Source organism: Streptomyces sp. NPDC086077, assembly GCF_040686175.1.
Taxonomy (GTDB): Bacteria; Actinomycetota; Actinomycetes; order Streptomycetales; family Streptomycetaceae; genus Streptomyces.
The window spans coordinates 1-46,350 of the sequence record NZ_JBFBJT010000053.1 but is presented as its reverse complement, the minus strand read 5'-3'; the positions used below and the strand labels follow the sequence as shown (position 1 = coordinate 46,350).

Genomic DNA, 46,350 nt, shown 5'->3' with positions numbered 1-46,350 from the left:
TCCTTTGTACTCACCCGAGAATCTCTCTCGCGGCTTTCCTCCGGGCGCTTCCCTTCGGTCTTGCGTTTCCGACTCTATCAGATCTTTTCTCGACCTGATCCCCAGTCAGCGGGGTTTGTCTTCCCGGCCCTTCGGCCGTTCCGACGAGTGAGACTTTAGCGGATTCCGTGCTCCCGAGCTAATCGGGGGCTGCGTTCTATCGAACGCGGATTCCTCATTCCGTAAATATGCATACCGACAGCACGACAGCAGAGCGACAGATCGACTGCTCGTCGGGAGTGGTTACTACTCACGGAATGCTGTCCGGGGACCGACCGAAGTCGGCGCTCACGTCGGACAACTCGGAGAACACTACGTACCGGCCCGGGAGGTGTCAACTCGAGTCCTCGACCGCACCCGGAGGCGTAGTCTGAGGATGTGACTACGCGTACGTGCACCCAGCTCTGGTGGGCCGCCTGACGGCGGCCGTGCGCACGTATGCACTCAACGGCCGCCGCTTCGGCGGCCGTTCTTGTTTCTCCCTCAGGGGGTCGGCCGACCGGGTGCGGCGGTCTCGACCAGGAGGTGGAGAGATGACGCGGGTCTTCAGCGGGGTCAAGCCGACGGGGCATCTGACGCTGGGCAACTACCTCGGGGCCATGCGGCGGTGGGCAGAGGTGGATCAGCACCGGACGGACGCCCTGTTCTGCATCGTCGATCTGCATGCGCTGACCGTGGAGCACGATCCGGCGCGGGTGCGCAGGCTGAGTCGGCAGGCGGCGACGCTGTTGCTGGCGGCGGGACTGGATCCGGAGCGGTGCACCGTCTTCGTACAGAGTCATGTCGATGAGCACGCGCGGCTGTCGTACCTGCTGGAGTGCGTGGCGGCCGACGGGGAGATGCGGCGGATGATCCAGTACAAGGAGAAGGCGGCACGGGAGCAGGCGCGGGGCGGGAGTGTGCGGCTGTCGCTGCTGACGTATCCCGTGCTGATGGCGGCGGACATCCTGGCGTACGGGACCGACGAGGTGCCGGTGGGGGATGACCAGACGCAGCATGTGGAGCTGACGCGGGATCTGGCGGTGCGGTTCAACCAGCGGTACGGACACACGTTCGTGGTGCCCCGGGCCACGCATCCGGAGGTGGCCGCGCGGGTGATGAATCTGCAGGAGCCGGCGTCGAAGATGGGCAAGAGCGACGACACCGGGCCGGGCATCGTCTATCTGCTCGACGAGCCGGACGTGGTGCGTAAGAAGATCATGCGGGCGGTGACCGACAGCGGGCAGGACGTCGTGTACGACCGGGAGGGGCGGCCGGGGCTCGCGAATCTGCTGGAGATCCTGGCCGCGTCCACGGATGGGAACCCATCCGACCTGAGCGGTGTATATGAGTCGTACGGCACCTTGAAGAAGGACACCGCAGAGGCCGTGGTCGAGCTCCTCAGGCCCGTACAGCAGAGGCACAAGGAGCTGTGTGCCGATCCCGGCTATGTGGAGGGGGTGCTTCGGGATGGTGCGGAGAGGGCGCGGGCGATGGCCCGGCCGACCGTGGATGTCGCTTATCGCGCGATCGGGTTGCTGCCGGCTTCCCCTGATACAGGTGGCGCCGGTTCCGGCGGTGTCCAGGCGGCGGCGGTGCTGAACTCGGTCCGGTAGGCGCGCGGGCTGGTGGCGGGGCGCGATGCGAAGTGCCGGCGCATCGTGGCCTCGCTGCCGAAGTCCGCGCAGCAGGCGGCCTCGGGCAGGGGTACCCCTGGCGAGTGGCTCAGTTGTTGCCGGCGGCGAGTTCGCGGCTGCGGTCGCGGGCGGCTTCTAGGGCGGCGATGAGGGCGGCGCGTACGCCGTGGTTCTCGAGTTCGCGGATGGCGTTGATGGTGGTACCGGCGGGGGACGTGACGTTCTCGCGGAGCCTGACCGGGTGTTCGCCACTGTCGCGGAGCATGGTGGCCGCGCCGATCGCGGACTGGACGATGAGGTCGTGAGCCTTGTCGCGGGGCAGGCCGAGCAGGATGCCGGCGTCCGTCATGGCTTCGACCAGGTAGAAGAAGTACGCCGGGCCGGAGCCGGAGAGGGCGGTGCAGGCGTCCTGCTGGGTCTCGGGGACGCGGAGCGTCTTGCCGACGGCGCCGAAGATCTCCTCGGCGTGCGCGAGGTGGGCTTCGCTCGCGTGGCTGCCGGCGGAGATGACCGACATGGCCTCGTCGACGAGGGCGGGGGTGTTCGTCATGACGCGAACGACCGGGGTGCCGGTGGCGAGGCGCGCTTCGAGGGAAGCGGTCGTGATGCCCGCCATGCCGCTGATGACCAGGCGGTCGGCGGGGACGTGGGGGGCGAGTTCGTCGAGGAGGGTCCCCATGTCCTGGGGTTTGACCGTGAGGATCAGGGTGTCGGCGGTCTTCGCCGCTTCCGCGTTGGTGACCGGGGTGACTCCGTGGCGGGTGCGGAGTTCCTCGGCCCGCTCCGGGCGGCGGGCGGTGACCAGGAGATCGGCGGGGGTCCAGCCGCCGCGGATCATCCCGCTGAGCAGGGCTTCGCCGATCTTGCCGGTGCCGAGGACTGCGACTTTCTGGGTCATGGTGCGGGGCCCTCCGGAGGTTGCGTCGTCCGGATTCATCCTCGCACCAGGTAAAGGGGACGGGCTCGTTTGTCCGGTGGGCGGGACGTGGCTCGCTCGCCCGGTGGGTCAGGTGGTCCGGCGTCGCAGCGTCGCCGCGCCGAGGGTGAGGACCAGGAGGGCGCAGCCGGCGACGATCAGGGCGTCGCGGACGAAGTCGGCGGTCATGTCGGTGTGCTTGAGGACTTCGTTCATGCCGTCGACCGCATAGGACATGGGGAGGACGTTGGAGATGGCCTCCAGGACGGGGTGCATCTTGTCGCGCGGGGTGAACAGGCCGCAGAGCAGTAGCTGGGGGAAGATCACTGCCGGCATGAACTGGACCGCCTGGAATTCGGAGGCCGCGAAGGCCGAGACGAACAGGCCGAGGGCTGTGCCGAGGAGCGCGTCGAGCAGGGCCACCAGCAGGAGCAGCCAAGGGGAGCCGGTGACGTCGAGGCCGAGGAACCACACGGCGAGACCGGTGGCGAGGGCGGACTGGATGATCGCGAGGGTGCCGAAGGCGAGGGCGTAGCCGGCGATGACGTCGCCCTTGCCGAGGGGCATCGCGAGGAGGCGTTCGAGGGTGCCCGAAGTGCGTTCGCGCAGGGTGGCTATGGACGTCACGAGGAACATCGTGATCAGCGGGAAGATGCCCAGCAGGGACGCGCCGATGTTGTCGAAGGTGCGCGGGCTGCCGTCGAAGACGTAGCGCAGCAGGATCAACATCAGGCACGGGATGAGGATCATCAGCGCGATGGTGCGCGGGTCGTGGCGGAGCTGGCGCAGGACCCGGGCGGCTGTCGCGGCGGTGCGCGAGGCGTTCAGGGCGCCGGTGGGCACGCCGGGGGTGGTCGCCGTGGTCGTGGTCATCGGGTCGTCTCCTTGTTGCGGGCCGCGGTGCTCGCCTGGTCCACGAGGTGCAGGAACGCGGCTTCGACCGTCTCGGCGCCGGTACGGGCACGCAGGGCGTCCGGGGTGTCGTCGGCGAGGATCTCGCCCGCACGCATGAGGAGGAGGCGGTGGCAGCGCTCGGCCTCGTCCATGACGTGGGAGGAGACGAGGAGGGTGGCGCCGCGGTCGGCGGCGATGGCGTGGAAGAGGTTCCACAGGTCGCGGCGGAGGACGGGGTCGAGACCGACGGTGGGTTCGTCGAGTACCAGGACCTCGGGGGTGCCGAGGAGGGCGACGGCGAGGGAGACACGGCTGCGCTGGCCGCCGGACAGGTTGCCGGCAAGGGCGCCTGCGTGGCTGGTGAGGTCGACGTCGGTGAGGACGCGGTCGATGTTCTGGCGGCGGTCGGCGGTGCTGCGGCCGGGGTCGAGTATCGCGGCGAAGTAGTCGAGGTTCTGGCGGACGGTCAGGTCGTCGTAGACGGAGGGGGCCTGGGTGACGTAGCCGATGCGGGTGCGCAGGGTGCGGTGGCCGGCGGGGTGGCCGAGGACGTCGAGGGTGCCGGTGACCTTGGCCTGGGTGCCGACGATGGCACGCATGAGGGTCGACTTGCCGCAGCCGGAGGGACCGAGGAGGCCGGTGATCTGGCCGCGCGGGACGGTGAATTTCAGACCGCGCAGGACCTTGCGGGGGCCGCGGACGACGGTGAGGTCTTCGGCGCGGATGGCGGGGGTGCGGGTGCTTCCGGGTGCGGGTTGCGCGCCGGTGTCGGGTGGCTCGGCGACGTAATTCATCATGCGGTGAATAATGCTCCTGGGGGTAGGCGGCGTCAAGTGGGCGTGCTCGGGGCGCGGGCGTGTGTTGGGGGCGGGGTGGGGAGTGGGGTGGCGCGGCGCGGGGTCCGGGTGCAGGGATTGCGCGATCCGGGTCGCGGGGGGAGCGCGGGCAGGGTCAACTGCCTTTTCTGGCAGGGGATGTGAGTGCCGGGTGATGTGCGGTGCGCAGGCGCGGGCGTCCAGGGGGCGAACGGGTGGGTGGGGTCGCGGCCGTGAGTGAGCTCGGGGTGTTCGTGGGGGGAGCGGGCGGGCGGCCGTGAGGTGGGTCAGGAGGTGGTGGCCACCAGGAGCTCCACGTCGTAGACCTCTTCGACGAATCCGTCGGGGAAGACCTGGAGGAGGTGGCGGCGCTCCTCGGCCAGGAAGGCCTCGCTGCGTTCGGCGCCGCCCACCAGGAAGATCGAGTGGCTGCCGAGGTTGGCGAGATGAGTGTCCAGCGGGACGCGGCGGCTCCAGCGGACGACTCTGCGAGAGTAGTGAGGGGTCGGGACGGGGCGCGCGGAGGGGTCCGTGCCGGAGGCCGGGGTGCCGGAGTGGTCCGTGCCGGAGGTCGGGGTGCCGGAGGCCGGGGTGCCCGGCTGGACCGCGATCGGGTCGCCGTAGTGCAGCTTGATCCGCTCCGCCTGGGCGGCGACCCAGGGGACGCCGGGGGCGTCGCGGTTCCACCACAGCGCCAGCGCGCCGTCCGGCCGTAGTACGCGGAAGGCCTCCGGTAGTGCGAGGCCGGGGTCGGTCCAGTGCCAGGCCTGGGCGTAGGTGACGAAGTCCGCGCAGGCGTCGGCCAGAGGAAGGGCGTTGCCGTCGCCGCGGACGATCGGGATGCCGGGGCGGGTGCGGCGGAAGTGGGCGGACATGCCGTCCCCCGGCTCGACGGCCACCACGTCGGCGCCGCGGACGTGCAGCAGGGCGGTCGCTATGCCCGTGCCGGCACCGACGTCCACCACGCGCGAGCCGAGGAGCCGGCGCCCTGCCAGCTCTTCGATCGCGTCGAAGAGGGCGGGCGGGTAGGAGGGGCGGTTCGCGGCGTACTGGGCCGCGACGGCGTTGAAGGAGTGGGCGCGCGCGGGGTGGGAGGAGGGTGGGGGCGGCGTCGTCGAGGTGGCCATGGGGCCATGGTCTCGTGGGGTCGGTGGGAGTGACAGGGGTTGTGGGGAAGGTAGGGGCCGGGAGCGGCGGGACGCTGTGGGCGGGGCTGGGCTGGGCCGCGCGGGGGGCTGGGGAGGTGGGGGTGTGGATGGCGGGGCGATGGGGTGGGTGGCGGGGCGGTGGGGGTGTGGGTGGCTGAGCTGGGGCTGTGTGGGCTTGTCCCGGGGCGGCCATGGGGCCGGGGCGCTCGGGTGTCGGCGTGGGAGCCGTCGGCTGCCCCGTTTAATCTGCGGAGCCGTCGGCTGCCCCGTTTAACCCGCGCCGAGTTCGCGGGAGGGCCTCGTCCGTCAGCCGTCGGCCGTGCCCTCAGTCGCGGCGGCGCTTCTTCGCCGGGTTGCCGGTGCGGCGGGACGTGCGCTTCGAGTGGTGCTGGAGGGCTGCCTCGTATTCCTCGCGGTGGAGCTTCTCGCCGGGTGCCTCTTTGAGGGAGCGGAAGAAGTAGGCGAGGAGGGAGCCGACGAAGCCGATGGTGAGCAGGCCACGGAGGGAGGACTGGCGGTCGGGGTCGTGGCGCTTGGTGAACCCTTCCCAGGTGTGCCGGAAGGCGAGGGAGCTGCAGACCGCGAACATGACGACGACCAGGAGCGGGACGAAGCTGCCCGTCTCGGCGAGCTGGATGCCCTCGTAGGCGAGGCGGAGCAACAGGCAGGCGGCGACGGCAGCGGCGAGGGAGCCGACGGACACCCCGATGCGACGGAGGGTGTAGCCGTCGTCGTGGCCGACCCAGGTCGTGCCGAAGAAGCGGAGGGGTTCGGGGCGGGGTCCGCCGCCCGTGGGCCGGTCCAGGGTGCCGTTCTGCTCGTCGCTCACGGCTCGATTATGGCTCGCGGTGGGCGAAGGGCCCCAGGCCGGCCCTGCGGTCCCTGCTGACGACTCACGTCGCACGGACCACGCATCACGCATCACGAATCACGACGGGCGATGGTGCCGGTCGCGGCGGCGACGTCACCGGGCCGGGGTCAGGCGCAGCGCGGTGCGACGTAGCCGTCGCTGCCGGTCTTGACGTAGGCGTCGGAGACGTACTGGGAGTTGGCGATGCAGTCCCAGAGGTTGGAGGTGCCGTAGGGGCCCGTGACGCTGTCGCCGGGGCGCTGGCAGTAGATCGGGACGGTGGTGCCCTCGGGCAGGACGCGGACGATGCGGTAGTCGGTGCCGGGGCCGCTGCGGACGTTGAGCCGGACGCCGGGGGCGACCGGGTAGGCGCGGACCCGGGGCACGGCCGTCGCCGTCGCGCTCGGCGTCTCCGCCTCGGGCGACGTCTCGGGCTCCGCGAGTGCCGTAGGTGCCGATTCCTGCTCGCCCGCACCCGCGATCTCGATGTTCTCCGTGGCCATGTCGGCCTCCCCCGTGTGGATGATTGTGAACGGTTCACGCCAAAATCGCGTGGCGCACCGAGGCTAGCAAGCCACAGGAGTTTCGTACGCAGCATCGACTAGGCTCAGCGCGTCGCGCGTGCGGACGGACATCCGGGGGTGAGAGATGCCGCCAAGGCGCAGCACCGGTACGGACGCGGAAGCGGAATCTCCGCAGTACGCCGGTCAGTATCTGTTGGAGGCGCAGCTCGGATCCGGCGGCATGGGCGTGGTCCATCTCGCCCGCTCGGCCTCCGGATTGCGGCTGGCCGTGAAGGTCGTGCACGCGGAGTTCGCGCAGGACCCCGAGTTCAGGGGCCGGTTCCGGCAGGAGGTCGGGGCGGCCCGGCGGGTCAGCGGTGCGTTCACCGCGCCAGTCGTCGACGCCGACCCGGATGCCGGGCGGCCCTGGATGGCCACGCTGTACATCCCCGGGCCGACCCTCTCCGAGTACGTGAAGCGGAACGGCGCGCTGCCCACCGCCCGGCTGCGGCAGTTGATGGCGGGGTTGGCGGAGGCGCTGCGGGACATCCATCGGGCCGGAGTGGTGCACCGCGATCTCAAGCCCAGCAATGTGCTGCTCGCCGAGGACGGGCCGAAAGTCATCGACTTCGGCATCTCGCGGCCCTCGGACAGCGAACTGCGCACCGAGACCGGCAAGCTGATCGGCACGCCGCCGTTCATGGCGCCGGAGCAGTTCCGCAGGCCGCGGGATGTCGGGCCGGCCGCCGATGTGTTCGCCCTCGGGTCGGTCATCGTGCACGCGGCGACGGGCAGCGGGCCGTTCGACTCCGACAGCCCGTACCTGGTGGCGTATCAGGTCGTCCATGAAGAGGCGGACTTGACAGGCGTGCCGCGGGAGCTCGCGCCGCTGGTGGCCCGTTGTCTCGCCAAGGAACCGGAGGACCGGCCCACTCCGGACGAGCTGATGGCGGAGCTGCGCTCGCTGTCGGCGTCGTACGACACCCAGGCCTTCATACCTGAACAACGCACGGGCGAGCAGCTGTTCGAGCCCGGCGGCGACGAGCTGCCCACCCATCGGCGCGGCGCGCCCGCCGTCCTCGACGGGACGCGGAAGAAGCCGAAGAAGCAGGGGAAGGCGAACGAGGCGCAGGCCAGGGCATCGTGGCGGCGCTGGGTGATGGGCGTCGCCGCCGGGGCCGCCGTGCTCGCGCTCGGGGCCGGGGCCGTCGTGCTGGCCGGGACGGGTGAGACCGAGGCGTCCGGCGCGCGGGAGCAGGGCCATCGGTTCCGGGCCTGGGAGAGGGAACTGAGCGCGCGGGGCGCCGAGGCGAGCGGGATGCCGCAGTGCACGTACGGAGGCAGCGCGCTGTACTGCACGCGCCCCGGTGTCCTGGCCGCCGCCGTCGATCCCCTCGCCGGGGACGTGAAGTGGGCGCGGCCTGGCCCGGGCGGCCACGCCGACGGGAACGTGCAGCCGCCCGTGCTCGCGGGCGGCCTGCTGCACGTCGTCTCGGAGGGCAGCCGGCGTCTGGCCGCGCTCGACCCGGCGACCGGCACAACCGTGTGGAGCCAGGACATCGCCCGCTACGACGGCCGGATCGCGCACGTCGGTGGCACCGTCCTCCTCACCGGCCCCGACTCGACGGTCACCGCGCTGGACGCGGCCACCGGTGAGCGGAAGTGGCGGCACCAGGTCGCCGGGCTCGCCCAGCCGGTGTTCCAGTCGTACGGAGGGCGGGTCGCGTACGCCGTGGACGCGGACGGGGCCGGGACACGGGTCACCGCCGTGGATCCGGAGACCGGCGACGTGCGGTGGCAGCGGCGGCTTGCGGGGGCGCTGAGTCTGGTGGGCGCGCGGGAGGGCGTGCTGTGGTTCACGTCGACCTCAGCGGCGTACGCGGACACGGACGCCGTGGTCCGGTACGACGCCACGGGGGACACCCAGCGCAGGGTCACCTTGCGATTCCCGGTGGCGGGAGCGCAGGCGGCGGTGGCGCAGGACACCGTCTACCTGCTGGGGGCCGACGGCGCGCTGACGGCTGTGGACACCGGTACGTCGGAGCAGCGCTGGCGGCTGGAGACGTCCGTCAGTTTCCCGTCGGCGCCGGTCGTGGCCGGACAGCGGCTGTACTTCGGCGCCGGGGACGGGCGGCTGGTGGCCGTCGACGCGGTGAAGGGGGCGTTGCTGGGGCAGACGCAGGCGCGGCCGGGGGCGGCGCGCGGGGCCGTGGTGTCCGGGCTGCCGGTGCCGGTGGCGGCCGACGGGAAGGTGTTCGCGGGGGCGCCGGACGGAGTGCTGTTCGCGGTGGACGGGGCTGGCGCGGCGCGGTGGTGACGTAGCGCCGGCCGCGGTAGTGACGTAGCGCCTGCGACGGTGGTGACGTAGGGCGTGCCGCGGTGGTGACGTAGCGTCTGCGACGGTGGTGACGTAGAGGGCCTGCCGCGGCGCGGTCACGGCGAGCCCGGACGGGCGACGAAACGCGAAAGGGGCCGCACCCGTCACGGGCGGCCCCAGTCACCGACGCGGCTCGCGCAGACCCCGCCCACGCAACGCGGCTGGGCGCGGGCGTCTCAGCCCAGCTTGCTGACGTCCCGCACCGCGCCCTTGTCCGCGCTCGTCGCCATCGCGGCGTACGCGCGCAGGGCGGCGGACACCTTGCGCTCGCGGTTCTTGGGGGCGTACGTGCCGTTCAACGCCTCGGTACGACGGGTCAGTTCCGCCTCGTCGACGAGCAGCTCGATCGAGCGGTTCGGGATGTCGATGCGGATGCGGTCGCCGTCCTCGACGAGGGCGATGGTGCCGCCGGAGGCCGCCTCGGGGGACGCGTGGCCGATGGAGAGGCCCGACGTGCCGCCGGAGAAGCGGCCGTCCGTGATCAGCGCGCAGGTCTTGCCCAGACCGCGGCCCTTCAGGAAGGACGTCGGGTAGAGCATCTCCTGCATGCCGGGGCCGCCCTTGGGACCCTCGTACCGGATGACGACGACGTCGCCGTCCGTCACCTGCTTGTTGAGGATCTTCTCGACGGCCTCCTCCTGCGACTCGCAGACGACCGCCGGGCCCTCGAAGGTCCAGATCGACTCGTCGACTCCGGCCGTCTTCACCACGCAGCCGTCGACGGCGAGGTTGCCCTTCAGGACCGCCAGGCCACCGTCCTTGCTGTACGCGTGCTCGGCGGAGCGGATGCAGCCGCCCTCGGCGTCCTCGTCCAGCGCCGCCCAGCGCTCGGACTGGGAGAAGGCCTCGGCGGAGCGCACGCAGCCCGGGGCCGCGTGCCACAGTTCGATCGCCTCGGGGGACGGGGAGCCCCCGCGCACGTCCCACGTCTTCAGCCAGTCCGAGAGGGACGGGCTGTGGACGGAGTGGACGTCCTCGTTGAGCAGACCGGCGCGGTGCAGCTCGCCGAGGAGGGCGGGGATACCGCCGGCGCGATGCACGTCCTCCATGTAGTACGTGCGGTCCTTCGCGACGTTCGGGGCGACCTTGGCGAGGCAGGGCACGCGGCGCGAGACCTCGTTGATCTCGTCCAGGCCGAACGGGACGCCTGCCTCCTGGGCGGCGGCCAGCAGGTGCAGGATCGTGTTGGTGGAGCCGCCCATGGCGATGTCGAGGGCCATGGCGTTCTCGAACGCCGCGTGCGTCGCGATGTTGCGCGGCAGGACCGACTCGTCGTCCTGGTCGTAGTAGCGGCGCGTGATGTCGACCACCGTGCGGCCGGCGGCCTCGTACAGTCCCTTGCGCGCCGTGTGCGTGGCGAGGACCGAGCCGTTGCCGGGCAGGGAGAGGCCGATGGCCTCGGTCAGGCAGTTCATCGAGTTGGCGGTGAACATGCCGGAGCAGGAGCCGCACGTCGGACAGGCGTTCTCCTCGATGCGGAGGATGTCCTCGTCCGAGATCTTGTCGTTCACGGCGTCGGAGATCGCGTCGACCAGGTCGAGCGTGCGGACCGTGCCGTCGACCAGCGTGGCGCGGCCGGACTCCATCGGGCCGCCGGAGACGAAGACCGTGGGGATGTTGAGGCGGAGCGCCGCGTTCAGCATGCCCGGAGTGATCTTGTCGCAGTTGGAGATGCAGATCATGGCGTCGGCACAGTGCGCCTCGACCATGTACTCCACGCTGTCCGCGATGAGGTCGCGGGAGGGCAGGCTGTAGAGCATGCCGCCGTGGCCCATCGCGATCCCGTCGTCCACGGCGATGGTGTTGAACTCGCGCGGGATGCCGCCGGCCTCGACGATCGCCTCGCTGACGATCCGGCCGACCGGCTGGAGGTGGGTGTGGCCCGGCACGAACTCCGTGAAGCTGTTGGCGACCGCGATGATCGGCTTCCGGCCGATGTCCGCACCGGGTACACCGGAGGCGCGCATAAGGGCGCGGGCGCCCGCCATGTTGCGTCCGTGGGTGACTGTGCGGGACCTCAGCTGGGGCATCGTCGCTCGCTCCTTCGGAGAAATCTGACTTCTACGAGCGTACGCCGGTGCTCCAAGGGATGGACAAGGTGTCCGGAATGCGGGATGTCTGTCTCAGGGTGATTCGTTCCCGCCCGTCAGGGCCCGGTCAGGTGCCCCTGTACGACCGGTGCGATGCGCCGGATGATCACCTCCAGGTCGGCGGAGGCCAGCGGCTCCAGCTTGATCACGTACCGCATGATCGCGACCCCGACCATCTGCGCGGCCGCGAGCTCCGCTCGCAGCTCGGCGTCGGGCAGGCCGAGCTGCGAGGCGACCTTGCGCAGCAGCTGCGCGGCGACCAGGCGGCGGAAGACGGCCGCCGCCACCTCGTTGGTCACGGCGGACCGCACGACGGCCAGCAGCGGGGTCCGGGTGACGGGGTTCTCCCAGATCCCGAACAGGAAGCGGGCGAAACGCTCGCCGACCTGCTCGGCCGGCCCCTCGAAGATCACGTCCGGCGCCTTCAGGGCGGGCGCGAAGACCGCCTCCAGGGCCTCCTGGAAGACCTGCTCCTTCGTGCCGAAGTAGTGGTGCACCAGGGCCGAGTCCACGCCCGCCGCCTTGGCGATGCCACGCACGGAGGTCTTCTCGTAGCCCCGCTCGGAGAACTCCTCGCGGGCGGCGGCGAGGATGCGGTCGCGGGTGTCGCCGGACTCCGTACGAGGGGGCCTGCCGCGTCTGCGGGAGGTCGCGCCGGTCACCGGCGTGGCACCTTCACCGCGGAGGCCAGGTGGAGCCGGGTGAAGGCCAGCGCCTCGGCGAGGTCGGCCTCGCGCTCGGCGCTGGACATGGCACGGCGGGTGTTGACCTCGATCACGACATGACCGTCGAAACCGCTCAGGGCGAGGCGTTCCAGCAGCTCGGCGCAGGGCTGGGTGCCGCGGCCGGGGACCAGGTGCTCGTCCTTGTTGGAGCCGCCGCCGTCGGCCAGGTGGACGTGGCCGAGGCGGTCACCCATGCGGTCGATCATGTGCAGGGCGTCGGTGCGGGCGGTCGCGGTGTGGCTGAGATCGATCGTGAAGTACCGGTAGTCGTCCTTGGTCACGTCCCAGTCGGGGGCGTACGCGAGCATCTCGCGGTCGCGGTAGCGCCACGGGTACATGTTCTCGACGGCGAACCGCACATCCGTCTCGTTCGCCATCCGCCAGATCCCGGCGACGAAGTCACGCGCGTACTGGCGCTGCCAGCGGAACGGCGGGTGGACGACCACGGTGCTCGCGCCGAGCTTCTCCGCCGCCGCGCGGGCTCTCTGGAGCTTGACCCAGGGGTCCGTCGACCACACGCGCTGTGTGATGAGCAGGCAGGGGGCGTGGACGGCGAGGATCGGGATCTGGTGGAAGTCGCTGAGCCTGCGCAGGGCCTCGATGTCCTGGCTGACGGGTTCGTTCCACACCATGACTTCGACGCCGTCGTACCCGAGGCGTGCGGCGATCTCGAAGGCCGTCGCCGTCGACTCCGGATAGACGGAGGCCGTCGAGAGGGCGACCTTCGCATCCGGGACGCGTACGACTGGTTCTGCCACGGAGACAGGGTAACGGCGCGTCCTGAGGAGCGGCGTTCGGGCCGAGCTCGAGCACCGGCCCGACGACGGATTCTCGCCGCCCACGGTTACGCACCCGACAGCGCCGCCTCGCGCGCGAACGGACCTGCCCTGCGGCGCCGCGTCGCGCGTCCCGCACCGCCCCGCGCGTGCCGCACCCCCTGAGCACCATCCCATGCACGTGCAGCCCCCGGGGCCCCACCACACGCACGTACGGAACCCCTTGAACACCGCCTCCACGCGCGTGCAGCCCCCTGAGACTCACCATCACGCGCGCACGGCCCCTCTGAGCGCCGCCCTCTACTGCACCGTCCCGCCCTCAGCCCCGGCCGACCCCATGTGGTCCAGTCGGCGCAGGATGACGCCCTCGCGTAGCGCCCACGGGCAGATCTCCAGCGTCTCCACGCCGAACAGGTCCATCGCCGCCTCCGCCACCAGCGCGCCCGCGAGGAGCTGGCCGGCCCGGGCCTCCGAGACGCCGGGGAGCTCGGCGCATTCCTCGGCGGTCATGGCGGAGAGGCGGGGCACCCAGGTCTCCAGGGTCTGCCGCTTCAGCTCGCGCTGGACGTACAGGCCCTCGGCGGAGCGGGCGGCGCCGCCGATGCGCGCGAGCTGCTTGAAGGTCTTGGAGGTGGCCACCACGTGGTCGGGGGCGCCGAAGCGGGCGAACTCACCCACGGTGCGGGCGATCTCGGCGCGGACATGACGGCGCAGCGCCCTTATGTCGTCGGTGGCGGGCGGGTCGCCGGGCAGCCAGCCGGAGGTGAGCCGGCCGGCCCCGAGCGGCAGCGAGACGGCCGCGTCGGGCCCCTCGTCGATGCCGTAGGCGATTTCCAGGGAGCCGCCGCCGATGTCCACGACCAGCAGCTTGCCCGCGGACCAGCCGAACCAGCGGCGGGCGGCGAGGAAGGTGAGCCGGGCCTCCTCGGCCCCGGCGAGGACCTGAAGGGCGACGCCGGTCTCCTCCTGGACGCGTGCGAGGACGTCGTCGGCGTTGGAGGCCTCGCGCACGGCGGAGGTGGCGAACGGCAGGAGTTCCTCGACGCCCTTGTCCTCGGCGGCCTGGAGCGCGTCGTGGATGACCCCGATCAGCTTGTCGACGCCCTCGGAATCGATGGCACCGCCCTCGTCGAGGAGTTGGGCGAGGCGCAGTTCCGCCTTGTGCGAGTGCGCGGGCAGCGGGCGCGCGCCGGGGTGGGCATCCACCACCAGCAGATGCACCGTGTTGCTTCCCACGTCGAGGACACCGAGTCTCATGCACGGAACGCTACTGCCAGCCGCGTGGCGCACCGCCCCCGAGGCGGTCCCGGAACGGGTCGCGGGCGACTTACCCTGGACGGGTGCCAAAGACGAAAAAGGCGAAGACGGATAAGGCAGACAAGAAGGCCAAGTCGGCCAAGGGTTCTTCCCAGGATTCTTCGCAGGCGACAGCACCGAAGCAGTCGCAGCAGGCCCTGGCCGTCCCGGCGGACGACGAGAAGGGCCTCGACTTCCCGCGCGCGTGGGTGGAGTTCCCGGATCCGGCGGACGACGAGCAGGTGTTCCGCTGCGATCTGACATGGCTCACCTCTCGCTGGAACTGCATCTTCGGCAGCGGCTGCCAGGGCATCCAGGCGGGCCGCGCGGACGACGGGTGCTGCTCGCTCGGCGCCCACTTCTCCGACGAGGAGGACGAGCAGCGGGTCGCCGAGCATGTGGCGAGGCTCACGCCGGAGGTCTGGCAGAACCACGCCGAGGGCATGCGCGACGGCTGGGTCTCCGAGGACGACGAGGGCTCCCGGCAGACCCGGCCCTTCCAGGGCTCCTGCATCTTCCAGAACCGCCCGGGCTTCGCGGCCGGCGCGGGCTGCTCGCTGCACATCCTCGCCGTGCGGGAGGGCCGCGAGCCGCTGGAGACCAAGCCGGACGTGTGCTGGCAGTTGCCGATCCGGCGGACGTACGACTGGATCGACCGGCCCGACGACACGCGTGTGCTCCAGATCTCGATCGGTGAGTACGACCGCCGGGGCTGGGGCCCGGGCGGCCATGACCTGCACTGGTGGTGCACGTCGGCGACCTCGGCGCACGGCGCGGGCGAACCGGTGTACGTCTCCTACCGGCCGGAGCTGACCGAGCTGATGGGCAAGGCGGGGTACGACCGGCTGGCCGAGCTCTGCGAGCGGCGGCTGGCGTCGCAGCTGCCGCTGCTGGCGCCGCATCCGGCGGATCCCGTGGGCTGACGCGGCGGGCCCCGGGGCTAGGAGGTGCTGGGGCTCGGGTCGCCGCCGCCGCGGGGCGGCGGCGACGGGCTGCCGGGCGCCGACGGGTTGGACGCGGTGGGCGTCGGCTCGGGGTCGGGCGGTGGCGTCGTCGGGTCGGTCGGCGTGGGATCGGGCGGCGCGGGGGTCGTGGGCGTCGGATCCGGGTCGGGCGGGGTGGGCTCGCCGGAGCCGCCCGGAGTGCTGGGCCCGGGGTCCGGGCCGGGGCCGGGGTCGGACGGGGTGGGTGCGCTGCCGTACCCCTGGATGGAGACGATCGCGCCGGCCGGTGAGATCGCGACCCGCGCGCTCCAGAATCCGGAGGGCTCGCGCAGCGGGTCGACGTACACCATGATCGTCAACGTCTCGCCGGGGCGGAGCGTTCCCGAGGAGCGGCTCATGTAGAGCCAGGAGGCGGCCGTGGTCGCGGACCAGCGGACGGGGGCGGAGCCGGAGGCGGTGAGGGTGACGCGGGTGGTGTCGCCGGTGTTGTCCGCGGCCACCGCGAGCCGGCCGGCACCCTTCTGCCCGGCCCCGGCGACGCTGATGACCTCGACCGACACGTCGGGTTTGTTGCCCTGGGAGAAGCGGCCGCCGGGGCTGGTGCTGGCGTTGCCGGCGTTCTCGTAGCCGCCGTCCGTGCTCTCGCCGTAGAGCGTGCCGGGGCCGTCGTCCCGGCTGGCGGTGGTCCCCCGGGCGCCCGTGCCCTCGCCGGTGATCGGCGTGCCCCGGTAGGCGGACCACAGCGCGAGCACCGGGGCGGCCACCACGGTGGCGACGACCGTCGTGGTGACGGCACGCGCACGCAGGCGGTCTCTTCGCGCGGCACGGTCCTTGGGATCCATCGGAAAGCCGCGCCGGTCGAAGCGGGGCGCGGCGGCCCGCGCGCGCGGATGGTGCGCCATGGCCATGTGCAGGGCCGCTCGGGGCGCCTCCAGGACGGGCAGCTGGGTGGGGGCCGGCCCTCCGCCGGGCCAGCTGCCGGGGAGCGCGCGCTCGGCGGTGCGGCGGCAGCGGGGGCAGTCGTCGACGTGCCGGACCAGTTCGCGGCGCAGGGCGCTGCTGAGCACCAGCTGGTTGTCGCCGGTGAGACGGGCGACGCTCGGGCAGGCGCCGGTCTCGACGACGGCGAGGGCCGCGCGGGTGCGTTCCACCTCGCAGGCGGCCGAGGAGAGCAGGTCACGGGCTGCGGCGAGGTCCATGCCGAGGACGGCGGCGACCTCGTGGGCGGACAGGTGGTGGCGCACGGCCAGTTCGAGCGCCTCGCGCTGCTCGGGGGTGGTACCGGCGGCCTCCGGCCAGGCGAGCAGGGCGAGTTCGCGTCTGCGCTGTTCCTGTGCGTGCTCGGAGACGGGGGGCGAGCCGGGCTGCGTGCCGCGCTTGCCGTCGTCGCCGTGGCGGCCCGCCGCGTGACTGGCCTGACGTTTCTGCTTGGCCTCGGCCAGCTTGCGCAGACAGGCCCAGCGGGCCAGCGCGTAGAGCCAGGCCCTGCGGTCACCGGCGGACTCCGGGGCACGCTGGCCCCGGCGCTCGGCGAGCGCGAGGGCCTCGCCCAGGGCGGCGTTGGCGGCTTCGTGGTCGCACAGCACGGACAGGCAGTACGTGAACAGACCGTCCACGTAGGGCTCGTAGCGCGCGGGCGGCCCCTGCACCAGAGTGCGCGCCGCAGCGCGGTCACGCGCCTCACGGCGCGCACGATGTGCGCCAGTGGTGCGGGTCGTGGTGTCCGGGCTGCTGCTCATCACCCGGCGACCGTAGGCGGCGGCGAGCGGCCGCTTCCTCCCCGTTGAGCACATTTAATCCGTACGGGTGAAACGATCCCTCATAAGGGGACAGGAACCCTCCATTCCATTGCTCGTTCGTGACGGGGTCGCCGGCCGGGGGTGCGCACGGGCGCGCGCCCAGGCGTGAACCGGGGGCACGCAACGTGCCGCTTCACGAGGCCCGTACCGCGGCTGTCAGTGCCGGCGGCTACGGTTCCGTCCATGGCTGCCCGTACGAAGACCACCAAGGACCGTCCGTCCTACCGCTGCACCGAATGCGGCTGGCAGACGGCCAAATGGCTCGGTCGCTGCCCCGAGTGCCAGGCCTGGGGCACGATCGAGGAGTACGGCACGCCGGCGGTACGAACCACGACGCCGGGGCGCGTCACGACGTCCGCGCTGCCCATCGGTCAGGTCGACGGCCGGCAGGCGACCGCGCGCTCCACCGGTGTGCCCGAGCTGGACCGGGTGCTCGGCGGCGGTCTGGTGCCCGGCGCGGTGGTGCTGGTCGCGGGCGAGCCCGGCGTCGGCAAGTCGACGCTGCTGCTGGACGTGGCGGCCAAGGCGGCCAGCGACGAGCACCGCACCCTCTATGTGACCGGCGAGGAGTCGGCGAGCCAGGTCCGGCTGCGCGCCGACCGCATCAACGCCATCGACGACCACCTCTATCTCGCCGCCGAGACCGATCTGTCCGCCGTACTGGGTCACTTGGACGCGGTGAAGCCGTCACTGCTGATCATGGACTCGGTGCAGACGGTGGCCTCCCCCGAGATCGACGGCGCGCCCGGCGGCATGGCGCAGGTGCGCGAGGTGGCCGGCGCCCTGATCCGCGCCTCCAAGGAACGCGGCATGTCCACGCTCCTGGTGGGCCATGTCACCAAGGACGGCGCGATCGCGGGCCCCCGCCTCCTGGAGCACCTCGTCGACGTCGTGCTGCATTTCGAGGGTGACCGGCACGCCCGCCTGCGGCTCGTGCGAGGCGTCAAGAACCGCTACGGCACCACGGACGAGGTCGGCTGCTTCGAACTGCACGACGAGGGCATCACGGGCCTTGCGGACCCGAGCGGACTTTTCCTGACACGTCGCGCCGAACCGGTCCCGGGCACCTGCCTGACCGTCACCCTGGAGGGCCGCCGCCCCCTGGTGGCCGAGGTCCAGGCACTCACGGTCGACTCCCAGATCCCCTCCCCGCGCCGTACGACCTCCGGCCTGGAGACCTCCCGCGTCTCGATGATGCTCGCGGTGCTGGAGCAGCGCGGGCGGATCAGCGCCCTGGGCAAGCGGGACATCTACTCCGCGACGGTCGGCGGGGTGAAGCTCTCCGAGCCGGCCGCCGACCTCGCCATCGCCCTGGCGCTGGCCTCCGCCGCCAGCGACACCCCGCTGCCGAAGAACCTCGTCGCGATCGGCGAGGTCGGCCTCGCAGGCGAGGTCCGACGGGTCACCGGCGTCCAGCGCAGGCTCGCCGAGGCGCACCGGCTGGGCTTCACGCACGCCCTCGTGCCGGGCGACCCGGGGAAGGTCCCGGCCGGTATGAAGGTGCTGGAAGTCGCGGACATAGGGGACGCCCTGAGGGTGCTGCCCCGCTCCCGTCGCCGAGAGGCCCCCCAGGACGCGGAGGACCGCCGGTAGACTTTGCCCTGGTCTCGCCCGTCCGTACGAACCGCGTGCGGATCCGGGAGCGCCCCACAACCTGCGACCGGAGGAGTGCAGTGGCAGCCAACGACCGGGCAGCAGCTCCCGGAAAGTACGGCGGGAGTGCCGGTTCCGATGGCCTGATGCGCGCCTCGCTGAGCGCCGTCGCCCCCGGCACGCCCTTGCGGGACGGCCTGGAGCGCGTCCTGCGCGGCAACACCGGCGGCCTGATCGTGCTCGGCTCCGACAAGACCGTCGAGTCCATGTGTACGGGTGGATTCGTCCTGGATGTCGAGTTCACGGCCACCCGGCTGCGCGAGTTGTGCAAGCTGGACGGCGGCATCGTGCTCTCCTCCGACCTGTCGAAGATCCTCCGGGCGGGCGTGCAGCTGCTCCCCGACCCGACGATCCCGACCGAGGAGACCGGCACCCGCCACCGCACCGCGGACCGCGTCAGCAAACAGGTCGGCTTCCCGGTGGTCTCGGTCTCCCAGTCCATGCGGCTGATCGCCCTCTACGTCGACGGGCAGCGCCGCGTCCTGGAGGACTCGGCCGCGATCCTCTCCCGCGCCAACCAGGCGCTCGCCACCCTGGAGCGCTACAAGCTCCGCCTGGACGAGGTCGCGGGCACGCTGTCCGCGCTGGAGATCGAGGACCTGGTGACGGTCCGGGACGTCTCGGCGGTGGCGCAGCGGTTGGAGATGGTGCGACGGATCGCGACCGAAATCGCCGAGTACGTGGTGGAGCTGGGCACCGACGGACGCCTGCTCGCACTCCAGCTGGACGAGTTGATCGCCGGAGTGGAGCCCGAGCGCGAGCTGGTCGTCCGGGACTACGTCCCCGAGCCCACGGCCAAGCGCTCGCGCACGGTGGACGAGGCGCTGGCCGAGCTGGACGCGCTCAGCCATGCCGAGCTGCTCGAGCTGCCGACGGTGGCCCGGGCTCTGGGCTACACCGGCTCCCCCGAGGCCCTCGACTCCGCGGTCTCACCGCGCGGCTTCCGGCTGCTGGCCAAGGTGCCGCGGCTGCCGGGCGCCATCATCGACCGGCTGGTCGAGCACTTCGGCGGCCTCCAGAAGCTGCTCGCCGCGAGCGTCGACGACCTCCAGACGGTGGACGGCGTGGGCGAGGCCCGCGCCCGCAGCGTCCGCGAGGGCCTGTCCCGCCTGGCGGAGTCGTCGATCCTGGAACGCTACGTCTAGCGCCGCCCTGGGCAACGCCCCGACGGGCCACGCCTCCCAGGGGCGCGAGGAACCGCGCGACCAGCCACGGCGAACCCGCACCCGACGCACGGCGCGACCGCGGCCCCAGCCGCAGCCGCTCCCGGCCACAACGGCCCGCACCTGACGGCACCGGCCTCCGGCCAAGCGCAGCGGTCAGTCGGCGTCCAGCACGAACGAAGCCCGCAGCGTCCCGAACCCCGCCGCCTTGCCCTCCAGCAGATAGGTCCCCGCCCCGGCCACTCCCGCCGGAGGCGTACCGCACTCGGGGGCGCTCGGCTTGCGGTCCCACTCCACGGTGTACGTGATGCTCCTGCCCGCCGGCACCCGGTACAGCAGGCTCCCGGAGCCCTTGGGGCAGTCGGCCGACGACCAGTACGCGTCGTCGTCACCCCCGGCCTGAGTGACCGTCAGCACCGTGCCCTTCGGCCCCAGATCGACCTTGCAGTCACCGCCGGAGGTGTTCTTCGCCGTCAGCCGGAACGCCGGCGTCTCGTCGGGCGAGTAGGCGTTGCGCACGCTGCGCAGGGTCAACGTCACAGTGTTCGGGGCGCAGTTGGGCAGTGAGGACCCGGCCGGCAGCGCGTCGCCCGTACCGACGCCACCGCCGGAGGAGTCCGCACCCGAACCGCCGGCGCCCGCACCGTCCGAGCCGCCGGCCCCCTCGCCGTCCCCCGAACCCGCGCCGGCGCTGTCACCCGTACCGTCGTCCGATCCGTCCCCGGCGTCGCTCCCGCCGGAGCCCTCGTCGCCCGACTCGTCACGTCCGCCCGGCGCTTCGCTGATCGCGGGACCGGAACCGGACGGCCCCGGCGTGATGGAGGGCGCGGGATTCTTGCCGTCGGAGCCCCCTGCGCCGTTGCCGCTCCCACCGCCGCCACCGGAGGTCACGACCCAGGTGACCAGCAGGGCCAGCAGGGCGACCACGGACAGCATGATCACCCTCCGTCGCCAGTAGATGGAGGAGGGAAGCGGCCCGACCGGATTGCGCAGAGATCCCACGGCGCAAACTGTACGAGAGATCGGTGGCGTCACCGGCCCCACCCGCCGCCTGGAGCCACAACTTTTCCGGATCATCATCCCGGAAACGCCGTGCGGCCGTACGACAGTTGGATGCGGGGGCACGGCGGGGGGGCACGGTCGCCTCCGGCCCCGCGCCCCGAGCCCGTGTCTGCCGGCCCGCGAAACGCTTCGCAGCAGCACGGCCGATCCGCACCGGCATGGCAGGATCGGAACTGCCATGACTGCTCCCACGAAGCCCCCGCACACCAGCCCCGCCGAGGCCGTCACCGGCTCCCCGAGCGGGGAGGACCTCCACTCCCCCGTCATCGCCTGGTTCGACGAGCACGCGCGCGACCTGCCCTGGCGGCGGCCGGAGGCCGGCGCGTGGGGCGTGATGGTCAGCGAGTTCATGCTCCAGCAGACCCCGGTCAACCGCGTGCTGCCCATCTACGAGCAGTGGCTGGCCCGCTGGCCGCGTCCGGCCGACCTCGCCACGGAGGCCCCCGGCGAGGCCGTCCGCGCCTGGGGCCGGCTCGGCTACCCGCGCCGCGCCCTGCGTCTGCACGGCGCCGCCGTGGCCATAACGGAACGGCACGGCGGCGACGTACCCACCGACCACGGGCAGCTCCTCGCGCTGCCCGGCATCGGCGAGTACACCGCGGCGGCGGTGGCGTCGTTCGCCTACGGACAGCGCCACGCCGTGCTCGACACCAACGTCCGCCGGGTGTTCGCCCGCGCGGTCACCGGCGTGCAGTACCCGCCGAACGCGACGACGGCCGCCGAGCGCAGGCTGGCCAGGGCCCTGCTCCCGGACGACGAGGCGATCGCCGCCCGCTGGGCCGCGGGCTCGATGGAGCTGGGCGCGCTGGTCTGCACGGCCAAGAACGAGAGCTGCCACCACTGCCCGATCGCCGCGCAGTGCGCGTGGCGGCTGGCGGGCAAGCCGGAGCACGAGGGCCCGCCGCGGCGCGCCCAGACGTACGCCGGCACGGACCGCCAGGTGCGGGGCAAGCTGCTGGCCGTGCTGCGCGAGGCGCACGCGCCCGTCCCGCAGGCGCGTCTGGACCGCGTGTGGCACGAGCCCGTCCAGCGCGCCCGCGCCCTGGACGGCCTGGTCTCCGACGGTCTGGTGGAGCCGCTGCCAGGCGGCCTGTACCGGCTGCCGCTGAGCTGACGCACAGCGGGAACATAAGCCGGCGCCCCTTCATGTCACAGCGCGGACCGCTCCTCCACCACCCAAAGCGGCCCATAACCGCCTCAACTGCCCTGACCTTTTAACCGTTTCCTACTTCCGTTACACAACCGACGGACAGCCGAGCGTTCACCGCAGGCTGCTTCGCACAGCCCCGTGACAACGCCTCCGTAGCTTCATTTCCGTGCCCGGCAGGGGGGCACAGCCAAGGAAAACGGGGATGGAGGCGGTTGATCATGGCGCAGGGTGACGTGGGCGAGGTGCTCGGGTTCGAGGAGTACGTCCGCACCCGGCAGGACGCGCTGCTGCGCAGTGCCCGGCGGCTGGTCCCGGACCCGGTCGACGCCCAGGACCTGCTCCAGACGGCACTGGCGCGGACGTTCGGCCGCTGGGACGGCATAGCCGACAAGCGGCTCGCGGACGCCTATCTGCGCCGAGTCATGATCAACACGCGGACCGAGTGGTGGCGGGCCCGGAAGCTGGAGGAGGTTCCCACCGAGCAGCTCCCCGAGTCGTGCGTGGACGACTCCTCGGAGCAGCACGCGGACCGCGCCCTGCTGATGGACGTCATGAAGGTGCTCGCCCCCAAGCAGCGCAGTGTGGTCGTGCTGCGACACTGGGAGCAGATGTCCACGGAGGAGACGGCCGCCGCCCTCGGCATGTCGGCCGGAACGGTCAAGAGCACGCTGCACCGGGCGCTCGCCCGGCTCCGCGAGGAGCTGGAGGCCCGCGATCTGGACGCACGCGCGCTGGAGCGTGAGGAGCGGGAGCGTTGCGCGGCCTGACCGGCAGGGCCGGTGTCGACACCGGCCCCGGGCTCACCCCGGCCCGAGGTACCTTCCAGGCGGTGACCACGGCGGCGTCCGTGCTCACCGCCCTCAGCCTTTTACTGTCCGCCTGCGCGACGGGCGGCACCGGTGCCCGGGACGAGGGACCGGCGCACGACGAGCCGGTGGCGGGCACGGCGGTGAGCCCGGCCGCCCCGGTCTCCGCGGTGCCGCCGTCCAGAAGCCTGACCCGGGCCACGGCGGTCAAGCTGCTGCAGGCGGATCCGCAGGTCTCGGCGGCGGTCAAGCGCGTCCTGAAGCCGTGCGTCGCCGACGAGTACCCGGTCGACCTGTCCTACGGCGATCTGACCGGCGGGAGCGCCGAGGACGTCGTCGTCAATGTCGTGACCTGCAGTGACGTCGTCGGCATCGGCTCGTATGTGTATCGCGAGGAGAAGGGCACCTACGAGAACGTCTTCCAGGCCGAGGAGCCTCCGGTCTACGCCGAGATAGACCGCGGCGACCTGGTGGTCACCAAGCAGGTCTACGAGCGCGGCGACCCGGTGTCGAGCCCGTCCGGCGAGAACGTGATCACGTACCGCTGGACGGCGGGCCGTTTCACCGAGGAGTACCGCACGCGCAACGACTACAGCACGGTCGTCGGCCCGGAACCGACCCCGGCGCCCGAGAGCAACTGACCGGCCCGGGACCGGCACGAGACCGGGTACCGAGTACCGAACCAACGGATACGGACTGAGAGCACGGATGGCAGACCAGACCCACGTCCTGTTCGTCGAGGACGACGATGTCATCCGCGAGGCCACCCAGCTCGCCCTGGAGCGCGACGGCTTCGCGGTCACCGCCATGCCCGACGGACTGTCGGGGCTGGAGGCCTTCCGCGCGAACCGGCCCGACATCGCCCTGCTGGACGTCATGGTGCCCGGCCTCGACGGGGTCAGTCTGTGCCGCCGTATCCGCGACGAGTCGACCGTCCCGGTGATCATGCTGTCGGCGCGGGCCGACTCGATCGACGTGGTGCTCGGACTGGAGGCGGGCGCGGACGACTACGTGACCAAGCCGTTCGACGGCGCCGTGCTGGTGGCGCGGATCCGGGCGGTGCTGCGCCGGTTCGGGCACGCGAGCGGCGGCGCGGCGGGCCGCCCGGAGGACGCGGACGCCTCGGCGAACGGCGGGGTGCTGATCTTCGGTGACCTGCAGGTCGACACCGAGGGCATGGAGGTGCGCAAGGCCGGCCGGCCGGTGGCGCTCACCCCGACCGAGATGCGGCTGCTGCTGGAGTTCTCCTCGGCGCCGGGCACCGTGCTGTCCCGGGACAAGCTGCTGGAGCGGGTCTGGGACTACGGCTGGGGCGGGGACACCCGCGTCGTCGACGTCCATGTGCAGCGGCTGCGAACGAAGATCGGTCAGGACCGGATCGAGACGGTTCGCGGCTTCGGCTACAAGCTGAAGGCCTGAGGGCGGGACGGGACACGCAGATGCGGGGGATCACCCGGCGCCTGGTGGGGGCGCGCGTGCGGCGTACGGGCATCCGTACGGGACTCAGGTGGAAGCTCAGCGCGGCGATCGCGCTGGTCGGCGCGCTGATCGCGATCGTGCTCAGTCTGGTCGTGCACAACGCCGCCCGGGTCTCGATGCTGGACAACGCGCGCGACCTCGCCGACGAGCGGGTGCAGATCGCCCAGCGCAACTACGAGCTGTCCGGGCGGCCCAACTTCCCCGACATCAAGATCGACGATCCGGACCTGCCGTCCGCGCTGCGCGCCAAGGTCAAGGCCGGGCGCCGGGCGACGTACGTGACCGACCGGCCGGGTGGCGGGCCGGACATCTGGGCCGCGGTGCCGCTCAAGGACGGGCATGTGCTGTCCCTGCACACCGGGTTCACGGACCGCAGCACGGACATCCTCAAGGACCTCGACCAGGCGCTGGTCATCGGCTCCATCGCGGTGGTCCTCGGCGGCAGCGCGCTCGGCGTGCTCGTCGGCGGACAGTTGTCGCGCCGGCTGCGCAAGGCGGCCTCCGCGGCGAACCAGGTCGCCAAGGGCGAGCCGGACGTGCGGGTGCGCGAGGCCATCGGCGGGGTCGTCCGGGACGAGACCGACGACCTGGCGCGGGCCGTGGACGCGATGGCGGACGCGTTGCAGCAGCGGCTGGAGGCGGAGCGGCGGGTGACCGCCGACATCGCGCACGAGCTGCGCACCCCGGTGACCGGGCTGCTGACCGCGGCCGAGCTGCTGCCGCCGGGCCGCCCCACCGAGCTGGTGCTGGACCGGGCGAAGGCCATGCGCACGCTGGTCGAGGACGTGCTGGAGGTGGCCCGGCTCGACGGTGCCTCCGAGCGGGCCGAGCTGCAGGACATCATGCTGGGCGAGTTCGTCGCCCGGCGGGTGGCGACGAAGGACGCCGGGATCGCCGTACAGGTGGTGCACGAGTCGGAGGTGACGACCGACCCGCGCCGCCTGGAGCGCGTGCTGTTCAACCTGCTCGCCAACGCCGCCCGGCACGGCAAGCCGCCCATAGAGGTCACCGTCGAGGGCCGGGTGATCCGCGTCCGCGACCACGGGCCGGGCTTCCCCGAGGACCTGCTGGCACAGGGCCCGAGCCGGTTCCGCACCGGCAGCATGGACCGCGCCGGTGTCGGCCACGGCCTGGGCCTGACCATCGCGGCCGGCCAGGCCAGGGTGCTGGGCGCCCGCCTGACCTTCCGCAACGTCCGCCCCCCGGGCGCCGCGGACCGCATACCGGCCGAGGGCGCGGTCGCCGTCCTCTGGCTGCCGGAGCACGCGCCGACGAACACGGGCAGCTATCCGGTCCTGGCCGAATAGGCCTGCTGTACGGGGGGCGGACGCGACGGGCGGGGCTCGGGGCCGGGTCAGCGGCCGAAGTCCTTCGAGAAGTCCAGCTCCTCGTTGCGCTGCGTCAGGGAGTACCAGTTCCCGTTGTCGTCGCGGAAGATCGCCTCGATGCCGTACGGCCGCTCCTGCGGCTCCTGGAGGAACTCCACCCCGCGCGCCCGGAACGTCTCGTAGTCGCCCCGGCAGTCGTCCGTGCGGAGCGCGCCCGCGCCGATGACGCCCTTGCTGACCAGCTTCTTCAGCGCCTCGGAGGACTCGGCGTCGAGCCCGGGACCGTCCAGGCTCATCAGGGCCAGCTCCACGTCCGGCTGCTCCTCGGCGCCCACGGTGACCCACCGCATGTCACCCATCGGCACCTCGCTGCGCACCTCGAATCCCAGCTTCTCCGTGAAGAAGGCCTTGGTGCGCTGCTGGTCGAAGGTCCACACGGTGGTGATGCCCAGGCCGGTGATCATCGCTCTGCTCTCCCGCGTCGGGTAACGGCTTGCGTTCGTCACGGTAGGCAGGGCGGGGGCCGGTGCGCTTCTCCGGAATTGCTCAGTGCCGGACCGCCGGCAGAGGCGCGAGTGTCCGGTGTGACGCCGTCGGCATCCGGTACGGCCCGGGCTGCCGCGATCCATGTGCGGTTGCCCAGCATCCGGGGGGACGGCGTGGGCGGATGCACCTCGCCGTCTCCCAAGCCGATGCGGACGCCTAATGTGCCGCCATGACCGATGGGGAACTGTCGCTGCGCTCCCGGTTGGCGCACACGCTGCTCGCGGACATCGACCGCCTCACCGGCAAGGTGGTGGCGGACATCCGCGCGCACAGCCCGGCGTACGCCTCCGGCCGCCCGGTCTCGCTCACCGAACTGCGCGCCGTCTGCCGCGACAACCTCGTACTCGCGCTGGAGGACTTCGGCGGGCTGCCGACGAGCGTCGGCGACATCGAGGCCGCCGCCACCGAGACCGGGCGGCGGCGGGCGGAGCAGGGCATGCCGCTGGACAGCGTGCTCCAGGCCTACCGGCGCGGCGGCCGGGTGCTGTGGCAGGCGATGGCGGAGCCGCTGCGCGGCCCGGCGGCGGCCGACCAGGACCTGGTCCTGGAGGTGGCGGGCGCGCTGTGGGAGACCATCGACCGCTTCTCGACGGTGATGTCGGATGCGTACCGGCTCACCCAGCTGGACCTGCGCCACCGTCAGGACTCGCGGCGCGGCGCCCTCTTCGAGGCTCTCCTGGAGGGCCGCGGCAGTGATCCGGCGGTGGCCGCCGCGGCAGCGGCGGCTCTCGGTCTGCCCCCGCGCGACCACTTCGCCGTGGTGGTGGCCGACCAGGATCCGGCGGCGCCGCCCCACCCGGTGCCGGCGCTGCAGGCGGCGGGCATGTGGTCGTTCTGGCGTCCCCGGGCCGAGCGGTACGCGGGCCTCGTGCGGCTCGGTTCCGCCGAGCCGTACGAGTTGACGCGGGTGCTGCGCGGGGAGCTGGGCGGCACGGCGGGGATCTCCCCGCCGTTCGAGGAACTGGCCGCGGCCGGCACTGCCCTGCGGCTGGCGGAACGTGCCCTGCGCACGCTGCCGCCGAGCAGCGGAGTGGTGGCGCAGCTCGACGAACGCCTGGTGGAGGCGGCACTGACCGGTGACCCGGAGATAGCCGAGCGCCTGGTCGCCCGCTACCTGGACGGCGTTCTGAGGTGCGGCTCCGAAGCTCCGGTGCTGCTGCGCACCCTGCGGGTGTGGCTGGACGCCGGCTGCTCCGCCCTGCGGGCCGCCGAGGAGCTCTGCTGCCACCGCAACACGGTCCTCAATCGCATTGTCCGGATCGTCGAACTCACGGGCTGGCCTTCGGAGTCGGGGGAGGCCCGACTGGGCTGGGCCCTCGCGCTACGCGCGGCGGATTTGCCGCGCTGACGCGGGCAGCCGCCCGTACGCCACGAGGCCGCGCGCAAGCTTCTTGTGACGCCGACACCGATATCGATACCGACGCCGACACCGACACCGACACCGACACCGACACCGACCAGCCTTTCGCGGCCCCGGCGACGGCCCCGCCGTCCCCGGAGGAGCTCAGGTGCCCGGCGCCGCGCACCTCGCCGTAGACGGCCGGAACATGCCAGGAAGGCTCGTGGGCCCCTTCGGCGGCACCGGCCGGACGGTGAGGTCGCGCTGCCCGGCGAGGTGGAGTACGAGGTCGGTCGACCCGTTCAAGACGCGGCCGCTGTCGGCGTGGCGCCGCTGACCGCCCATGCTGGAGCGGCGCGCCGCCGCCCCAGCATGGGCGGTCAGGACTCCGGTGGTCTGCTTGGGAGCCCTCACAGCGCCGTCACCGGCTCCACCGGCGCGCGGCGCGGGAAGCCGCCGGCCCATAGCATCGCGTAGCACCCGGGTATCAGGGCCGCCCCGCTGCGGACGTGCGTCGTCCGGTACTCGCTCGGCGTCAGGCCGGTCCGCGCCTTGAAGCGGGTCGAGAAGGTGCCGAGGCTGCTGAAGCCGACCAGGGTGCAGATCTCCGTCACGGTGAGGTCGGCGGCGCGCAGCAGGTCCTCGGCCCGCTCGATCCGGCGGTGGGTGAGGTACTGGCCGGGTGTCTCGCCGTACGCCTCCTTGAAGGCGCGGACGAAGTGGTACCGCGAGTACCCGGCGTGCGCGGCGACCGCGGCCAGGTCGAGTGCGGGGTCGGCCCAGTCACGGTCCATCGCGTCCTTCGCCAGCCGCAGCTGACGTGTCTTGTCCATGGACCGATGGTGACACGGGGCACCGACATCACGGCCGGGCTCCGCGACCGGCCGCCGGCGCATCGCCCGCCGACGCCTTACCCCGCACCCCGCCTTGGGCCCTCCGCACCCCGCACCCACCGGAGACTCAGACCGCTTCAGTCACCGGCGCCACCGCCGGCTCCGCCTCGTCCTTCGGCCCCGCCCCCTTCAGCGGAACCTCCTTCACGAACACCGCCGCGATCAGTGCCGGCACGGCCACCACCGCGCCCAGCAGGAAGGCCCCGTGCGTCCCGGACGTCACCGCGTACTGGTACGCCTCGCGGGCCGCCTCCGGCAGCTTGGCCAGGCTCGCGGCGTCCAGCTGGGCGGACTGCTCGGTCATCCTGGAGCCCAGTGCGCCGGCCCGCCGGGCCATCTCGTCCTGGACCCGGTGGTTGAAGAGCGCGCCCATGATCGCGACACCGAAGGAGGAGCCGAGGGTACGGAAGAGGGTGGTGGAGGAGGACGCGACGCCCATGTCCTTCATCTCCACGCTGTTCTGCGCTATCAGCATGGTGATCTGCATCAGGCAGCCCATGCCGAGCCCGACCACGGCCATGTACACGCCGGACGTCAGCCGCGAGGTCTCCGTGTCCATCAGGGACAGCAGATACAGGCCGACGACCATCAGCGCACCGCCCGCCACCGGAAACAGCTTGTAGCGCCCGGTCTGCGTGGTCACCCGCCCGGCCACCATCGACATGACGAGCATCGCGCCCAGCATCGGCAGCAGCAGCAGTCCGGAGTTGGTCGCGGACGCTCCCTGCACGGACTGCTGGTAGAGCGGCAGGAAGAGGGTCGCGCCGAACATCACGAAGCCGACGACGAACCCGATGAAGGACATCAGCGTGAAGTTCCGGCTGCGGAAGATGTGCAGCGGCAGGATCGGCTCGGCGGCCCGCGTCTGCCGGAAGACGAACCCTGCCAGCGCGGCGACGCCGAGCCCGATCAGCTCCATGATCACGGCCGACGTCCAGGCGTACTCCGTACCGCCCCAGGTGGTGACGAGCACGATCGCGGTGATGCCGACGGTCAGCAGCGCTGCGCCCAGGTAGTCGATCCGGGCCTCGGAGCGCTTCTTCGGCAGATGCAGCACGGCGGTGATGGCGATCAGCGCCACCGCGCCGAGCGGCAGGTTGATGTAGAAGGTCCAGCGCCAGCCCCAGTGGTCGGTGATGGTGCCGCCGACCAGCGGGCCGCCGATCATCGCCAGCGCCATGACGCCGGCCATCATGCCCTGGTACTTGCCGCGCTCCCGGGGCGGTATCAGGTCACCGATGATCGCCATGACGCCGACCATGAGACCGCCGGCGCCCAGCCCCTGCACGGCCCGGAACGCGATCAGCTGCCCCATGTCCTGGGCCATGCCGCTGAGCACCGAGCCGATCAGGAAGAGCACGATCGAGCTCAGGAAGACGCCCTTGCGCCCGTACATGTCGCCGAGTTTGCCCCAGATCGGGGTGGAGGCGGCGGTCGCCAGGGTGTATGAGGTCACCACCCAGGACAGGTGTTCCAGGCCGCCCAGATCGCCCACGATCGTCGGCATCGCCGTACCGATGATCATGTTGTCGAGCATCGCGAGCATCATCGCGATCATCAGGGCGAGCAGGACCACCCGCACGCTCCTCGGTTGCTTCCCCTCTTGCACCGCTCCCCCAACTTACTTGCCGCCCGGCTAGTTACCGCGAGAACGTAGCTCGCGAACTAGTCGGGCGTCAAGTAAGTTTTTCCTTGCCAGGGAGTGGCCGGGCAAGCGCGAGGACGGGCGGCAGGATGGACGGCACCAAGCAGCGCCGACGGGGCGATACCCGCCAGCGCATCCAGGACGTGGCCCTGGACCTCTTCGCCGAGCAGGGCTACGAGAAGACATCGCTGCGCGAGATCGCCGAGCGCCTGGACGTGACCAAGGCGGCGCTCTACTACCACTTCAAGACCAAGGAAGAGATCCTGGTCGGCATCTTCGACGACGTGATGCAGCCGATCGACGAACTGATCGAGTGGGGCCGCCACCAGCCGCACACCCTGGAGACGAAGCAGCAGATCGTACGGCGTTACAGCGAGTACCTCACCGCCGCCGGGCCGCTGTTCCGCTTCATGCACGAGAACCAGGCGACGGTACGGGAGTTGCGCATCGGCGACCTCTTCAAGGAACGCATGAAGGGCCTGCGTCACATCATCATCGACCGGGACGCCACCCTGGCCGACCAGGTCCGGTGCGTGAGCGCCATCTTCACGCTGCACGCCGGGATGGTGTTCGTGATGCAGGAACTCGAAGGCGACCCCGAGGAGAAGCGCGAAGCCATCCTCGAAGTCGCCGTCGACATGGTGACGCAGGCGCACAGGGGTGCGCCCTAGGTCACCCTCGCTCAGAGGGTGATGCCCTTGGTCCGCAGGAAGGCGACCGGGTCTATCGCCGTGCCGTAGTTGGCGGAGGTGCGGATCTCGAAGTGCAGGTGCGGGCCGCTGGAGTTGCCGGTGTTGCCGGACAGGGCGATGCGCTGACCGCCGGCGACGATCTGACCGACCTTCACGTCGATGCGCGAGAGGTGGGCGTACTGCGAGTAGGTGCCGTTGCCGTGCTTGATGACGACGGCGTTGCCGTACGCGGGGCCGTCACCGGCGCCGTTGCCGCCGGCCTTGACGACCGTACCGCCGTGCGCGGCCATGACCTTGGTGCCGGTGGCGACGGCGAAGTCCTGCCCGCTGTGAGTGGACTGCCACATGCCGCCGGCCTGGGCGTAGCTGGCACTGAGGCTGTAGCCCTTGACCGGGGCGGTCCAGCCGACGGCCTTCTTCGCGGCGACCGACTTGGCGTTCGCCTTCTTGGCGGCGGCGACCGTGGCCGCCTTCGCCTGAGCCGCGGCCTGCGCCTCAACGGCGTGCGCGACACCGGTGGTGGCGGTCGTGGCAGCGGCCGTGGAGGTGTTGGCGGCGGCCGCGACCCCGGCCCCCAGCACGACCGAGGCGCCGATACCGGCGGCCAGCACGGCCGCGCGAGTGCGGAGCTGGGGCGTACGGGACGAACGGGACGTGACACGCGTGAACATGCGAAACCTCATGGGACGGGGACAGAAGGAACCGCTCGGCGCAAAAGCCTTTTGCCGGGCGGGCCATCCCTTGGTACCTGTCGCGCCCGGTCAGGCCAAAACGTGTGACCTACTACGGAACCTAGTAGATTCGGGCGCATCACCGGGACTCTTGACAGTGCCGACATTTCGAATGGTTGGCCTGAAGTAGGCTTTCCGACACGTGAGTTGTGAGTGGAAAGTCCCGTTTGTCCAAATCCATCCCACCCCTATTCCGGTTAGTACCGGACAAATCGCCTGTGCGGCATGTCACCGGCGGGCAGGCTCCCGGCACCCCGGAATGTGACCGGCGCTACTCTGCTGTCTCCTGCCAACAGGGCTCAGGGGGAGGCCGGGTGGAACCGTCGGTCATCGGCGTGCGGCTGGCGTCGGCCGTGGCCGTGCCGCTCGTGAAGAAGCTGTTCGTGACCGAGGGCACGGGCGCCGGGCTCGTGGAACGGCCGGTGCGGATCTCCTCGTACGTCTCGTTCCGCGGCGAGAAGCGGCGACTGGACCGCGGGGACCTCACCCAGCTGGCCACGGAGCTGGTCCGGCAGGCGCAGAAGGGCGGCGGGGAGCGCCGCTTGCCGACGGCCGAGGAAGAGCCCGTGGCGCACGCCCTCGCCGACACCCTGTACGCCCTCGGCGAGCTGGACATGACCGACGTACAGGCGGTCGAGCTCGGCCACGAGGCCTTGGCCGCACGGCTGCGCGCCGCGAGCGGCACGCCGGACCGCGAGCTCTCCCTCGACGCGGCCCACTTCTACCTCGGCACGCTCACCACCGCATGCCTGCACATCCTGCACTTCTTCACCCAGCGCTCGACCTTCGTCGCCCGCACCCTGGTCGAGCAGTCCCGCCGCCAGCGCGAGCTGGTCGGCAAGATCGACGCCCTGCTCGCCCGCACCGCACCGGCCTCCGACAGCGCCTTCGAGCAACGCTATATGACGTACGTCACCACGAAGCACGGCCACCTCACCATCTACGGCATCGACCTGGTCAACTCCCCCGACCGCTGGCCCCTCGACGCCGCCTACCTCAGTCTCCAGGCCCTGCGCCCGGCCGCCGACGGCGAGACGGCCGGCCCCGACGGCCTGCCCTCGGCCACCCTCACGCTCCCCGCCGAACAGGCCTTCGCCGAGCACGACCGCGTGCTGCTGCGCGGGGTGGCCGGCTCCGGCAAGACCACGCTCGTCCAGTGGGTCGCGGTCACCGCGGCCCGGGGCGCGCGCGGCGACCGCGTCCCGTTCGTCCTGCCGCTGCGCACCCTGGTCCGCCGCCCCGACGGCCTCCCGGCACCCGACGCCTTCCTGTCCGCCGTACGCGTCCCCTTCCACGCGAACCAGCCGGACGGCTGGGCGGACCACGTGCTCGGCGCGGGCCGGGGACTGCTTCTGGTGGACGGCATCGACGAGATCCCGGAACGCGAGCGTGAACGCACCCGCCGCTGGCTGCGCGACCTGCTGGACGTCTATCCCGGCAACCAGTGGCTGGTCACCTCCCGTCCCTCAGCCGTACGGGAGGACTGGCTCGCGCCCGACGGCTTCACCGAGCTGACGCTGACCCCGATGAACACGGACGACGTGGCCGCCTTCGTCACGCGCTGGCACACCGCCGCCCGCGCCGACGCCCCCGAGGACCGCGACCGCCTCGACGCCTACGAACGCACGCTCCTCGACGCCGTCCGCACCAAGCCCGACCTGGGCCGCCTCGCCACCAACCCCCTGATGTGCGGTCTGATCTGCGCCCTGCACCGGGACCGGCGGGGCTATCTCCCTCACGGCCGCCAGGAGTTGTACGACGCCGCCCTGTCGATGCTGCTGGCACGGCGGGACGAGGAGCGGGACATGGCCGGGCCCGGCGGCATCCACCTCACCGAGCTCCCCCAGATCCAGTTGCTCCAGCGGCTCGCGTACTGGCTGATCCGCAACGACCAGTCCGAGATGGACCGCGAGCGGGCCGAGCGCCTGGTCGCCGACGTCCTCCCGTCCCTCCCGGCGGCGGCCTCGCAGGGCGACGCCCCGGCGATCCTGAGGCATCTGCTGGTCCGCAGCGGCCTGCTCCGCGAACCGTCCCCCGGCACCGTGGAGTTCGTCCACCGCACCTTCCAGGACTACCTGGGCGCGAAGGCGGCGGTGGAGGACGGGGACTTCGGCCTGCTGGTGCGGGGCGCGGCGGACGAGCAGTGGGCGGACGTGATCCGGATGGCGGTGGCCCATGCCCGTCCCCGGGAGCGGGCGCAGCTGCTGGGCGAGTTGGTGGCCTCGACGCACCGGCTGGAGGGCGCGGCACGCGCCCGGGTAGGGCTGCTCGCGCTGGCGTCCCTGGAGCACGCGACCGAGATCGATCCCGGGGTGCGGGAGGAGGTCGAGCGGAACGCCGCCACCCTGATCCCGCCCCGGACGGTCGAGGAGGCCCGCGCCCTCGCCTCGGTCGGCCCCCTGGCACTGGAGCTGCTGCCCGGGCCGGAAGGGCTCGGGCAGGAGGAGGCGCGGGCGGTCGTCATCACGGCTTCGCTGATCGGTACGGAGGCGGCGGTGCCGGTCCTCGCCCACTTCCGCTCCCATCCGTCGCTCGACGTGCGAGCCCAACTGTCCTGGACCTGGCACCGGTTCGGGACCCGGCGGTACGCCGACGACGTCATCGCGCACCTGGACGAGGACGACCTCTTCTTCACCGCCCACTCCGGCGAGCACCTGCGTGAGCTGCGTGAACTGGGCGGCCGGGCGGCCAACGACGTCGTCGGCGACATCACGGAAGCGGAATTGAGCGCCGGTCTGGTGCCCCGGAAGGTGCGGGAGCTGCGTGTCCGCAACAACGGCCGGCTACGGGACCTGAACTGCCTGACCGCGCTGCGTCAGCTCACCAACCTGACCATCCACCAGTGCCCGGAGGTACGGGAACTCCGCCCGCTGGCCGGCATCCCGCTCGCCTGGCTGGCGTTGCACGACCTGCCTGGCCTCGTACGCCCCGGCGCGATGTTCGCCCTCGCCGATTCCACGACGCTGCACTCGCTCGACATCGGCGTGCCGCTGGAGGCGGAGTCCCTGGACGAGGCCATTCCGGCGGAACCGCCGCTGCGCTATCTGCGCTTCACCAAGCTCGCTCTCCGGCACACCGGGCTGCGGGGCCTGCACCGGTTCCGCTCCCTGCGGGCACTGAGCCTGGCCACCCTCTACGAAGCGCTGGACCCGGAGGACTACGAGGAGATCGCCCGGCTCCCGAACCTGCGGGAACTGCGCATCAACTGGGAGCTCGTCGGCTGGCAGGGCCCACCCCTGCCCGGGGTCACCAAGCTGCGCCTCAACAACTTCCACGGCACCGAGGACATTTCAGGTGTGCGCGCCCTGTTCCCCGACCTGCGCGAGGTCACCATCAACCTGGCCGCCGACATCACCGAGGTACCGGCCGGGGTACGCGAACTCCTCCCGGTGGCACCGTCGTTGAGCAGAATCCGCGGCGTTGTGTGACGCACACCTCTGTACACCTACCGTGCAGTAACCCTACGGTTCCCCTCGCGCCACCCTCACGCACGACCATGCACACGACATGCCGGCCCCGTACGAACCTGTACGGACGTGAAGGGACCCCCCAGATGACAAGACGCCACCCTTGGGCGAGCCGCACCGCCGCCGCCACCGTCGCCGCGGCCGCCCTCGTGGCCATCGCCGCCCCCGTCGAGGCCGCCGCCAGCACTGCCTCGACCGCCGCGGCCACCGCCGCCGCGGACGTCGACTACGCCACCTGGCAGCGGGACTGCCAGGCCGTGATGGACCAGGCACTGCCGTACCTCAAGCAGCGGATCGCCCAGGCCGGGCCGGGCGAGAAGCAGGCGATCGTCTTCGACATCGACAACACCACGCTGGAGACCGACTTCGGCTTCAGCTTCCCGCAGCCGGCCAACAAGCCCGCCCTGAACGTCGCGCAGTACGCCCAGGAGCGCGGCGTCGACATCTTCTTCGTCACCGCCCGCCCGGGCATCATCCATCTGCCCACCGAGTGGAACCTGGAGCAGGTCGGCTACGAGGTCGACGGCCTCTACGTCCGCGGCTTTTTCGACCTCTTCAAGAACGTCGCCGACTACAAGACGGCCCAGCGGGTGAACATCGAGTCCAAGGGCTACACGATCATCGCCAACATCGGCAACAACACCACCGACCTGTCGGGCGGCCACGCCGAGAAGACGTACAAGCTGCCGGACTACGACGGCCAGCTGTCGTAGCGCCCGGGCATGCGAAAGGGGCCGGTGCCTCGACGGCACCGGCCCCTCACGTGTGCGGCGTTACGCGTCCTTGCTCAGGTTCGGACCCGCTCCGCCGGCCGCCTGCTCGATCGGCGGGACGTCCGGCAGGGCCGACTTCTCCTCGCCGCGGAAGGTGAAGGTCTTGCTGTCGCCCTCACCCTCGGTGTCCACGACCACGATGTGGCCGGGACGCAGCTCGCCGAAGAGGATCTTCTCCGACAGGGAGTCCTCGATCTCGCGCTGGATGGTGCGGCGCAGCGGCCGGGCACCCAGCACGGGGTCGTAACCCTTCTGTGCCAGCAGCTCCTTGGCGGACTGGGAGAGCTCGATGCCCATGTCCCGGTCCTTCAGGCGCTCGTCCACCTTGCCGACCATCAGGTCGACGATCCGCAGGATGTCGCCCTGGGTCAGCTGCGGGAAGACGACCACGTCGTCGACGCGGTTGAGGAACTCGGGCCGGAAGTGCTGCTTGAGCTCGTCCGAGACCTTGTTCTTCATGCGCTCGTAGTTGGACTTCGTGTCACCCTGCGCCGCGAAGCCCAGGTTGAAGCCCTTGGAGATGTCCCGGGTGCCGAGGTTGGTCGTCATGATGATGACCGTGTTCTTGAAGTCGACGACCCGGCCCTGGGAGTCGGTCAGGCGACCGTCCTCCAGGATCTGCAGCAGCGAGTTGAAGATGTCCGGGTGGGCCTTCTCCACCTCGTCGAAGAGGACGACGGAGAACGGCTTGCGGCGGACCTTCTCGGTCAGCTGGCCACCCTCTTCGTAGCCCACGTAACCGGGGGGCGAGCCGAAGAGACGCGACACCGTGTGCTTTTCGCTGAACTCCGACATGTCGAGGGAGATCAGCGCGTCCTCGTCGCCGAAGAGGAACTCGGCGAGGGCCTTGGACAGCTCGGTCTTACCGACACCGGAGGGACCGGCGAAGATGAACGAGCCACCCGGACGCTTCGGGTCCTTCAGACCGGCACGCGTACGGCGGATCGCCTTCGACAGCGCCTTGACGGCGTCGACCTGGCCGATGACCCGCTTGTGGAGCTCGTCCTCCATGCGGAGCAGACGCGAGGACTCCTCCTCGGTCAGCTTGAAGACCGGGATGCCGGTGGCCGTGGCGAGGACCTCGGCGATCAGCTCGCCGTCGACCTCGGCGACGACGTCCATGTCGCCGGCCTTCCACTCCTTCTCCCGCTTCGCCTTCGCGGCCAGGAGCTGCTTCTCCTTGTCGCGCAGGGAGGCCGCCTTCTCGAAGTCCTGCGAGTCGATCGCGGACTCCTTGTCCCGGCGGACACCGGCGATCTTCTCGTCGAACTCGCGCAGGTCCGGGGGAGCGGTCATCCGGCGGATGCGCATCCGGGAACCGGCCTCGTCGATCAGGTCGATCGCCTTGTCCGGCAGGAAGCGGTCCGAGATGTACCGGTCGGCCAGGGTGGCGGCCTGGACCAGTGCCTCGTCCGTGATGGAGACGCGGTGGTGCGCCTCGTACCGGTCCCGCAGACCCTTGAGGATCTCGATGGTGTGCGGCAGGGACGGCTCCGCGACCTGGATGGGCTGGAAGCGGCGCTCCAGGGCCGCGTCCTTCTCCAGGTGCTTGCGGTACTCGTCCAGCGTGGTGGCGCCGATGGTCTGCAGCTCACCACGGGCCAGCATCGGCTTGAGGATGCTCGCGGCGTCGATGGCGCCCTCGGCGGCACCCGCACCGACCAGCGTGTGCAGCTCGTCGATGAACAGGATGATGTCGCCGCGGGTGCGGATCTCCTTGAGCACCTTCTTCAGGCGCTCCTCGAAGTCACCGCGGTAGCGGGAGCCGGCGACGAGCGCGCCGAGGTCCAGGGTGTAGAGGTGCTTGTCCTTGAGGGTCTCGGGCACCTCGCCCTTGACGATGGCCTGAGCGAGGCCCTCGACGACGGCGGTCTTGCCGACGCCGGGCTCACCGATCAGCACCGGGTTGTTCTTCGTACGGCGGGACAGCACCTGCATGACCCGCTCGATCTCCTTCTCGCGCCCGATGACCGGGTCGAGCTTGGACTCACGAGCGGCCTGGGTGAGGTTCCGGCCGAACTGGTCGAGGACCAGGGACGTGGAGGGGGTGCCCTCGGCAGGACCGCCGGCGGTGGCGGTCTCCTTGCCCTGGTAGCCGGAGAGCAGCTGGATCACCTGCTGCCGCACCCGGTTCAGATCTGCGCCCAGCTTGACCAGGACCTGGGCGGCGACGCCCTCGCCCTCACGGATCAGGCCGAGCAGGATGTGCTCCGTGCCGATGTAGTTGTGGCCCAGCTGAAGGGCCTCGCGGAGCGACAGCTCCAGGACCTTCTTGGCACGGGGGGTGAAGGGGATGTGCCCGGACGGGGCCTGCTGGCCCTGGCCGATGATCTCCTCCACCTGCTGGCGGACCGCCTCGAGCGAAATCCCGAGGCTCTCAAGGGCCTTGGCGGCGACACCCTCACCCTCATGGATCAGGCCCAGGAGGATGTGCTCGGTGCCGATGTAGTTGTGGTTGAGCATCCGGGCTTCTTCCTGAGCCAGGACGACAACCCGCCGCGCGCGGTCGGTGAACCTCTCGAACATCGTTAATCGCTCCTCAGAGCGGTCAGGCAGTGGGGGGAACTTCCCCTCCCTGTCCTTCCGCAGCTTAGTCCCGCAAGCGGGGACCGCTCATTCCAACTGCCGACACCGTCGATGGCCTCCTGACCCCGAACGCCGACATCTGCTCCAACCCGATGGTGCGAGACGATGTTCCCGCAGGCCAGGCAGTTACCCCCACCATCAGTACGCCGATGGCGAACGCGAGACGGCCTTGCCTGCGTGTCGCCCCCTCTCACTAGGGATGTCTTACCCGCTCGCACTGACAGTCCATGCCGTGCGCCCCCGTTCCCTCCGCTACGGGCGAACAACCTTGCGCCACCCCGCACCCCCACACGCCCCCTTTTCCGCCACACTGCGCATCAACAGCAACACCCAGCGTAACTCGAACGCGATTTTGACGGTTTCGCTTGGCATGGTTGGCGCGATGCCCTGGGTTCCGCCCCCACGGCGCCCTTCCGATCATGGCGATCGGGTGAGGCGGTGGTACGAGCACGAGCTGGGCTGGCCGACCGTGCCGGGCACCCCGCTCCACCTGTCGGTGGGCTCGCGCTTCGACGTCCTGGACGTACCGGCCGAGGCGGGCCTCGCGGGCCTGCGGCACCTTGTTCCGGGGTCTCCGGTGGCCGTCCAGGGCGACCGGATGCGGCTGCTGGTGGCGCCGGGGAGCGCGGAGGAGCTGCCGGGGGTGCTGGACTGGCTGGAGTGGGGTGGCGTGCCGCTGGATCTGCGGGTCCTCGGCGGCGAGGGCGGGAGCGCCTCCACGGAGGCTCCGCTTCCGCAGGGCGGTGACGCGGCCGGCTGGATCGGCGAGGAGCTCGTCGCGGGCCCCGAGGGGGGTGGGGGCTCCGGAGATCCCGGGGGCTGCTCCCGGGGCTGTCACGGGGACGGCCGAGGCCGTCAGGGGGACTGCCGGGGCTGTCACGGGGGCCGCTGGGGTTATCTGCAGGGGGCCGCTGTGTGGCTGCGGCCCCCCGAGCCGGGGTGCGAGGTCGAGCCCTCGCTGCCGACACTGTCGGCCATGGGGGGCCTTGGGGGCGCCCCCGATCTCGTACGGCTGCTGGACACGGTGGCGACTCACTGCCACCGGATCCGGCTGCGACGCGCGTGTGCTCAGCCGTTGGCCTTCTCGTAAGCCTCGCGAATGGACGCGGGAACACGGCCACGGTCGTTGACCTCGTAACCGTTCTCCTTCGCCCACGCACGGATCGCAGCGGTGTCCTGGCTGCCACCGGACGCGGCACGCGCCTTGCCGCGCCCTCCGGAAGCACGGCCGCCAGTACGCCGGCCACCCTTCACATAGGGGTCAAGAAGGCTGCGCAACTTGTCCGCATTGGTGGTCGTGAGATCGATCTCGTACGTCTTACCGTCCAGCGCGAACGTCACCGTCTCGTCCGCCTCGCCGCCGTCGAGGTCGTCGACAAGAAGGACCTGAACCTTCTGTGCCACCGCATTTCCTTTCATCGATAACGTTGAGGGCCGAGGGTCTGCGGCGTCCGCCGTTTCGCCGCCCCCTGTTATATGCAGTACTGCAGTACGTCGGAAAGCAAACCGCTTTTGCTGGAAAAACACAAACCCCCCGGGAGAGACCGGTGGACGGCCCTCGCCCTGAAACATGCGCGTTTCGGACATAGGGAACCCGGGCAGCGGGCTCGGGCGGAATACTCCGGGCATACCCTCGGGCATACCGGCGGACATACCTCCCCGACATAGCCCGTCGACATCCCCCTGGCATACTCCCCCGCAAACCGTCGGCATACCCCGGCGATCACAGATGCAGAAGCATCCGGCTGTTGCCCAAGGTGTTCGGTTTCACTCGTTCGAGGCCCAGGAACTCCGCGACGCCCTCGTCATAGGAACGCAGCAGCTCCGCGTACACATCGGTGTCCACCGGGGTCTCACCGATCTCCACGAAGCCGTGCCTGCCGAAGAAGTCGACTTCGAAGGTCAGACAGAAAACCCGGCGAACACCGAGCCACCGGGCGGTCTGCAGCAACTTCTCCAGCAACTGATGGCCGACGCCTGCGCCCTTGAGGCCGGGCTTCACGGCGAGAGTGCGGACTTCCGCGAGGTCTTCCCACATCACGTGCAGTGCGCCGCAGCCGACGACCTCGGCGTTGTCGTCCCGTTCCGCGACCCAGAACTCCTGGATGTCCTCGTAAAGCGTCACCGTGGCTTTGTCGAGCAGGATGCCGCCGCGGACGAAGGAGTCAAGGAGTCGGCGGACGGCGGGGACATCGCTGGTCCGGGCCCGGCGGACGGTGACGGCTTTAGCGGTGACTTCGGGGTTCTCGGCGGAGGGGCTCTCTGCGGACATGAGCGGACGCTATCGCCCGGAGGCCTCCGGGGCGGAGCCGGGGTTCTCGGCGGAGATGCCGGTGGACGTGTCCGTGGACATCTCGGCGGAGGGGCCGGCGGGCTTGTCGGCGTGGTTGTCGTTCTGGATGTCGGTGCGGTTCTCGTCCTGGGTAGCGGGGCGGCGGGTATTCGTGGCTTCGGGCGGTTGGGCTCGTTCGGCTCGTCCGGTGCCCTGGAGCGGCTCGGAGGGGCTGGAGGTCGGCTCGGGGGTTTCCGGGATGTTCACGATGCGTACCGCGTCCCGCAGCGCCTGGCGCTGTTCCTCGCTCATCATGCCGAAGAAGGCGACCAGCGCGGCCGCGGCGTTGTCGCTCTGCGACCACGCGTCGTTCATCAGGGCCGCCGCGTAGGCGGCTCGGGTGGAGACCGCCTCATATCGATAGGCCCGCCCTTCCGCCTCGCGGCGCACCCAGCCCTTCTGATGGAGATTGTCCAAAACGGTCATCACCGTGGTGTAGGCGATGGACCGTCCCTGCTGAAGATCTTCCAGGACTTCTCGAACGGTCACCGGGCGGTTCCACTTCCACACCCGCGTCATGACCGCGTCTTCGAGTTCTCCCAATGGGCGAGGCACAGTTCAGCACAATAGTGGTAAATCCGGGTTATGGCGTGCTGGACAGGAACTTTTCTGTGCACCGGAGAACAAAAAGGGCGTACGACCCTGAAGGGGAGTCGTACGCCCTGGGTGGCGCCGGTGGGGCGGAGGCGCTTCGGCTGGGGCGGTGCCGCCTGTCAGGCGTCGCCTGCCGCGGAGGGCCTGCGGGCGCCCTCCGTGCGGGCGAGGGCGGCGTCGACGGCCGCGTCCTCCTTGGCCTTGTTGGCGCCGCCCTGGGTCTTCACGATCACCCGGATCACGCCGACGAAGAAGACGGCCATGACGGCCGGGGGGAGAAGCGCGGAGACGTAGTCCATGGGTCCAGGGTAGTGGCGGGCGGCCGGGCCGGGTGCCCGGGGCCGCGCCTGGACTTCAGACCGCCGCGAGTTGCTGTGAAGGCGTCGCCGGGGGCTGGGGTGGCTTGCGACGGGGGAAGACCTCGCCCGGGGTGGGGATGGGGCGGCGGGTGGGCTTCGGGGCGGGTCCGGGGGTGGCCGGGGAGGGTGGGGCCGGCTTCTCGGCCGGCCGCTTCTCGGGTTTGCGCTCCGGTTTCGCGGCGGGGTTCTCCGCGTCGGCGTGGGGAGTGGGGGCGCACGTGAGGGTCGCCAGGCCGCCGGGGAGGGCGTGGAGGTGGGTGCGGGTGGCCGGGATACGGGGCGTGGGGGTGAGTGCCGGGGTGGGGGTGGACGGGAGAGCGCTGCGGGTGAGGCGCGCGCGGACGTCCAGTTCGGCGAGGCGCTGACAGTGGTCCATGAGCGCGGCGGCTGTGGGGTTGCCGCGGAGGGCGCGGAGGGCGGCCAGGTCGTCGGGATGGGGGCGGTGTCCGGCACGCAGGGCCTCCTCCAGGAGCGTGAGGTAGCCGGCCGCGGTGCCTGGGAGGGCGGCGCGGTAGCGGGCCAGGTCGGCCACGAGGAAGGCCCGCAGGCGGGCGCCCTCGCGCATTGCCTCGTCGAGCGACTCGGCCAGGCGATGGCAGTCCTGGACGTCCTCGGCCGAGGTCTGGCCGGGGTGGAGGGCAAGGGCGAGAGCGCGTCGGAGCACACGCAGCTCCGCCGCACCGAACGCCATGCCGCCGCGGGATCCGTGTGGCGTGGGCATGCGGCGACGATACGCGCTAATCAGACAAACCGGGTGGTAGGAGGGCGGGTGTGGCGTGAGTGCCATTCGGGTGGTCGGGGGCGTGGGGGTGCCTGCGGCGGCCTGTGCGGGTGGGTGCTTGGTTGCTGTGGCGCCCGAGGTGCGGTTCACGTCGGGGCCGTGCCGGGGGGTGTCCGTCCTCGGAACGGCGCGGAATCGGTCTCTCACCGACGCGCCCGTGTCGACGCGCCAACCGCTGCGGGCGGACACCCCCCGGCACGGCCCCTTCCCGCCGTGCGCGGGTGCGGCGCCGTGTCGGCGGGCGGTTCTCGTCCGGCACGGGCCCCCTTCCCGCCGTGGGCGGGTGCGGCGGCAGCCGTCGCGCCGGGCTACATGCGGGAGACGTTGCGTTCGTAGACCAGGCGGAGGCCTATCAGGGTCAGCCACGGTTCGTGTTCGTCGATGACCGAGGATTCGCCCAGGACCATGGGGGCCAGCCCGCCCGTTGCGATCACTGTGACGTCGTCGGGGTCGGTCGCGAGTTCACGGGCCATACGGTTGACGACTCCGTCGACCTGGCCCGCGAAGCCGTAGACGATGCCGGACTGCATGGCCTCGACCGTGTTCTTGCCGATCACGCTGCGGGGGCGGGCAACCTCGATCTTGCGAAGCTGGGCGCCTCTGACGCCGAGGGCCTCGACGGAGATCTCGATGCCGGGGGCGATGACGCCGCCGACGTACTCCCCGCGCGCGCTGACCGCGTCGAACGTCGTCGCCGTGCCGAAGTCGACCACGATGGCCGGGCCGCCGAAGAGTTCGACCGCCGCCACGGCGTTGATGATGCGGTCGGCGCCGACCTCCTTGGGGTTGTCCGTGAGGATCGGGACGCCCGTCTTGACGCCCGGTTCGACGAGGACGGCGGGGACGTCACCGTAGTAGCGGCGGGTCACCTCGCGCAGTTCGTGCAGCACCGAGGGGACCGTCGCGCAGATCGCGATGCCGTCGATGCCGTCGCCCAGGTCGTCGCCGAGGAGCGGGTGCATGCCCATCAGGCCCTGCAGGAGCACCGCCAGCTCGTCCGCCGTGCGGCGGGCGTCGGTGGAGATGCGCCAGTGCTCGACGATCTCGTCGCCGTCGAACAGGCCCAGGACCGTGTGCGTGTTGCCTACGTCGATCGTCAGCAGCATGGCCGGTTCCCGCTCCCTACTCCGCCGCTCGCAGATCCAGGCCGATGTCCAGGATCGGCGCGGAGTGCGTCAGGGCACCCACGGCCAGGTAGTCGACCCCGGTGTCGGCGTACGCCTTGGCGTTGTCGAGGGTGAGGCGGCCGGATGCCTCCAGGGCCGCGCGGCCGTGCACGAGGGCGACCGCCTCCTCGCATTCGCCCGGCGTGAAGTTGTCCAGCAGGATCAGGTCGGCGCCGGCGTCCACGACCTCGCGGAGCTGGTGCAGCGTGTCGACCTCGACCTCGATCGGGACGTCCGGGAAGGTCTCCCGGACGGCCTGGAAGGCCTGGGCGACGCCGCCCGCCGCGACCACGTGGTTGTCCTTGACCAGGGCCGCGTCGGAGAGGGACATGCGGTGGTTGACGCCGCCTCCGCAGCGGACGGCGAACTTCTCGAGGGAGCGCAGGCCCGGCGTGGTCTTGCGGGTGTCGCGGACCTTCGCCGTCGTGCCGTCGAGTACGTCCGCCCACGCGCGGGTGGCCGTCGCGATGCCCGACAGGCGGCACAGGAGGTTGAGCGCGCTGCGTTCGGCGGTGAGCAGGTCCCGGGTGCGGGTGGTGAGGGAGAGGAGCTTCTGGCCCTCCGTCACGCGGTCGCCGTCCTCGACGTGCCGCTCGACCTCGAACTCGTCCTCGCAGACGATCGACATCACGGCCTCGGCGACCCGCAGGCCCGCCACGACGCCCGCCTCGCGTGCCACGAAGTCGGCCGTCGCCACCGCGTCCTCGGGGATGGTCGCGACCGTCGTCACGTCCACGCCGCCCGCGAGGTCCTCCTGGACGGCCATGTTGGCGATGTCCTCGACCTCCACGGGGTCGAGTCCGGCGTCGGCCAGGAGCTGGGCGAGCGCGGGGTCGAGGCCGCACTCCAGGTATTCCTCGCCGGCGCCGCAGGCGCAGCCGTCACCGCAGCCGTCGGACGGGACGAGGGGAACGTCGGGGGTGCTCACTGCTGTCACTGCTCCTGGGGACGGTGCGCCGGGTGGTGCATGGGGGTGCCCCCTGCTCGAGCGGAGCCGAGAGCTTGGGGGAGGGTTGGGGGGAAGTCTGCGGTATCGGTGGTGCGTACGGCGAGTGTGCGGTCCGGATTAAGCCTTACGACGATGTGGCGGTGCCACGCGCTGTCGTCACGGTCGGGGTGGTCCTCCCGCCAGTGGCAGCCCCGGGTCTCCTCGCGGAGCCGTGCGGCGGCCACCAGGACGCGGGCCACGCACAGGAGGTTGGTGGCCTCCCAGGTGTCCACGCCGGGCTCGGCCGTCTTGCCGTTCTCGTGCAGGGCCTCACGGGCGTCGGCGTGCAGGCGGTGGAGTTGCTCGGCCGCCTTGGTGAGGGAGTCGGCGGAGCGCAGGACCCCGGCGCCCTCGGCCATGATCCGCTGGATCGTGAAGCGGTCCTCGGGGGCGAGGAGGGGGTGCGCGGGCTGCTCCGGGTGCAGGAGGGGGGCCGGCACGCGCGCGTGGAGGCCGTCGCGGCGGTGGGTCACCGCGATGTCGTGGGCGATGCGCTCCGCGTAGACCAGGCCTTCGAGGAGGCTGTTGGAGGCCAGCCGGTTGGCGCCGTGCACGCCGGTGCAGGCGACCTCCCCGCACGCGTAGAGCCCGGGGACCGTCGTGCGGCCCTGGGAGTCCGTGCGAACGCCCCCGGAGGCGTAGTGGGCGGCCGGGGCGATCGGGATCGGTTGGTGGACCGGGTCGATGTCGTGGGCGCGGCAGGCGGCGAGGATCGTGGGGAAGCGGTGCTCCCACATGTCGGCGCCGAAGTGCCGGGCGTCGAGGAACATGTGTTCGGCGGCCTGCTCCTGCATACGCCGCATGATGCCCTTGGCGACGATGTCCCGGGGAGCGAGTTCGGCGAGTTCGTGCTGCCCCACCATGAAGCGCACGCCGCCGGCGTCCACCAGGTGCGCGCCCTCGCCCCGTACCGCCTCGGAGACCAGGGGCTGCTGGCCCTCCGCCTCCGGGCCCAGGAACAGCACCGTGGGATGGAACTGGACGAATTCGAGGTCGCTGACCTCCGCGCCCGCGCGCAGGGCGAGGGCCACGCCGTCGCCGGTGGAGACCGAGGGGTTGGTCGTCGCCGAGAAGACCTGGCCCATGCCGCCGGTCGCGAGCACCACCGCCGGCGCGTGCACCGCGCCCACGCCGTCGTGCTGGCCCTCGCCCATGACGTGCAGGGTGACGCCCGCCGTGCGGCCGTCGGCGTCCGTGAGGAGGTCCAGGACCAGGGCGTTCTCGATCGTGCGCAGGCCACGCGCGCGTACCGCCTCCACGAGGGCACGGGAGATCTCCGCGCCGGTCGCGTCGCCGCCCGCGTGGGCGATACGGCGGCGGTGGTGGCCGCCCTCGCGGGTGAGCGCCAGTTCGCCCTCGGTGGACTCGTCGAAGTGCGCGCCGGTCTCGATCAGGCGGCGTACGGCGTCGGGGCCCTCGGTGACGAGGATCCGCACCGCGTCCACGTCGCACAGCCCGGCGCCGGCCACCAGGGTGTCGTCCAGGTGCTGTTCGGGGCTGTCGCCCTCGCCCAGGGCCGCGGCGATGCCGCCCTGCGCCCAGCGGGTGGAGCCGTCGTCGAGGCGCGCCTTGGTCACGACGACCGTGCGCAGGCCGGCGGCCTCGCAGCGCAGCGCCGCCGTCAGGCCGGCGACGCCGGAGCCGACGACCACGACGTCCGCGGAGATGGACCAGCCCGGAGCGGGGGCGTGCAGTCGTATGCCTGTGCTGGTCACGAGGCGGCTCCGAAGGTGAGGGGGACGTTGTCGATCAGCCGGGTCGTGCCGACCTTGGCGGCGACCGCGAGGACGGCCTCTCCCGTGAAGTCGTCCTCGATCTCGGTGAAGTCCTCGGGGTCCACCAGGGCCACGTAGTCCAGCACCAGGGGCGGGTCGAGGCGGACGGCGTCGTCGAGGACCAGGCGGGCGGCGGCGCGTACGGCGGACGGGCCGCCGGGGACCGCCTTGGCGACGGCGTGCGCGTCGGCGGCCGCGCGGGACTCGCCGATGGCGCTCAGCGCCTCGGCACGCGCGCGCGTGGCGGGCACTTC

Annotated in this window: 41 protein-coding genes; 15 read left to right on the top strand and 26 right to left on the bottom strand. The window is 71.5% G+C overall.

Annotated elements, in window-relative coordinates; translation table 11 throughout:
• Positions 1-572: 572 nt before the first annotated feature.
• Entirely contained in the window at positions 573-1,634 is a 1,062-nt protein-coding gene (trpS, locus tag AB0O67_RS17605) for a tryptophan--tRNA ligase (protein ID WP_365450937.1), read from the top strand.
• 109 nt (positions 1,635-1,743) lie between these two features.
• Here trpS and proC read toward each other — a convergent pair whose 3' ends face one another.
• From proC to AB0O67_RS17575, 6 genes are all read right to left on the bottom strand, one after another.
• Positions 1,744-2,553, bottom strand: coding sequence for a pyrroline-5-carboxylate reductase (gene proC, locus AB0O67_RS17600; protein ID WP_365450935.1), 810 nt, complete (start codon positions 2,551-2,553; stop codon positions 1,744-1,746).
• 108 nt (positions 2,554-2,661) lie between these two features.
• Positions 2,662-3,444: an ABC transporter permease gene (locus AB0O67_RS17595; protein ID WP_365450933.1), complete on the bottom strand. Its 783-nt coding sequence runs from the start codon at positions 3,442-3,444 to the stop codon at positions 2,662-2,664.
• Positions 3,441-4,262 (bottom strand): ABC transporter ATP-binding protein, encoded by an 822-nt coding sequence (locus tag AB0O67_RS17590; protein WP_365450931.1) that lies wholly within the window; start codon positions 4,260-4,262, stop codon positions 3,441-3,443. The genes AB0O67_RS17595 and AB0O67_RS17590 overlap by 4 nt, the downstream gene beginning before the upstream one ends.
• Before the next feature lie 305 nt (positions 4,263-4,567).
• Positions 4,568-5,407: a class I SAM-dependent methyltransferase gene (locus AB0O67_RS17585; protein ID WP_365450929.1), complete on the bottom strand. Its 840-nt coding sequence runs from the start codon at positions 5,405-5,407 to the stop codon at positions 4,568-4,570.
• A 346-nt stretch (positions 5,408-5,753) separates the two neighbouring features.
• Positions 5,754-6,257 (bottom strand): EamA/RhaT family transporter, encoded by a 504-nt coding sequence (locus tag AB0O67_RS17580; protein WP_365450927.1) that lies wholly within the window; start codon positions 6,255-6,257, stop codon positions 5,754-5,756.
• A 149-nt stretch (positions 6,258-6,406) separates the two neighbouring features.
• Entirely contained in the window at positions 6,407-6,781 is a 375-nt protein-coding gene (locus AB0O67_RS17575) for an SH3 domain-containing protein (RefSeq protein WP_365450925.1), read from the bottom strand.
• 145 nt (positions 6,782-6,926) lie between these two features.
• Between AB0O67_RS17575 and AB0O67_RS17570 the strand changes: the two genes are divergently transcribed.
• Positions 6,927-9,098: a serine/threonine-protein kinase gene (locus AB0O67_RS17570; protein ID WP_365450923.1), complete on the top strand. Its 2,172-nt coding sequence runs from the start codon at positions 6,927-6,929 to the stop codon at positions 9,096-9,098.
• 236 nt (positions 9,099-9,334) lie between these two features.
• Here AB0O67_RS17570 and ilvD read toward each other — a convergent pair whose 3' ends face one another.
• The 4 genes from ilvD to AB0O67_RS17550 all read right to left on the bottom strand — a co-directional run bounded on the left by ilvD (position 9,335) and on the right by AB0O67_RS17550 (position 14,006).
• Positions 9,335-11,188, bottom strand: coding sequence for a dihydroxy-acid dehydratase (gene ilvD / locus AB0O67_RS17565; protein ID WP_365450921.1), 1,854 nt, complete (start codon positions 11,186-11,188; stop codon positions 9,335-9,337).
• Between the two features lie 116 nt (positions 11,189-11,304).
• Positions 11,305-11,910: a TetR family transcriptional regulator gene (locus AB0O67_RS17560; RefSeq protein ID WP_365450919.1), complete on the bottom strand. Its 606-nt coding sequence runs from the start codon at positions 11,908-11,910 to the stop codon at positions 11,305-11,307.
• Positions 11,907-12,731 carry a sugar phosphate isomerase/epimerase gene (locus AB0O67_RS17555; protein ID WP_365450917.1) on the bottom strand — a complete coding sequence of 275 codons (825 nt, stop codon included), beginning with the start codon at positions 12,729-12,731 and terminating at the stop codon, positions 11,907-11,909. The genes AB0O67_RS17560 and AB0O67_RS17555 overlap by 4 nt, the downstream gene beginning before the upstream one ends.
• A gap of 318 nt (positions 12,732-13,049) precedes the next feature.
• Positions 13,050-14,006 (bottom strand): Ppx/GppA phosphatase family protein, encoded by a 957-nt coding sequence (locus AB0O67_RS17550; RefSeq protein WP_365450915.1) that lies wholly within the window; start codon positions 14,004-14,006, stop codon positions 13,050-13,052.
• 83 nt (positions 14,007-14,089) lie between these two features.
• On the opposite strand from AB0O67_RS17550, the gene AB0O67_RS17545 reads away from it, so the two are divergent.
• Positions 14,090-14,968: a hypothetical protein gene (locus AB0O67_RS17545; RefSeq protein WP_365450913.1), complete on the top strand. Its 879-nt coding sequence runs from the start codon at positions 14,090-14,092 to the stop codon at positions 14,966-14,968.
• Between the two features lie 17 nt (positions 14,969-14,985).
• Here the strand turns inward: AB0O67_RS17545 and AB0O67_RS17540 are convergent, their stop codons facing one another.
• The gene (locus tag AB0O67_RS17540) at positions 14,986-16,731 is read right to left on the bottom strand and encodes a hypothetical protein (protein WP_365450911.1); all 1,746 of its coding nucleotides are present in this window, start codon (positions 16,729-16,731) and stop codon (positions 14,986-14,988) included.
• Positions 16,732-16,971: 240 nt separating this feature from the next.
• Here AB0O67_RS17540 and radA point away from each other — a divergent pair, with 240 nt between their 5' ends.
• Both radA and disA read left to right on the top strand, forming a co-directional pair.
• Entirely contained in the window at positions 16,972-18,381 is a 1,410-nt protein-coding gene (radA, locus tag AB0O67_RS17535) for a DNA repair protein RadA (protein WP_365450909.1), read from the top strand.
• Positions 18,382-18,461: 80 nt separating this feature from the next.
• Positions 18,462-19,586 (top strand): DNA integrity scanning diadenylate cyclase DisA, encoded by a 1,125-nt coding sequence (disA, locus tag AB0O67_RS17530; RefSeq protein WP_365450907.1) that lies wholly within the window; start codon positions 18,462-18,464, stop codon positions 19,584-19,586.
• A gap of 174 nt (positions 19,587-19,760) precedes the next feature.
• On the opposite strand, the gene AB0O67_RS17525 is transcribed toward disA, so the two are convergent.
• Entirely contained in the window at positions 19,761-20,606 is an 846-nt protein-coding gene (locus tag AB0O67_RS17525) for a hypothetical protein (protein WP_365450905.1), read from the bottom strand.
• 238 nt (positions 20,607-20,844) lie between these two features.
• Here AB0O67_RS17525 and AB0O67_RS17520 point away from each other — a divergent pair, with 238 nt between their 5' ends.
• The 5 genes from AB0O67_RS17520 to cseC all read left to right on the top strand — a co-directional run bounded on the left by AB0O67_RS17520 (position 20,845) and on the right by cseC (position 25,408).
• The gene (locus tag AB0O67_RS17520; protein ID WP_365450903.1) at positions 20,845-21,780 is read left to right on the top strand and encodes an A/G-specific adenine glycosylase; all 936 of its coding nucleotides are present in this window, start codon (positions 20,845-20,847) and stop codon (positions 21,778-21,780) included.
• Between the two features lie 254 nt (positions 21,781-22,034).
• Entirely contained in the window at positions 22,035-22,583 is a 549-nt protein-coding gene (locus tag AB0O67_RS17515) for a SigE family RNA polymerase sigma factor (protein WP_365450901.1), read from the top strand.
• On the top strand, positions 22,571-23,263 hold the full coding sequence (locus AB0O67_RS17510) for a hypothetical protein (protein WP_365450899.1): 693 nt from the start codon (positions 22,571-22,573) through the stop codon (positions 23,261-23,263). Before AB0O67_RS17515 ends, AB0O67_RS17510 begins: the two co-directional genes overlap by 13 nt.
• A 67-nt stretch (positions 23,264-23,330) precedes the next feature.
• The gene (gene cseB, locus AB0O67_RS17505; protein WP_365450897.1) at positions 23,331-24,041 is read left to right on the top strand and encodes a two-component system response regulator CseB; all 711 of its coding nucleotides are present in this window, start codon (positions 23,331-23,333) and stop codon (positions 24,039-24,041) included.
• Between the two features lie 20 nt (positions 24,042-24,061).
• Complete coding sequence (gene cseC, locus AB0O67_RS17500) at positions 24,062-25,408, top strand: two-component system sensor histidine kinase CseC (protein ID WP_365450895.1); 1,347 nt, start codon at positions 24,062-24,064, stop codon at positions 25,406-25,408.
• A gap of 47 nt (positions 25,409-25,455) precedes the next feature.
• Here cseC and AB0O67_RS17495 read toward each other — a convergent pair whose 3' ends face one another.
• Entirely contained in the window at positions 25,456-25,893 is a 438-nt protein-coding gene (locus tag AB0O67_RS17495) for a VOC family protein (protein WP_365450943.1), read from the bottom strand.
• 251 nt (positions 25,894-26,144) lie between these two features.
• Here AB0O67_RS17495 and AB0O67_RS17490 point away from each other — a divergent pair, with 251 nt between their 5' ends.
• Positions 26,145-27,323 carry a helix-turn-helix domain-containing protein gene (locus AB0O67_RS17490; protein ID WP_365450893.1) on the top strand — a complete coding sequence of 393 codons (1,179 nt, stop codon included), beginning with the start codon at positions 26,145-26,147 and terminating at the stop codon, positions 27,321-27,323.
• 401 nt (positions 27,324-27,724) lie between these two features.
• Here the strand turns inward: AB0O67_RS17490 and AB0O67_RS17485 are convergent, their stop codons facing one another.
• Complete coding sequence (locus AB0O67_RS17485) at positions 27,725-28,147, bottom strand: helix-turn-helix transcriptional regulator (RefSeq protein WP_365450891.1); 423 nt, start codon at positions 28,145-28,147, stop codon at positions 27,725-27,727.
• 127 nt (positions 28,148-28,274) lie between these two features.
• Complete coding sequence (locus AB0O67_RS17480; protein ID WP_365450889.1) at positions 28,275-29,783, bottom strand: MDR family MFS transporter; 1,509 nt, start codon at positions 29,781-29,783, stop codon at positions 28,275-28,277.
• A gap of 158 nt (positions 29,784-29,941) precedes the next feature.
• Here AB0O67_RS17480 and AB0O67_RS17475 point away from each other — a divergent pair, with 158 nt between their 5' ends.
• On the top strand, positions 29,942-30,523 hold the full coding sequence (locus AB0O67_RS17475; RefSeq protein ID WP_365450887.1) for a TetR/AcrR family transcriptional regulator: 582 nt from the start codon (positions 29,942-29,944) through the stop codon (positions 30,521-30,523).
• Positions 30,524-30,534: 11 nt separating this feature from the next.
• Here AB0O67_RS17475 and AB0O67_RS17470 read toward each other — a convergent pair whose 3' ends face one another.
• Positions 30,535-31,215: a M23 family metallopeptidase gene (locus AB0O67_RS17470; protein ID WP_365450885.1), complete on the bottom strand. Its 681-nt coding sequence runs from the start codon at positions 31,213-31,215 to the stop codon at positions 30,535-30,537.
• A 374-nt stretch (positions 31,216-31,589) separates the two neighbouring features.
• Here AB0O67_RS17470 and AB0O67_RS17465 point away from each other — a divergent pair, with 374 nt between their 5' ends.
• Entirely contained in the window at positions 31,590-34,703 is a 3,114-nt protein-coding gene (locus AB0O67_RS17465) for an NACHT domain-containing protein (RefSeq protein WP_365450883.1), read from the top strand.
• Between the two features lie 125 nt (positions 34,704-34,828).
• Positions 34,829-35,455 carry an HAD family acid phosphatase gene (locus AB0O67_RS17460; RefSeq protein ID WP_365450881.1) on the top strand — a complete coding sequence of 209 codons (627 nt, stop codon included), beginning with the start codon at positions 34,829-34,831 and terminating at the stop codon, positions 35,453-35,455.
• A gap of 60 nt (positions 35,456-35,515) precedes the next feature.
• Here the strand turns inward: AB0O67_RS17460 and AB0O67_RS17455 are convergent, their stop codons facing one another.
• Positions 35,516-38,041: an ATP-dependent Clp protease ATP-binding subunit gene (locus tag AB0O67_RS17455; RefSeq protein WP_365450879.1), complete on the bottom strand. Its 2,526-nt coding sequence runs from the start codon at positions 38,039-38,041 to the stop codon at positions 35,516-35,518.
• Positions 38,042-38,483: 442 nt separating this feature from the next.
• On the opposite strand from AB0O67_RS17455, the gene AB0O67_RS17450 reads away from it, so the two are divergent.
• Positions 38,484-39,191, top strand: a complete 708-nt coding sequence (locus AB0O67_RS17450) for an SCO3374 family protein (protein ID WP_365450877.1) — start codon at positions 38,484-38,486, stop codon at positions 39,189-39,191.
• Here AB0O67_RS17450 and AB0O67_RS17445 read toward each other — a convergent pair.
• The 9 genes from AB0O67_RS17445 to AB0O67_RS17405 all read right to left on the bottom strand — a co-directional run.
• On the bottom strand, positions 39,170-39,505 hold the full coding sequence (locus AB0O67_RS17445) for an Lsr2 family protein (RefSeq protein ID WP_365450875.1): 336 nt from the start codon (positions 39,503-39,505) through the stop codon (positions 39,170-39,172). The genes AB0O67_RS17450 and AB0O67_RS17445 overlap by 22 nt on opposite strands.
• Before the next feature lie 319 nt (positions 39,506-39,824).
• Positions 39,825-40,373, bottom strand: coding sequence for an amino-acid N-acetyltransferase (locus tag AB0O67_RS17440; RefSeq protein WP_365450873.1), 549 nt, complete (start codon positions 40,371-40,373; stop codon positions 39,825-39,827).
• A gap of 9 nt (positions 40,374-40,382) precedes the next feature.
• Complete coding sequence (locus tag AB0O67_RS17435) at positions 40,383-40,952, bottom strand: BlaI/MecI/CopY family transcriptional regulator (RefSeq protein ID WP_365450941.1); 570 nt, start codon at positions 40,950-40,952, stop codon at positions 40,383-40,385.
• Between the two features lie 194 nt (positions 40,953-41,146).
• Positions 41,147-41,326: a hypothetical protein gene (locus AB0O67_RS17430; RefSeq protein WP_365450871.1), complete on the bottom strand. Its 180-nt coding sequence runs from the start codon at positions 41,324-41,326 to the stop codon at positions 41,147-41,149.
• A gap of 55 nt (positions 41,327-41,381) precedes the next feature.
• Positions 41,382-42,077 (bottom strand): hypothetical protein, encoded by a 696-nt coding sequence (locus tag AB0O67_RS17425; protein WP_365450939.1) that lies wholly within the window; start codon positions 42,075-42,077, stop codon positions 41,382-41,384.
• Between the two features lie 398 nt (positions 42,078-42,475).
• Positions 42,476-43,273, bottom strand: coding sequence for a type III pantothenate kinase (locus tag AB0O67_RS17420; RefSeq protein WP_365450869.1), 798 nt, complete (start codon positions 43,271-43,273; stop codon positions 42,476-42,478).
• Between the two features lie 16 nt (positions 43,274-43,289).
• Positions 43,290-44,261 carry a carboxylating nicotinate-nucleotide diphosphorylase gene (gene nadC / locus AB0O67_RS17415; protein WP_365450867.1) on the bottom strand — a complete coding sequence of 324 codons (972 nt, stop codon included), beginning with the start codon at positions 44,259-44,261 and terminating at the stop codon, positions 43,290-43,292.
• Between the two features lie 5 nt (positions 44,262-44,266).
• Positions 44,267-46,036 (bottom strand): L-aspartate oxidase, encoded by a 1,770-nt coding sequence (locus AB0O67_RS17410; RefSeq protein WP_365450865.1) that lies wholly within the window; start codon positions 46,034-46,036, stop codon positions 44,267-44,269.
• A partial coding sequence (locus AB0O67_RS17405; RefSeq protein WP_365450863.1) for a pantoate--beta-alanine ligase occupies positions 46,033-46,350 on the bottom strand: 318 nt, incomplete at its 5' end. The genes AB0O67_RS17410 and AB0O67_RS17405, both read right to left, overlap by 4 nt.

Coding starts and splice junctions, on each gene's coding strand:
- AB0O67_RS17595 (WP_365450933.1), bottom strand. CDS start 3,444: ATGACCACGACCACGGCGACCACCCCCGGCGTGCCCACCGGCGCCCTG.
- AB0O67_RS17485 (WP_365450891.1), bottom strand. CDS start 28,147: ATGGACAAGACACGTCAGCTGCGGCTGGCGAAGGACGCGATGGACCGT.
- AB0O67_RS17570 (WP_365450923.1), top strand. CDS start 6,927: ATGCCGCCAAGGCGCAGCACCGGTACGGACGCGGAAGCGGAATCTCCG.
- ilvD (WP_365450921.1), bottom strand. CDS start 11,188: ATGCCCCAGCTGAGGTCCCGCACAGTCACCCACGGACGCAACATGGCG.
- AB0O67_RS17450 (WP_365450877.1), top strand. CDS start 38,484: ATGCCCTGGGTTCCGCCCCCACGGCGCCCTTCCGATCATGGCGATCGG.
- AB0O67_RS17435 (WP_365450941.1), bottom strand. CDS start 40,952: ATGACGCGGGTGTGGAAGTGGAACCGCCCGGTGACCGTTCGAGAAGTC.
- AB0O67_RS17460 (WP_365450881.1), top strand. CDS start 34,829: ATGACAAGACGCCACCCTTGGGCGAGCCGCACCGCCGCCGCCACCGTC.
- AB0O67_RS17475 (WP_365450887.1), top strand. CDS start 29,942: ATGGACGGCACCAAGCAGCGCCGACGGGGCGATACCCGCCAGCGCATC.
- AB0O67_RS17440 (WP_365450873.1), bottom strand. CDS start 40,373: ATGTCCGCAGAGAGCCCCTCCGCCGAGAACCCCGAAGTCACCGCTAAA.
- AB0O67_RS17550 (WP_365450915.1), bottom strand. CDS start 14,006: ATGAGACTCGGTGTCCTCGACGTGGGAAGCAACACGGTGCATCTGCTG.
- AB0O67_RS17425 (WP_365450939.1), bottom strand. CDS start 42,077: ATGGCGTTCGGTGCGGCGGAGCTGCGTGTGCTCCGACGCGCTCTCGCC.
- AB0O67_RS17515 (WP_365450901.1), top strand. CDS start 22,035: ATGGCGCAGGGTGACGTGGGCGAGGTGCTCGGGTTCGAGGAGTACGTC.
- AB0O67_RS17520 (WP_365450903.1), top strand. CDS start 20,845: ATGACTGCTCCCACGAAGCCCCCGCACACCAGCCCCGCCGAGGCCGTC.
- AB0O67_RS17495 (WP_365450943.1), bottom strand. CDS start 25,893: ATGATCACCGGCCTGGGCATCACCACCGTGTGGACCTTCGACCAGCAG.
- proC (WP_365450935.1), bottom strand. CDS start 2,553: ATGACCCAGAAAGTCGCAGTCCTCGGCACCGGCAAGATCGGCGAAGCC.
- cseB (WP_365450897.1), top strand. CDS start 23,331: ATGGCAGACCAGACCCACGTCCTGTTCGTCGAGGACGACGATGTCATC.
- AB0O67_RS17430 (WP_365450871.1), bottom strand. CDS start 41,326: ATGGACTACGTCTCCGCGCTTCTCCCCCCGGCCGTCATGGCCGTCTTC.
- trpS (WP_365450937.1), top strand. CDS start 573: ATGACGCGGGTCTTCAGCGGGGTCAAGCCGACGGGGCATCTGACGCTG.
- AB0O67_RS17575 (WP_365450925.1), bottom strand. CDS start 6,781: ATGGCCACGGAGAACATCGAGATCGCGGGTGCGGGCGAGCAGGAATCG.
- AB0O67_RS17490 (WP_365450893.1), top strand. CDS start 26,145: ATGACCGATGGGGAACTGTCGCTGCGCTCCCGGTTGGCGCACACGCTG.
- AB0O67_RS17470 (WP_365450885.1), bottom strand. CDS start 31,215: ATGTTCACGCGTGTCACGTCCCGTTCGTCCCGTACGCCCCAGCTCCGC.
- AB0O67_RS17420 (WP_365450869.1), bottom strand. CDS start 43,273: ATGCTGCTGACGATCGACGTAGGCAACACGCACACGGTCCTGGGCCTG.
- AB0O67_RS17590 (WP_365450931.1), bottom strand. CDS start 4,262: ATGATGAATTACGTCGCCGAGCCACCCGACACCGGCGCGCAACCCGCA.
- AB0O67_RS17585 (WP_365450929.1), bottom strand. CDS start 5,407: ATGGCCACCTCGACGACGCCGCCCCCACCCTCCTCCCACCCCGCGCGC.
- AB0O67_RS17455 (WP_365450879.1), bottom strand. CDS start 38,041: ATGTTCGAGAGGTTCACCGACCGCGCGCGGCGGGTTGTCGTCCTGGCT.
- radA (WP_365450909.1), top strand. CDS start 16,972: ATGGCTGCCCGTACGAAGACCACCAAGGACCGTCCGTCCTACCGCTGC.
- cseC (WP_365450895.1), top strand. CDS start 24,062: ATGCGGGGGATCACCCGGCGCCTGGTGGGGGCGCGCGTGCGGCGTACG.